The organism is Rudaea sp. (genome assembly GCF_047601565.1).
Lineage (GTDB): Bacteria > Pseudomonadota > Gammaproteobacteria > Xanthomonadales > Rhodanobacteraceae > Rudaea.
This window is the reverse complement of the sequence record NZ_JASGIY010000001.1, coordinates 57,672-114,278: the sequence shown is the minus strand read 5'-3', so window position 1 is coordinate 114,278 and position 56,607 is coordinate 57,672. Positions and strand designations below refer to the sequence as shown.

Here is a 56,607-nt window from a genome sequence, read left to right as displayed (position 1 = left end):
GGCGCCCCCGAAAAGTCGATCCAGTGAGCCAAGCTGAACCCGCAATCGGGTGGCTCATTTTCGAACGGAAAATCCGGTTCACTTTTGCGTGGAAATCAACACGCCACGTGTTTTTCCGCCATTAGGCGGACTGCTTCGCGCCGCGAGCAGCAGCCGGTCCCGGCGATGTGTTTGTTGAGGCGCTTCGAGACGGGTTTCGTCGGCGCGGATTCGGTTTCGTCGGAAATCATGCGTGAAATAGGTGCCGGAGCCATGCGCGAAGTATAGGATGCTGCGGTGATCGATGACGCAAACAGGAGCCCGCCGCCATGAAAACCGTTTCTGCCTTTTTCCTGTCGTTGCTCCTCGCGTCGAGCGTGCGTGCCAACCCGCCCGCAGGCGATGTCGAAACGGCGGTGCGCGCCGCGGACGAGGCATTCTGGAAAACCTACAACACCTGCGACCTCGCCACGACCGGCGACTACTTCACCGCCGACGTCGAGTTCTATCACGACAAGGGCGGATTGACGAAATCGCGCGCGGCGCTGGTCGAATCGATCAGGAAGAACATCTGTGGCAACCCGGACCAGCGCGTGCGCCGCGAGGCGGTCGCTGACTCGGTGAAGTTCTATCCGATGGCCGGCAATCGCGCGCTGCTGGTCGGCGATCACCGCTTCTACGTTACCGAACCGGGCAAGCCCGAATACCTGACCGGACAGGCCAAATTCGACGATCTGTGGGAATACGTCGACGGCCGCTGGCGCATGAGCCGCGTGTTCAGCTACTCGCACGGCGGCGTGGCGTACGTGCCGCCCGCCGCGATCGAACTGTCAGCGGCGGCACTGTCGAGGCTGGCCGGCCGCTACACGAACAGGCAAGGCGCGGACTTCGACGTAGCCGTCGACGGATCGCACCTCAAGCTGACTTCGGATTCGTTCACGCTCGCGATCTTCGCCCTGTCACCGACGCAGTTCTTCGCCAGGGAACGCGACCTGCGCTTCGAGTTCTCGGCGCCGAAAGGCGGGGCGGTCGATCGCATCTTCGTGCGCGAGAACGGCAACATGGTCGACGAGGTAACGCGCAAACCGGATGCCTTGAAATAGGTCTCTACTCATGCGCCAACTGTGCTCAAGGCATTTTCGATTTTTCAGTCACAAAAAGCGCCCCCTTCAGTCGCTTCGCGACAGCTTGCACTCGCCACATTCCTGTGGCTCGCCCTTCGGGCAGCGCGGGGGAGGGTGGTGGCATCCGGAGGGGCGCGCTTTGGGTATTAAGGCTTGATTTGAAAATGCTCTAGCTTGCATCGCCCGGATACGCCGCGATGCGTAGCGGCAGCGGCGACGCGATCGCATCGGTGATCGTCACGCGCAGCCTGCGCAGCATCGTCGGCGCGATGCGGTCGAGTTTGCAGGCACCGATCGTTTCGCCTCGCATGAGTTCCGTCCAGCCGCCGTCGGTCGCGCCGTGCAAGACGTATTTCGATACGCGCTGGCCACGCACGATGTCTTCGGCGAGGCGCACGATGCCGATGCGCACGGCCGCACCCAGATCGATTTCGGCGACCGCGCTGTGCTCGCCCGTTTTCTTCCACGCGACCTTTTTGCCCGCCGCGAGATCGCGCGCGAACAACGCATCGCGCGCAACGCGCCACTCGCGCAAGCGCGCGACATCATTCGCATGGAACAGGCCTTCGCGCGTCGGCGGCACGTTGAGCAACAGTTTCGAATTGTGCCCGACCGAGTTGAACCAGATTTCGTTCAACGCTTCGACGCTCTTCAGCTTGTCGTCCTCGGCCGCGTGATGGAACCAGCCCGGGCGGATCGACACGTCGGCCTCGGCCGGTCGCCAGGCACGGCCCGCGGGATCGCCATGCAGCAGCGCGTTCGTCACCGCCGGGCTGTCCGCGCCCGGATACGGCACTGCGACGGGATCGACCGTCGACCAGTTCGGATAACCGGCCATGCCTTTCTCGTTGCCGCACCAGCGCACATCGGGGCCGGCGTCGGAGAACATCACCGCATTCGGCTGCAGCCTGCGCACGAGCGCATGGATGCGCGGCCAGTCGTAGGTCTGGCGCTTGCCGTTCGGGCCTTCGCCGTTGGCGCCGTCGAACCACATCTCGTGGATGTCGCCGTAGCGCGTCAGCAGTTCGGTCAACTGCTCGCAGTAGAAATCGTTGTAGTGATCGCCGCCGTAGGCCGGCGAGTTGCGGTCCCACGGCGAGCAGTACAGGCCGACGCGCAGGTTCTCCGCACGGCAGGCGGCGGCGAACTCGCGCACGACGTCGCCCTTGCCGCCGCGCCACGGACTGCTTTCGACCGAGTGCTTCGTGGTTTTCGTCGGGAACAGGCAGAAGCCGTCGTGATGCTTTGCTGTCAGGACCATCGCGTGCGCGCCGGCTTCGCGCGCGCTGCGCGCCCACTGGCGCGCATCGAGCGCGGCCGGATTGAATATCGACGGGTCTTCGTTGCCGAGGCCCCATTCGCGATTGGTGAACGTGTTGACACCCAGATGCACGAACATCGCCAGTTCGTCGCGTTGCCAGAGCAACTGGCTCGGCGTCGGCCGTGGCAATGTCCTCGCCTCGTCCGCAAAGGCACGACGCTGCGGCAATGCGCCTGCGACAAGCGCGGCGCCGCTGCAGGCGAGGAAGTCGCGGCGGGAGATATTCTTCATTCCAGCACCTGCAGAAAATTGACGGCGGTGAATTCCAGATCGATATCTTCCGCGGCGTAGCTAGGTTTGGCCAAACGAATGCTCACCGGAATGGAACTCGATGCAGGAACATGAAACGGCTCGATGAGCCCCTTGGTCAGGGCTGCCCCATCGACTTCGTGGAATTCGTCTCCGACCGAAATTCGATAGCGCCGGCCCGGATCGGCCTTGAGGCCCTCGAAGCGCAGACCGAGCAGTTGCGCATGCGGCGAAGCGAAGGATGCCGATAACAACACCGTCGTCGGATACTGCGTCGTGTAGCCGTTGCGGAAGCCGAAGCTCGTGCCTGCGGACCAGTCGGCGCGCGCGATCCGTATCGATCCGTCCGCCGCAGCGGTGACGATTTTTTGCGGCGCTGCCGGCGCGCCGAGATCGAGCGCGTGCGGATGCGCGCGCAGCCACGCGCCGATGCTGCGCAGCACCTGTGCCTCGAACGGCACGATCGAGCCGTCGCCCATCGGCCCGATGTTGAGCAAGTAGTTGCCGCCGTGCGCACGCGCTTCGGTGAGGCCATGCACGAGTTCGCGCACCTTGCCGTCGGCGTCCTCGCGCTTTTGCCAGCTGCGATAGCCCCAGGTTTCGTGATAGATCGAGGCGGGAACCTCGAACGGCGGCTGCAGTCCCGGTGGCGGCGTCTCGTTGTCGCCGAGCGTGACGAAGTCGCCAACATTGTTCCAGATGCGCCCATTGATCGCCGCCTGCGGCTGCAGTTCGCGCACGATCGCGGCGAACTTGCGGCTCTGTCCGGGCGTCGGCGAGGACATGTCGAACCAGACTTCGGTGATCGGCCCGTAGTTCGTCATCAGCTCGCGCAGCTGCTGCTCGATCAACGGCTCCATCGAGGCCGGGATCGGATTGCCGTTGTCGGCATCGAACGCGTGCCCCGCATGCCAGTCGACCAGCGAGAAGTACACGCCGAAGCCGAGCCCGATCCTGCGGCACGCGGTCGACAGCAGCTTGAGCGGATCCTTGCCGAACGGCGTGCGCTTGACGATGTTGTAGTCGGTCGACTTCGTGTCGAACATCGCGAAGCCGTCGTGATGCTTGCTGGTGACGAGGATGTAGCGCGCGCCGGCCTCCTTCGCCAGCGCGCAGATCGCGTCGGCGTCGAACTCCACCGCGGTGAATCGCTTTGCCACTTCGGCGTAGTCCGCGGGCGATATCTTCGCGAAGCTCTGGATCTGCTCGGAGTAGCCCTTCGTCACCGGCTTGCCCTGCCAGACGCCACCGAGCTCGGAGTACAGGCCCCAGTGGACGAACATGCCGAAACCAAGCTTGCGCCACGCCGCGATGTGCGGCACGAGCGCGGGGCTCCCCGGATTGGCATCGGTCGAAAGCGGAATTTTTTCCGCGGCGCCAGCCGATGCGGCCAGCAAGAGAACGAGGATCGGCAACGAGATCAGGCGCACGGCGGCTCCATGGATGAACGGGTCATCGTTTCGGATCGACCACAATGATCCTACGGCGTGAATGGTGCAATGCAGTGTTTACCCGCATCGCGAAAATGGTAAAGTCGCCGCGCTCTTTGGATCGATCCAAATACAGGGATAACCCATTTCCGCAAAAGATGCACGCCGCACTACGGCATCCGCCCGCGGCGATGCCCCGGCCCGGCCGTCTCCCGACTCACGCACACCATTCACGAACATGCCCTTGCTCGAAATCGCCGCCGCCTCGATCGCCTCCGCACTTGCCGCACAGGAAGGCGGCGCCGACCGCATCGAACTCTGCGCCAACTTGCACGAAGGCGGCACGACGCCATCGCACGGCACGCTGGTCGAGTCGCGCAGGCGGCTGCGCATTCCGATCCACGTGCTGGTGCGCCCGCGCGGTGGCGATTTTCTTTACGACGAGGCTGAGATCCACGCCATGATCGGCGACATCGAGGATTGCGCGCGCAGCGGCGCCGACGGCGTCGTCATCGGCGCGCTCGATGCGGACGGCAATGTCGATGTCGCACTGTGCCGGCGCCTCGTCGCGGCGGCGGGCAAGCTCGACGTCACCTTCCATCGCGCGTTCGATGCGGCGCGCGATCCGGGCGCGGCGCTCGAAGACATCATCGCGCTCGGCTGCGCGCGCGTGCTCACCTCTGGCGCGGCGGCGAGTGTGGTTCTCGGCGCCGAAGCGATCGCAGGATACGTGCGCAAGGCGAACGGCCGCATCGCGATCATGGCCGGCGGCGGCGTCAACGCCGACAACGTGCGCGGGCTCGTCGCGCGAACGGGCGTGGCCGAATGCCATTCCTCGGCGGGTGCCGTGCGCCGCTCGGGCATGCACCTGCGTCGCGAAAACCTGCCGGGGCTCGAACCGGATTTCGTGCAGACCGACGTCGCGCGCGTGCGCGCGCTCGTCGCGGCGCTGCGCGGCTCCTGAGCCGGACACGACAAAACAAAGCGAAAGCGAGAAGGAACGTTTCGTGAAAGCAAGCCGGATATTCGTCGCCACCCTGTTCGCCGCCGCATCGTGCACGGCCGCCGTCGCTGCGCAGACGGACCCGATCGCCGAGGTCAATACCTTCATCGGCACCCAGGACGAGGGCAACACGTTCCCCGGCGCATCCGCGCCGTTCGGCATGATCCAGGTCAGCCCGATCGGTTCGCACTACGCGGGCTGGCAATACACCGACACGAAGATTCGCGGCTTCGGCCATGCGTTCCTCTCGGGCGCGGGCTGCTTCGAACAGGGCGGACTCGTCTCGGTGCTGCCCATGACCGGCGATATCGGCGCAGGCGGAAAATTCAAGTTCGATACCCTCAATGCCGAGACGTTCGACGAGGCGCACTATGCCTCCGCCTACGAACACAAAGGTGAAATCGGCCAGCCCGGTTATTACAAGGTACGTTTGATCGATTACGGTGGCATCATCGCGGAAACGAGCGCGCTGACGCGCGTCGGCGCCGAGCGCTACACCTTCGCCCACGGCGCGCAGGCGAAAATTCTCGTCAACGTCGGTCAGGCGACGACGTTCCACGACAGCGTGCGTCATCGCATCTTCCACAGCAACGCGCGCATCGTCGATGAGCGCACGCTGGAAGGCTCGATCGAGGCGCTCGGCTTCTGCGGCGGCAGTCTCTACACGACGTATTTCCGCATCGAGTCCGATCGCCCGTTCAAGACTTGGGGCACCTGGAGCAAGCTTCGCGCATCGCCGGGTTCGAAAGAATCGAGCGCGGCCGAGTCGCCGAACGGCGCCTGGTTCGCGTTCGACCTGAAGGACGGTGAAGCCGTGACCCTGCGCAGCGCGATTTCCTACGTCGACGCCGACGGCGCGCGCGCCAATCTGCGCAGCGAGGGCTATGCCGACGGCAGGCCGCTCGGATTCGACGCGATCCGGCAGCGCGCGCAGGAAGCGTGGCGCAAGGAACTATCGAGCGTGCGCGTGCGCGGCGGCACGCCGGAGGACCGCATCGTCTTCACCACTTCGCTGTACCACGTACTGTTGCAGCCACTGACCGGCAGCGATGCCGACGGCCGCTACCGCGGCTGGGGCGACGCGATCCACACAGCCGAAGGCTGGACCTACTACCAGTACTTCTCGCTCTGGGACACCCATCGCGCGCAGAACCAGATGCTCGCGATGCTGCGCCCGCAACGCGCGCGCGACATCGCGCGCACGATCGTCACCATGGCCGAGCAAGGCGGCTGGCTGCCGAAGTGGGCGTACGCGACCACCGAAACGAACACGATGACCGGCGATCCGGTCACGCCGTTCCTTGCCGACCTGTGGAAATACGGCGCCTTGTCCGGTGAGGAGGCGCAGCGCGCACTCGTTGCGCTCAAGCGCAACGCCGACGGCAAGCCGCCGAAGCAGTGGCGCGAGGAAGGCCGCGCCGGCAACGACAACTACATCGCGCACGGCTTCGTCGAATACGAAAAATTTTCGCAGACCAAGAAGACGATGGACGTGGACCAGGAACACGCCGCCTCCGCGACGTTCGAATACGCGCAGGCCGATTGTGCGCTTGCGCTGATGGCGCGCGGTCTCGGTGACAAGGCCGACGCGCAGCGTTGGTCGGCGCGCAGCGGCTACTGGCGCAGCTTGTGGAACGCTTCGCTCGTCGACGCCGGGCACGGTGGCTTCCAGGGTTTTCCGCAGCCGAAGTCGATCGACGGCTCGTGGTTTTCGCCGAAGGACAAACCTTATTCGCCCGCAAGCGAAGACGGTTTCCACGAAGGCACGGCCTGGCAGTACCAGTGGCTCGAACAGCAGGACGTGCCCGCGCTGGTCGAGGCAATGGGCGGCGCCGAACAGACGCATAGACGTCTGGACGTCTTTTTCGCGTTCGACAAACTGCTCGCCGATCCGCTTCATGCCGCGCGCAAGGAATGGGTCATGGGCGCCTACGACTACTACAACCAGTTCCGTTACAACCCGAACAACGAGCCCGACCTGCACAGCCCGTGGATGTACACGCTGACCGGCGCACCGTGGAAGACCGCGGTGGTGCTGCGCGCCGCGCAGACACTGTTCACCGACGGCCCGAACGGCGTCACCGGCAACGACGACCTCGGCACGATGTCGGCGTGGTACCTGTTCAGCGCGCTCGGCATCTATCCCGGCATGCCGGGCACGGGCTGGATCCTGCTGCACGCGCCGCGCTTCGAGCATGCCGAGCTCGACCTCGCCGACGGCAAGACGCTGGTGATCGACGCCCCCGGCGCAGACGGCAGCAAGCTGCAGTACATCGAGGGCGCGCAGATCAATGGTCGTGCGCAGGCGAAAGTATTCACTGACTGGGACACGCTGCGCCAAAGCGCGACGCTCCGCTACGCGCTCACCGGGAAGACGCCGGCGTGGGGCACGCATCCGGCCGATCTGCCGCCGGCGGCCTGCCCGAACGCTTCAGCCCAACGGCCCGCAGGCGCATCGTCACGAAGCGACGAATGAAGAAAACCGCCTCCCCAGCCAAATCCGTGCAGCGCACGCCGACGGTCAGCGACATCGCCGCCGGCGCGGGCGTGTCGCGCGCGACGGTCTCGCTCGTGCTGCGCGAAAGCCCGCTCGTGCGCGCGGACACGCGCATGCGTGTGCAGGCCGAGCTGAAGAAACAGAACTATGTCTACAACCGTGGCGCGGCGAACCTGCGCCGGCGCACGTCCAGTGCGATCGCACTCGTGATCAACGATCTGTCAAATCCGTTCTTCGCCGAATTCGCCACCGGCGTCGATGAAGCGCTCGGTGCCAAGGGCTACGTCACCCTGCTCGGCAACACCGGCGAATCGCCGCAGCGCCAGCAGGCCGTGCTCGCCTCGCTGATGGAACACACGCCGGCGGGCCTGATCCTCTCGCCGGCCGAGCACAGCGACGCGGAACAACTGCGCCTCGTGCTCGGCGCGCATCTGCCCGTGCTCGTGTTCAACCGCAAGCTCGAAGGTGGCGACTGGGACTTCCTCGCCCTCGACAACGCGCGCGGCGCGGAGATGGCCACCGCGCATCTGATCGAGCGTGGCCATCGTCGCATCGCGTTCTACGGCGGCCACGCCGATTCGAGTTCGTGCCGGCAGCGCCGCGCCGGTTTCGAGAAGGCAATGCGTGCGGTCGGCCTGCGCGTGCGCAAGGAGTGGATGATCGAAACCGCGCCGAGCCGCATCGACTCCGCGGCGAACACGCCGGCACTGTTCAACGGCAAGGAACACCCGACCGCGGCAGTCTGCTACAACGATGCCGTCGCACTCGGCCTGATGCTGGGCCTCGCCGCGCGAGGCGTACAGCCCGGACGCGATTTCGCCCTGACCGGCTTCGACGACATTCCCGAGGCCGCGCTCGCCTCGCCGCCGTTGACCACGATCGCCACGCAGCCGCGCGAACGCGGGCGCCAGGCGGCAGAATTGTTGCTCAAGCAGCTCGGGCATGCCCGCGCCAAACCACAGCAGACCACGGTGTCTGCACAACTGCAGGTGCGCGAGAGCACCCCGCCTCCGGCATGAGCATGAGCGTACAACGTACCCGCATCGCCTGTTTCGGCGAAGCCTTGATCGACTTCCTCGCCAAGCCGGCGAGCGGCGCGGACGAACCGCGCGCCTTCCACCAGTTCGCCGGCGGCGCGCCCGCGAACGTCGCCGTCGCCGTGGCGCGGCTCGGCGGCGAGGCGCAGTTCGTCGGCATGTTCGGTGAGGACATGTTCGGCGACTTTCTCATCGACAGCCTGCATCGCGCCGGCGTCGGCACCGAGTACACGCGCGCACCGGAGCGGCGAACACCGCGCTCGCCTTCGTCGCGCTCGACGAACGCGGCGAACGGCATTTCCATTTCTATCGTCCGCCCGCGGCCGACCTGCTGTTCCGCCGCGAACACTTCCGCGATGCCTGCTTCGACGGTCTGGCGATTTTCCACGTCTGCTCGAACAGTCTGACCGAAGCGGAGATCGCCGAAGCCACAGTGCAGGGCATGCGGCTTGCGCACGCTTGCGGCGCGATCGTCAGTTGCGATCTCAACTGGCGGCCCGCGCTGTGGCATGCGCACATCGATCCACATCCGCGCCGCTCGCCGGCGCATCCGGGCAAGCCGTGCTCGACCGTCTCTGGCAGGGCCGCGCCAGTCTCGTGCTCGTCACCGACGGCGACGCGCCGCTGCGCTGGTTCGCACGCGCGGACCGCGGCAGCGTGCCGAGTTTCAAGGTGCGCGCGATCGACACGACCGCGGCCGGCGACGCCTTCGTCGGCGGACTGCTGTTCGAACTCGCGCGCCGCGGCGTCGATGCCGCCGGCCTTGCCGGTTTCCTGCGCGATGCGCACATGAACCTGCTGCGCAACTGGGGCGGCGGCTACTACGAGTCCGACGAATTCTTCGATCTCGCCGACGAGATGGGCCTGATGGTCTGGCAAGACTTCATGTTCGGCGGCGGCCTGTCGCCCGCCTACGATCCCGCGTTCCGCGCCAACGTGCTGGCCGAGGCGCGCGAGCAGGTGCGTCGTCTGCGCGATCATCCCAGCCTCGTGCTCTGGTGCGGCGACAACGAAGTCGAAGCCGGCTGGCAGACCTGGGGCTGGAAAACCACACTCGAAAAGGAAGCGCCCGCGCTGGCTAAGAAGGCGTGGGACGAAGGCTACGTGCCGCTGTTCGGCCGCGACCTGCGCGCCGTCGTCGCCGAGAACGGCGGCGGCGTACCGTACTGGTCGAGCACGCCGGGCAACGATCTCGAAGGCCGGCCCGATGTCGACGACAGCGGCGACCGCCACTACTGGGAGGTGTGGAGCGGCCCGGCGAAACCCGTCACGGCTTATCTCGACGTCACGCCGCGCTTCATGTCGGAATACGGCTTGCAGGCGTGGCCGTCGCTGCGCACGGTCGCCGCGTTCGCGCAGTCCGACGAAATGAAAATCGACGGGACGGTGATTCGCGCGCATCAGAAATTCCTCTACGGCGACGGCAATTCGCGGCTGCTGAAATACATCCGCGAGGAATACGGCGAGCCCAAAGACTTCGCCGACTTCGTCTACCTGAGCCAGGTGATGCAAGCGGAGGGCATCGAACTCGCGGCCCTGCACCATCGCGCGAGCCGGCCGCGCACGATGGGCACGCTCTACTGGCAGCTCAACGACGTCTGGCCCGGCGCGTCGTGGTCGAGCGTCGATTGGTACGGCCGATGGAAGGCACTGCAATTCCATGCGCGGCGGTTCTATGCCGATGTCGCCGTCGCCGCGCTGCGTTCGGCGCAAGGCGTGACGACGGTGAGTTTGATCAACGACACGCAGGAACCCGTTGCCGCCGCGTTGCGCCTGCGGATGCTCGACCTCGACGGCAAAGTCTTGCGCGAAGAACGCAAGCCGGTCGCGCTCGCGGCAGCGGGCGTGACGGGGTTCGGCGGGTTCTCCGACGCCGACCTGCTGCGCGGCGCCGATCCGAAACGCACGATCGCCGTGTTCGAGTTGCTCGACAACGGGGCGGCGCTGTCGCGCGGCGTCGTCTATTTCGATGCGACGAAGAATCTCGCCTTGGCCGATCCGGATTTGCGTGGCGAGATTGCGGTCGACGGCGACGGCTATCGCCTCACCGTCTGGGCCAGACATCTGGCCCGCTCGATGCCGAGCTTTCCGACAACGCGTTGACCCTGCTTCCGGGCGAGGCCGTGAGCGTGCATCTGCGAAGCAACGCGCCGCTCGCGGATTTGCAACGCAACCTGCGCCTGCGCAGCCTCGGCAAAGGGATGTTCTACCAGACCAGGTCCGGCGGCACGTCGTCCTCGGGCGGCGCATCGGGATCGCAGAGCAGGACCAACGTTTGCGCGTCGATGGACTGCGCCGCGAGCGCGGTCTCGCGCTTCACGAGCAGGTAGCGGCCCGCGAGCTGGACGACGGCGAGATCGCCACGGTTGAGCTCGGCGAGTTGCGCGGCCGTGCAATAGACGCGGCGTATCTTGTTGCCGTGCGGGAAATGCCGCGGCGTGTCGGCCGCTTCCGAATTGAGCGTCTTGCCGTCGAGCAGTTCGGAAAGCTTGCGCTTGCGTTCGCGTTTCTCACGCGCGATGCGTTCGGCCTCGCGCTGCGCGGTCTCGCGTTCGTCCTTTTCCTGCTTCGCGCGCAAGGCATAGGCATGGGCGAGGTCGGGCTCGCGGGGGTCAGGCAGCGGTTTGGCGGTGTTCTGCGCCGGCTTCGTTGGCGGCGGCGGATGCCTGCCTTGCCGTGGCTTGTTCTGTGCTGCAGGCTTGGTTTCGGCCTTGAGCTTCGCGGCAAGACCAGACTTCAACAGTTGATCGCGCAGGGACTCGGACATGATCTACCAGACCGTGAATTCCAAAGCGAATTTGACAACGGCGATTGATGCGAAAACCGCACAGTTGACCATGCGCAAAACTTTGGATTTCTCACGCCGCCAAACGACCGTGCACACCATCAGACCCGTCAACAGCATACAGAACGAAATTTCTCTTGCGTATGAAATTCGCCCAACGGAGGCAGCAACGGCACCTGACGCCACTGAAAGCGCGATCAAATAGGGAACGAAGCTCCTGATCGACATGACGTTCAGTAGTGAGGTGGCGGCGGTTCGTCGCGCGCGTCCTGCCCCGCGGCTTGCATGCCGTTCAGCGTTTCGCGCAGCCGTACCAGTTCGCGCCGCAGTTCGAGCAGCAGACGATCGTGCCCGGCCACCGTGGCATCGAGGCTCTGCACGGTACCGTCGAGAAACGTCAGGCGCGTTTCGAGCTCGGTCAGGCGCTGCTCGATCGACGATGTCGCGGCGTCGCTCATGCATCGGCCCTGTTCGGCGCCGTTACGCTTCTGCCGCGGCCGATGCCGTAGTAGGCGATGCCGGCTGCCTCGACCGCCGCGGGTTCGTAGATGTTGCGGCCGTCGAAGATCGCAGGCGTTTTCAGGCTCGCCTTGATGCGTGCGAAATCCGGGCTCCAGAACGCCTTCCATTCGGTGACGATGACGAGCACGTCGGCGCCGGCGAGCGCCGCGTCGGGGTCGTCGCAGAGCACGAGGTCGTTGCGCTCCCCGAAGATGCGTTTCGCTTCTTCGCGCGCCTCCGGGTCATAGGCGCGCACCTTCGCGCCCGCCGCCCACAACTGCTCGAGCAGGCGTCGGCTCGGCGCCTCGCGCATGTCGTCGGTGTTCGGCTTGAACGCCAGGCCCCAGACGGCGATCGTCCTGCCGTTCGGCGCGCCGCCGAAATGGCGTTCGATCAGCTCGTAGAGTTTTTCCTTCTGCGCATCGTTGACCGTCTCGACGGTGCCGAGCAGGCGCGCCTCGTAGCCGTGGCTGCGCGCAGTGCGCTCGAGCGCGCGCACGTCCTTGGGGAAGCACGAGCCGCCGTATCCGGCGCCCGGATAGATGAACGAATAACCGATGCGTGGATCGGAACCGATGCCGTGGCGCACCAGTTCGATGTCGGCGCCGACGCGCTCGGCGATGTTCGCCAACTCGTTCATGAAGCTGATCTTGGTCGCGAGCATCGCGTTCGCGGCGTACTTGGTCAGTTCGGCCGAGCGCACGTCCATGAGCACGATGCGCTCGTGGTTGCGGTTGAACGGCGCATAGAGGGTCTTCATCTGCTCGATCGCGCGCGCGCTGTTCGAGCCGACGACGATGCGGTCAGGGCGCAGGCAGTCCTTGACCGCGTCGCCTTCCTTGAGGAATTCGGGATTGGAGACGACGTCGAAGGCGACGTCGACCTTGCGCATGGCCAACTCGCCAGCGATCGTCTCGCGCACGCGGTCGGCCGTGCCGACCGGAACGGTGGACTTGTTGACGACCACCGTCGGGCGTTCCAGATGGCGGCCGATCGTGCGTGCCACGGCGAGCACGTGGGAAAGGTCGGCGCTGCCGTCCTCGTCGGGCGGCGTGCCGACGGCGATGAAGACGATCGCGGCATGCGCGATCGCGGCCCGCGCGTCGGTGGTGAAGCGCAGCCGTTTCTTCGCGCGGTTCGCGGCGACGATGTCCTCGAGGCCGGGTTCGAAGATCGGAATCTCGCCTGCGTCGAGGCGCGCGACCTTGGCCGCGTCGATGTCCACGCAGACCACGTCGTTGCCGACGTCGGCCAGACACGCACCGGTGACGAGGCCGACGTAGCCGGTGCCGAAGATGCTGATTTTCATTCGCTCATCCGGAACGATCGCGCGGGCGCGATTGTATTGGAAAGGGGGCCACGGGCGGCCGCTTTCCGATCATCGCGATCAGGGGCGGTTGCAAAAACAAAGGCGCGGAGTGCTCCGCGCCTTTTGCGTCGACACCGACACGTTGCGGCTTACTGCTTCGCTGCGGCGGGCTTTTCCACCGGCTGCGGCGTCTTCGCGTTGCCGGCAGGCGCGGGCGGCTCGATGCCGACCAGGGTGACGTCGAAGATCAGCGTCGCGTTCGGGCCGATCGGGCCGGGGCCGTTTTCGCCATACGCGAGCTTGGACGGAATGTAGAACTTGTACTTCGAGCCGACCGACATCAGTTGCACGCCCTCGGTCCAGCCCGGGATCACGCCGTTGAGCGGGAACGTCGCCGGGCCGCCGTGATCGGCGGAGGCATCGAACTTGGTGCCGTCGATCTTGGTGCCGAGGTACTCGACCTTGACCGTGTCGGTCGCCTTGGGCTTGGGACCGGTGCCTTCCTTGGTGACTTCGTACTGCAGGCCCGAAGCCGTGGTCTTCACGCCGGGCTTGGTCTTGTTCTTGGCAAGGAAAGCGTCGCCGTCGGCCTGGTTCTTCTTCGCTTCCTCGGCGCGCTTGGCCATCGCGGCGGCCTGGTGCTTCTGCATGAACTCCTGGTTGACCTCGTTGAGTTCCTCGGGAGTCAGCTTCGGCTTGACGCCTTTCAAACTGTCCTGCAGCGCGGCGATCAGGGCGGCGGTGTCGACTTCGTCCTTGATCTGCGAAAGATTCTCGCCGACCTTGGTGCCGACGAGATAGCCGTACTTTTCTTTCTCGCTCTTGAACTTCGCGTCGATGGCCTTGTTGGCGGCCGGCGCAGCGTGGGCGGCGGCCGGCGCCTGCGCGAACGCGGCGCCCGCAACGGACATCGCGCCGGCAATGGCGGCGGCGATCAGGGTCTTGCGCGAAAACTGGGTCATGTATGCTCCTGGTGACTCGCGAATCGATGCGATCCGCTTTGGCTCGAAAAAAGATGCCGTCCGCCCGGAAACGCGTTTCCGGGGCTTCGGCGCGAAAAAGATTGCGTATTGTGCGGCTCCCACCCCGCGAAGGCAAATGGATGAATGCGGGCTTCGACACGCGGCGGCGGCGTGGGTTCCGCGACGGCGCGGCGCCGTTCAGGTTGGCGCAGGCGAGGAGGAGAGGGCGGCTTCGCGCGTGAGCGCAGCGAACGGCCTCGTTCCTTTACAATGCCCGCATGCTGCGTTTCGACGATCTCGCGCTGCGGCGCGGCCCTCTGCTTTTGTTCCAATCCATGACCCTGCAGTTGCACGCCGGCTGGCGCTGCGGCATCAGTGGGCGCAACGGTGCGGGCAAATCCTCGCTGCTCGCGCTGGTCGCGGGCGACTTGCAGCCCGACGCGGGTCATTTCGAGCGGCCGAAAAACTGGACGCTGGCCTGGGTCAGGCAGGAAGTCGAAGCGCTCGACGTCAGCGCACTCGACTACGTGCTCGACGGCGACGGGGAGTTCCGCCAGATCGAACGCGACCTCGCCGCCGCCGAGGCGGCGCACGACGGCATGCGCTTGGCGCATCTGCACGAGCGCCTGCTCGCGATCGACGGCTACGCCGCGCGCGCGCGCGCCGGCGCGCTGCTGCACGGCCTCGGCTTCGGGCCGGGCGACGAGGCGCGCAACGTGCGCGACTTCTCGGGCGGCTGGCGCATGCGCCTCAACCTTGCGCAGGCGCTGATGTGCCGCTCCGACCTGCTCCTGCTCGACGAGCCGACCAACCACCTCGACCTCGACGCGGTGATCTGGCTCGAAGGCTGGCTGAAAAAGTATACCGGCACGTTGCTCGTGATCTCGCACGACCGCGAATTCCTCGATGCGGTCGCCACGCACATGCTCAGCATCGCCGAGCAGCGCGTGGAACTGTTCGCCGGCAACCTGACCGGCTTCGAGCGCAAGCGCTGCGAGCGACTGGCCCAGCAGCAGTCGATGTACGAAAAGCAGCAGCGCGAGCGCGCGCACCTGCAAAGGTTCGTCGATCGCTTCCGCGCGCAGGCGACCCGCGCGCGCCAGGCGCAGAGCCGGATCAAGGCGCTCGAACGCATGGTCGACATCGCGCCGGTACGCGCGGCCTCGACGATCCGCTTCGAATTCCGCGAGCCCGCGGCGATGCCCGATCCGCTGCTGCGCCTCGACGAGGTCGCGGCCGGCTACGGCGAGCGAATCGTACTCGACCGGATCAAGCTCAGCCTCGTCCCCGGCGACCGCATCGCTTTGCTCGGCGCCAATGGCGCGGGCAAGTCGACGCTGATCAAGGTGCTCGCCGGTCAACTCGCGCCGCTCGCGGGCGAGGTGATCGCCGCGCGCGACCTCAAGATCGGCTACTTCGCGCAGCATCAGCTCGAACAGCTCGATGCGAAGGCGACCGCGGTGGAACATCTGCTGCGCCTCGATCCGGGCCTGGGCGAACGCGGCGCGCGCGATTTCCTCGGCGGCTTCGGCTTCGCCGGCGACCGCGCGCTGGAACCGGTGGCGCCGTTCTCGGGCGGCGAGAAAGCGCGGCTGTGCCTCGCGCTCACCGTCTACCAGAGGCCGAACCTGCTGCTGCTGGACGAGCCGACGAACCACCTCGACCTCGACATGCGCGAGGCGCTGACCGAAGCGCTCAACGATTACACTGGCGCGGTCGTGCTCGTCTCGCACGACCGCGCGCTGATCCGCATCTGCTGTACGACGTTGCTCCATGTCGGCGGCGGCCGCGTCGCCGATTACGATGGCGACCTCGACGACTACGCGCGCTTCGTCCAGCGCGCGAATGCGGAACCCGCCTCCGCCGCATCGCCTCCGGCGCCGAAAAGCAAGGATGGGCAACGTCGCGAGCGCGCCGACGCGCGCGCCAGGATCGCTCCGCTGCGCAAAAAGCTCGCCGAGATCGAGCGGCGCATGGCCGCGCTCGACAACGACAAGCGCACGCTCGAGGCGAAGCTGGCCGATCCCGAATTCCACGCCGTCGCCGCAACGGCACAAATGCTGGAACTGAGCCGCAAGTCGAGCGCGATGGCCGCCGAGATCGGCCGGCTCGAAGACGCCTGGCTGGCCGCGCAGCAGGAACTGGAGCAGGCCGAAGCGGCCTGATTGCGCGGGGCAGGAACCGCAGATACGACTTTCGCGCTCTTCGCGCGATAGACATCATTCGATCGCGCTGGACTGTTGTTCGTCGTTCCTGCCTGCGCGGCAATGACGGACAAACAAATGCCGATGCGCCCCCCATTTCCAGCTTGCGGGGACCGGCAAAAGAACGCCTCCAAAAAATTTTCCAATTCCCTGTTGACATCTCGTGATTTAGTGTTATAGTTACATACAACACCACTTCATCGACTCACAACGTCACCACGGAGACGACCATGAACACCTCCACTCCCTTGATCCGCCTTGGCCTGCTCGCGCTGACGGGTGCCGTCGTTCTCGGCGCCACGGCGCTGGAGTCGCGGCCGGTGTCCCACCCGGCCACGGCCACGCGGCCGACCGTGACCCTCGGCACCGTCACCGTTCGCCCGGACGTCGTGGAGAACGTCGCCGCGCAACCGGTCGCGCCTGCGCTGTCCGTGCTGCCGACGGTCCATGTCTACGCGAGCGAGGAAGAGGCGCTCGCGGCGCGCCTCGACCCCAGCGACCGCATCCAGGTTTTCGCGCCGATCGTCGTGCAGCCCGATGCCGAGGAAGTCGCCGCCGCGCTGCGCGCCACCGCGGTCGTCCAGGTCGGAGACGACGACGAGCACGGCCTGCTGGTGCGTGCGGTCGCCGAGCCGCACCGCCTGCGTCTCGACATGCCCTACTATTCGTTCGGCAAGGTCCTGACCCACGGCAAGTGAGCACGGGAATACGCAAGGCATCCCCATGAGCGTTACTTGGAACGACAACAGTCCGATCTACCGCCAATTGCGCGACCGCGTCGTGGCGATGATCCTCGACGGCGTGCTCAAGCACGGCGATGCGCTGCCGTCGGTACGCCAGGTCGCGGCGGATTTCCAGCTCAACCCGATCACCGTGTCGAAGGCGTATCAGGAACTCGTCGACGACCATCTCGTCGAGAAGCGCCGCGGCCTGGGCATGTACGTGGCCGAGGGCGCACGCGAGGCGCTGCTGCGCAGCGAGCGCGAGCGCTTCCTGCGCGAGGAGTGGCCCGCGCTGCGCGAGCGCCTGAACCGGCTCGGCCTCGATTTTTCCACCTTGCTCGACACCACGAAGAACATGAACGGCACGTCGCATGAATGACGCAGGCGCCACCACCTCCACGACCATCGTCCGTGCGCGCGGGCTGGCCAAGCGCTACGGCGCCACGGTCGCGCTCGACCACGTCGATTTCGACATCGCCGCCGGTCGCATCGTCGGCCTGATCGGCCCGAACGGCGCGGGCAAGACCACCGCGCTCAAAGCCATCCTCGGCCTCGCCGAGTTCGAAGGCGAGCTGTCCGTGCTCGGACTCGATCCGCGCACGCGGCGCACCGAACTGATGCAGCAGGTCTGCTTCATCGCCGATGTCGCGGTACTGCCTCGTTGGTTGCGGGTGAGCGAGGCGGTCGATTTCGTCGCCGGCGTGCATCCGCGCTTCTCGCGCGAGAAGTGCCTGGCCTTCCTCGCCCGCACCAAGCTGCGGCCGGGCCAGCGCGTGCGCGAACTGTCCAAGGGCATGATCGTGCAATTGCACCTCGCCCTCGTCATGGCGATCGACGCGAAGCTGCTCGTGCTCGACGAGCCGACCCTGGGCCTGGACATCCTCTACCGCAAGGAGTTCTACCAGAGCCTGCTCAACGACTACTTCGACGAAGAGAAGACCATTCTCGTCACCACGCACCAGGTCGAGGAGATCGAGCACATCCTCACCGATCTCATCTTCATCAAGGACGGAAAACTGGTCGTCAACGCGAGCATGGACGAGATCGCCGAACGTTATACCGAGGTCATGGTCGGCCCCGACAAGATCGAGGTCGCGCGCGCGCTCAAACCGCTCAACGAGCGCGCCATCTTCGGCAAGACCGTGTTCCTGTTCGACGGCGTCGAGCAGAAGCGTCTTGCCGAACTCGGCGAACTGCACAAGCCCAGCGTCGCCGACCTGTTCGTCGCGACGATGAAGGGGGCCTACGCATGAACACGCAAGCGACGACGACGAAACCGAACCCCGTGCGGACCTTCCTGTGGCTGCTGCGGCGCGAATACTGGGAACACCGCGGCGGCTTTTTCTGGGCGCCGCTGATCGCGGGCGGCGTGATCGTCGGCATCACCCTGCTCAGCCTGATCGTCGCCGAAACCACGGCGGCGCGGAACGGCGTGAAATTGAGCAACATGAACCTCGACATGATCTCGCGCAACATGACGCCCGAGCAGATCGCGCACTTCAACGCGGGCTTGACCACGGGCCTGATGGGTCTGTCGATTCCGATCATGGCGATATTGTCGTTCGTCGTGTTCTTCTACCTGCTCGGCGCCCTCTACGACGACCGCCGCGACCGCAGCGTGCTGTTCTGGAAATCGCTGCCGATATCCGATCTCGATACCGTGCTGTCCAAGATCGTCGCGGCGGTGCTCGTCGCGCCGCTGCTCGCGATCGCGGCGACGATCGCGCTGCATCTCGCCTTCCTCGTCCTGATCAGCGCCTATGCCGGTTTGCACGGCGTCAATCCTCTGCCGCTGCTGTGGAATCCGGCGCCGCTGGTGTCGATGTGGATCAAGCTGGTCCTGCTGATTCCGGTCAATGCGTTGTGGGCGCTGCCGACGGTCGGCTGGCTGCTGCTGTGCTCGGCGTTCGCGCGCTCCAAGCCGTTCCTGTGGGCGGTTGCGTTGCCGGTCGCGTTCGGCGCGATCCTGGGCTTCACCCAGTTGCTGCAGCGGCTCTCGATCCCGAGTTCGTGGTATTGGAGGAACATCGTCGCGCGCATCCTGTTCGGCGTCGTTCCGGGCGGATGGTTCGGCACCGGCGGCGACGGCACGTTGCGCTCCCTCGCCAGTGGCGGCGACATCGACATCTCGCTGGGCAAGTTCGATCTCGTGAACGCCGTGTTGACTTGGGATCGCATTCTCGACGCACTGGCTTCCCCCGATCTCTGGATCGGCGCCGCCGCCGGCGCGGGACTGATCGCCGCCGCGATCCATTTCCGCCGCCGCCGCATCGAAACCTCGGTCTGACGCACGGGAGTTCGTGGCGCGTCCTCGCCCGCGGAACCGACGCGTACCGGAGAGTGTGGATCGTTTTACCCTCCGGCAGATCCGCCGTGCACGCCACCGCGCGTCAGCGCAGCCGGATCGAGCAATTTGACCAGCTCCGCCTTCGACAGCCCCGCCGTCTCGAGCGCCACGTCGAGAATCGGCCGTCCTTCCTTGTACGCGCGCTTCGCCGCCGCGGCGCCTTTCTCGTAGCCGATCACCGGATTGAGCGCGGTGACGAGGATCGGATTGCGCGCGAGCGCTTCGCCGATGCGGTCGCGGCGCACCTTGAATCCCGCGATCGCGCGGTCGGCGAGCAGGCGCGAGGCCGCGCCGAGAATTTCTATACTCTGCAGCAAATTGTACGCGATCACCGGCAGCATCACGTTGAGCTGGAAGTTGCCGCTCGCGCCCGCGACCGCGATGGTCGCGTCGTTGCCGATCACTTGCGCGGCGACCATCGCGGTGGCCTCGGGAATCACCGGATTGACCTTGCCCGGCATGATCGACGAACCCGGCTGCAACGCGGGCAGCTCGATCTCGCCGAGGCCGGCGAGCGGCCCCGAGTTCATCCAGCGCAGGTCGTTGGCGATCTTCATCAGCGATACGGCGAGCGTTTTGAGCTGGCCGGACAGCTCGACCGCCGCGTCCTGCGAGGACAGGCCTTCGAAGAGGTTCTTCGCCGGGACGAAGCGCACGCCGGTCGCGCGGCCCAGTTCCCGGCAGATCATCGGACCGAGCTTCGCGTCCGCGTTGATGCCCGTGCCGACCGCCGTGCCGCCCTGCGGCAACGCGCGCACGCGCGCCAGCGCGCTCTCGATGCGCGCGACGTTCGAGGCGACCTGCGCCGACCAGCCCGACATTTCCTGGCCGAACGTCACCGGCATCGCATCCATCAGATGCGTGCGGCCGGTCTTGACGACCTTGTTCAACTGCTTCGCGCGGCGGTCGATCGTCTTCTGCAGATGCTTCAACGCCGGCAACAATCTTTCCCCGGCCGCCAGCGCCGCGCTGACGTGGATCGCGGTCGGAATCACGTCGTTCGACGACTGGCCCATGTTGACGTCGTCGTTGGGATGGACCTTCAGATTCCCGGTCGAGGCCAGATGGGCGATCACCTCGTTCGCGTTCATGTTCGACGAGGTCGCCGAGCCGGTCTGGAACACGTCGATCGGAAACTCCGCGTCGAACTCGCCCGCGGCCACGCGTTCGGCCGCCTTGCGGATCGCCTTGGCCTTGGCCTTCGCGAGATGGCCGAGGTCGCCGTTCGCCTGGGCCGCCGCTGCCTTGATCAGGCCGAGCGCGCGGATGAACTCGCGCGGCATGCGCAACCCGGAAACCGGAAAATTCTCGACCGCGCGCTGCGTCTGCGCGCCCCATAGCGCGGCGGCGGGCACCTTGAGTTCGCCCATGCTGTCGTGTTCGATGCGGTAGTGGGCCATGGCGGCTCCTTTGCGTATTGCTTGAATTGCGGATGTTGCGCGGTCGCGCGGATGATTCTGCCCGACGGATCGCGCGGCTGCTACGAATGCGCGGACGGGACATAACCCCGCGGCGCCGCCGAGCCTTCGCCGAAGAAGTATTTCTCCATCTCGGCTTCGAGGAACTTGCGTGCGGTCGGATCCAGCGGCGAGAGGCGGTTTTCGTTGATCAGCATGGTCTGGTGCGCGAGCCACTGCGCCCAGGCTTCCTTCGACACGTGCTCGAAAATGCGTTTGCCGAGTTCGCCGGGACAGGGCGCGTAGGCGAGGCCCTCGGCTTCGCGTTGCAGCTTGATGCAGTGGACGGTGCGGGACATGGCGGGCCTTCGGCTTCAGTCAAGGGATTCGATCAGCTTGCGCACGGGCGCGGGCAGGCCGAGCGCGGCGGCGTCGGACGGGCGCAGCCAACGTTTGTCGGGGGCGTCGGCCACGACGTTCGCGGGTTCGAGGTCGAGTGCGAGCGGGGTGACGTCGAGCAGGTAGTGGCTGAAACCGTGCACGAACGGCGGCAGCGCGCGAAAGGCGATCGCGTTCGCGTCGATGCCGTGCGCGCGGGCAACGTCGCCGCGCGCGGCGGTTTCGTCGGCGGCCTCGGGCAGGCTCCACAGGCCGGCCCAGACGCCGACCGGCGCGCGCCGTTCGAGCAGCAGGCGGCCGTGCGCGTCGCGCAGCACGAGCATGACGGTGCGGCGCGTCGGTCGCGCTTTTGCGGGCTTGCGCGTTGGCAGGGCGGCGGTAAGGCCTTTGCGATGCGCAATGCAGTCCGTGTGCAGCGGGCACGCGCCGCAGCGCGGTTTGGCGCGCACGCAGATGCCGGCGCCGAGATCCATGATCGCCTGGGTGTAGTCGGCGACGCGTTCGTGCGGCGTATGCGCGTCGGCCAGTTGCCAGAGGCGGTTCTCCGTGGCTTTTTCGCCGGGCCATCCTTCGACGCCGTGAAAGCGCGCGAGCACGCGTTTGACGTTGCCGTCGAGAATGGCGCAGCGCCGGCCGAATGCCTGCGCGAGGATCGCGCCCGCGGTCGAGCGGCCGATGCCCGGTAAAGCCGACAAGCTGTCGAAATCGTCGGGCAACTCGCCGCCGTGGCGTTCGACACATATCTGCGCGGCGCGATGCAGGTTGCGCGCGCGGCTGTAGTAGCCGAGGCCGGACCACAGCGCGTAGACGTCGTCCTGCGGCGCGGCGGCGAGCATTTGTGTATTTTGCAACTTTTCCACAAAGCGCAGAAAGTACGGAACGACCGCCGCGACCTGGGTCTGCTGCAGCATGATTTCCGAGAGCCAGACGCGGTACGGCGTGCGCGGATGCTGCCAGGGCAGATCGTGGCGGCCGTGCGCCTCGAACCAGCGCAGCAGGCGCGGGGCGAAATCGTCGCTCACGTCGCGGCGGCTTCGTCGTTGCCGAGGTTCGTGGGTAGCAGCGCGTCGACGAACGCGGCGGGTTCGAATTCGCGCAAGTCCTCGGCGGTTTCGCCAAGGCCGACGAAGCGGATCGGCAGGCCGAATTCCTTGGCCAGCGCGAACACCACGCCGCCCTTGGCGCTGCCGTCGAGCTTGGTGACGACGAGGCCGGTGACGCCGATCGCGGCACGGAACTGGCGCGTCTGGTTGACCGCATTCTGGCCCGTGGTGCCGTCGATCACGAGCAGCACCTCGTGCGGCGCTTCGGCGTCGAGCTTGCCGAGCACGCGGCGGATCTTGGCGAGTTCGTCCATGAGGCCCGATTGCGTGTGCAGGCGCCCGGCCGTGTCGGCGATCAATACATCGAGTTGCTTCGAGCGCGCCGATTGCAGCGCGTCGAAGATCACGCTGGCCGAGTCGGCGCCCGAACCCTGCGCGACGACGGGCACGCCGTTGCACTCGCCCCAGGTCTTCAACTGCTCGACGGCGGCTGCGCGGAACGTGTCGCCGGCGGCAAGAACGACGTCGTGGCCTTGCGCCTGGAAACGATGCGCGAGCTTGCCTATCGTCGTCGTCTTGCCGACGCCGTTGACGCCGACCATGAGAATGACGAACGGTTTTTTCGCGGCTTCGATGCGCAGCGGCTCGGCGACGGGCCGAAGCAATGCGACGAGGTCGTCGCGCAGCGCGTCGAGCAGCGCGTCCGCATCGGCGAACTCGCGTTTGTCCATGCGGCGGCGCAGGTCCTCGACGAGCGCCGTCGTCGCGGCCACGCCGACGTCGGCGCCGAGCAGCGCCGTTTCGAGTTCGTCGAGCAACGCATCGTCGAGCTTCGGCCTGCGCGCGAACAGGCCGGCGATGCTGCGGTTGAAGACGCTCCCGGCGAGGCGTTCGCGCCACGACTTCTTGGCGGGCGCGAGGAGCGGGGGGGCAGGGGCGAGATCGGAAGCCGACGCATCGGTCGATGTTTCGGTTCTTTCCGGGTCCGCAGCCCCAAGTCCCGCATCCCGCTCTTTTTTCTTCCACAGCTTGAACATGTCCGCGCAAAATTCGACGACAATCGGCGAATGGTAGCACCGCACCGTCATTCCGCTCCCGGCAAGCTGCGCATCGTCGGCGGCGATCTGCGCGGTTCGAAGCTGGCCGTGGCCGATCTGGATGGCCTGCGGCCGACGCCCGACCGCGTGCGCGAAACGCTGTTCAACTGGCTGGCGCCGTACATCGGCGGCGCGCACTGCCTCGATCTTTTCGCTGGCACCGGCGCGCTCGGCATCGAGGCGCTGTCGCGCGGTGCGGCGCGCGTCGACTTCGTCGAACGCGATGCGCGACTCGCACAGGCGTTGCGCGACAATCTCGCCCGGCTCAGGCAGGAGAATGGGCATGTGCGCAACGCCGACGCGCTGGCGCTGCTCGGCGAGGCCGCAAGACGGCCCTGCGACATCGTCTTCCTCGATCCGCCGTTCGCGTCGAATCTGTGGGACGAAGCGGCGCGGTTGGTCGAAATGAACGAATGGCTGTCGCCGCATGCGCTGATTTACGTCGAGTCGGCCGCCGAACGGACTTTGAGCCTGCCGTCGACCTGGCAGTCGCATCGCGCAGGCCGCGCGGGCGCGACGCGCTATGCGCTGTATCGCCGATCGGATAAGCTTGCGGGAAGTTGAAGGCACAGTCCGAGCCGCACGCCATCCATGCCGAACAAGCCCATCCCCGCCGAACGCTCGCGCATCGCGATCTACCCGGGCACGTTCGATCCCATCACGAACGGGCACATCGACCTGGTTTACCGCGCCGCGCCGCTGTTCGAGCGGCTCGTCGTCGCGGTGGCGGAAAGCCCGAACAAAGGACCGGGTTTCGGCCTCGAGGAGCGCATCACGCTCGCGCGCGAGGCGTTGGCGGGCGTCGCCAACGTCGAAGTGCGCGGATTTTCCTCGCTGCTCGCGCACCTGGTCGAGGAGGTCGGCGCCGGCGTGATCCTGCGCGGCCTGCGCGCGGTATCGGACTTCGAATACGAATTCCAGCTCGCGAGCATGAACCGGCACCTGATTCCGCGCGCCGAGACCCTGTTCCTCACGCCCGCGGAGCAGTACAGTTTCATCTCGTCCTCGCTGGTGCGCGAAATCGCGCGGCTCGGCGGCGACGTGTCCGGCTTCGTCCATCCGGCCGTGCAGCACGCGCTGCGCAAGCGCTTCGGCAACGGCTGACTTGCGAAAAATTTCCGCCAACGACCTGATAGGGAGACAAAATGAAAAAGTATACTTTCCGCATGGTGCTCGCGCTTTCCGCCGCGCTGCTGCTTTCCGCCTGTGGCCCGAGCGAGGAGGACAAGGCCAAGGCCGCAGAAGCCGCCGCCAAGGCCGAGGCGCTGGCGAAGGAAGCCGCCGCCCTGGTGATGCCTAAGGACACGATCGACAAGGCGGCATGGGCGCCGTACTTCAAGGCGACGGTCACCAAGTTCCTGCGCGAGAACTCGGCGACGGTGAAGACCAACCATCCGTACGTCTACTACATTCCGGCCGGCGACGACGACGCAGCCAAGACCGATCGCGCGAATGCGCTCGACAACATCCAGACCACGGTCCAGCGCGGCGTGCTGCCGGGCGCGTTCATGGCCTTCGGCGGCCCGAGCTCGACCTTCACGGCGGACACGGTGGTCGCAGCCTTCAAGGATGCGAAGGACGGCTCGCTCAAAGGCGTGTACATCCTGTTCATCGGCTCGCCGGCCGATTCCGAGCGCGTCAAGCCGGAGATCGAAAGGGTGGGTGCGACGTATTACTTCGCCGAATTGAAGTGACGACTCGGTCCGGGAGTGCGTAGCGCGGTTGGCGTGCCGAGCTGCCCGGGCGATGCGGCTTGTGTTGATCGAAAAAGCGCGGACAGGGATGTCCGCTTTATGAGCTTCGCGATCAGGGACGAGAGCAAAATACATGTCCCTCAAGATTCTCGACACCTGCGTCAACTGCGACGTCTGCGAGCCGGTCTGCCCGAACCAGGCGATATCGCTGGGCGCGGTCATTTACGAGATCGCCCCCTCGCGCTGCACCGAATGCGTCGGCCACTACGACACGCCGCAGTGCGTGGAGGTGTGCCCGGTCGAATGCATCATCGTCGATTCGGCGCATGTCGAGTCGCGCGAAACCCTGCTTGAAAAATACCACGAGCTGACCGCGGATCGGGCGGAGAAGCCGGAGCCGAATAATGCCTAGACGTATCTTGTATACTTTTTCCTTCGTGCTGCTCGCCGTGGCCGCGAGCGCGCAGGCGGCCGGGCCGCAGCAGGCCGAGGCGACCGCCAGGCCGGGCCATGCCGCGATCGCGAGCGCGCACAAGCTCGCCACCGAGGCCGGCTTCGAGGCGCTTGCGCAGGGCGGCAATGCGTTCGACGCCGCGGTCGCGGTCGCCGCGGCGCTGTCGGTGGTCGAGCCGCAGAGTTCGGGCATCGGCGGCGGCGGCATGTTCCTGCTGCATCGCGCGAGCGACGGCAAGGACGTTTTCGTCGACGCGCGCGAGACATCGGCGGCCGCGGTCGATCCGAAGGACTATCTCGCCGCGAACGGCGATCTCGACACCGACCATTCGCTCAACGGTCCGCTGTCGGCGGCGATTCCGGGCGAGCCGGCGGCCCTGGTCTGGCTGGCGCAGCGGTACGGCAAGCTGCCGCTGGCGAAGTCGATGGCGCCGGCCATTCGCATCGCGCGCAAGGGCTTCGCGGTCGACAAGCGCTTCGTCGACGAAGTGCGCTACCGCAAGCCGATCTTCGAGCGCTATCCGGCCTCGGCCGCGCTGTTCCTCGACCATGGCGGCGTGCCGAAGGCGGGTTGGATTTTCAAGAATCCCGATATCGCCAGGACGCTGGAACGGATCGCCGCCGACGGCAACGAAGGCTTCTACCACGGCGAATTCGCCGCGAAGCTGGTCGATGACGTGAAGGCCAAGGGCGGCCGCTGGTCGCTCGATGATCTTGCCAGTTACCAGGTCAAGGAACGCGAACCGATCTCGTTCAGGTACAAGGATTGGCAGATCGTCACCGCGCCGCCCCCGTCTTCGGGCGGCATCGCGATCGAGGAGATGCTCAACATCCTCTCCGGCTACGACTTCGCCAAGCTCGACCGCGTGCACCGCACGCATCTGATCGTCGAAGCGATGCGCCGCGCCTACCGCGACCGCGCGCAGTACCTGGGCGATCCCGATTTCGTCAAGATGCCGCTCGACGAACTGGCGAGCCCGTTCTATGCCGCGGGCCTGCGCGCGACGATCCATCCCGACAAGGCGACGCCGAGCGACCTGCTGCCACCGTACATGACGCCGCCGCAGGGACCGCACACGACGCATTTTTCGATCATCGACAAGGACGGCAACAGGGTCTCGGCGACGCAGACGGTCAACTTCGTCTTCGGCTCCGGCATGGTCGTGCCGGGCACGGGCTTCCTGCTCAACGACGAGATGGACGACTTCGCCCTCGTTGCCGGCAAGCCCAATGTTTACGGCGTGGTCGGCAACGATGCGAACGCGCCGGCCGCGGGGCGGCGGCCGTTGTCGTCGATGTCACCGAGCTTCGTCGTCGGCGCCGATCGCATCGGTGTGATCGGTACGCCGGGCGGCAGCCGCATCATCACGATGGTGCTCGAGGGCATCCTCGCCTTCGTCGACGGCGAGACGCCGGAGAAATTCGTCGGCAACCCGCGCTATCACCATCAATATCTGCCCGACGTGATCTCGGCGGAAAAGGGGACTTTCAGTGCCGACGAGGTGAAAGCGCTCGAAGCGATGGGACACAAGGTCAGCGAGTCCGAGCGTACCTGGGGCTTCATGAATGCGGTGAGCTGGGACCTCAAGACCGGCAAGCTCCACGCCGGCACCGATCCGCGCCAGACCTCGGGCGGCGCCGTGGTGAAATGACATGGGCCACGTTCGAAGTTCGCTGCATTTTCTTTAGATGGCACGCAAACGCAAATCGAAGGTTTCGCCGGGCGGGATCGCGCTCTGGGTCGCGCTGATCCTGCTGGCGCTCGCCGGCATGTGGGCATGGCAGCACCGTGCGCGCGTGCCGGCGGCCGTGGCGACGATCGCCAGGGAATTGCCGGCGCCCGCGCCGAGCGCGGGTCCCCCGCCATCCGGCGCCGATGCCGCGGTTGCTGCGAAAGTCGGCGGCAAGCTGGTCGTGCGCCGCCCGCCGCGCGACGCACGGATCGGCGTTTCCGCCGATGCCGCCGTGCTTTTGCGCGTTGTGGAAATGTATCAATGGCACGAGCGCTGCGAGCTGGACGGCGGCGCGTGCTCGTACGAGAAGTCCTGGTCGCCGGGGCGCGTCGACTCGGGCCGGTTCCGCGCGCCGGCGGGTCATGAGAATCCCCCCGCGCCATTCGCCGACGCGCGGTTTGTCGCCGGCGAGATCCGGCTCGGCGATCTCGTCGTCGATCCCAAGCTGCTCGATGCGCAGGCTGCGAAGGACTATCCGGTCAAGGAAAGCGCACTGCCGCCCAACCTCGCGGCGACGTTCAGCGTGGTGGACGGCGTGCTTTACGCGGGCGGCGACGCGGCGCACCCGCAGATCGGCACGGTGCGCGTGCGCTATCGCATCGTGCCGGCGGGCGAGGTGGAGCTTGCCGGCGTGAAGCGCGGCAACAAGCTCGAAGCGAAATAGAAATTCCTGCCGCCATTCCCGCTTCCGCGCGGATGACGAGCCCGTCAGCGGAACAACGTCTCGCCGTGATCGAGGAAGTAAAGCCCGGCGAACAGCTTCGGGTCGATCGAATAGCCCTCGCGCATCTTCGCGACGAGCCAGCGCGGCGCCTGCGCGCGCGGCACCTCGTGCACGACGATGTTTTCGGTGCCGTCGCCGCCGCCCGCATGCTCGCGTTCGAGCCCGCGCGCGCGCGCGAAGGCGATGATCTCGTTGCTCATCCCCGAGGACGAGGGGCCTTCCATCAGGTATTCGACTTGCGCGGCGCGATAGCCGGTCTCTTCGAGCAGTTCGCGTTGCGCGGCCTCGATCGCGGACTCGTGGCCGTTGCCGGCAAGGTCGCCGACCAGACCGGCCGGCATTTCGATCGTCATGCTGCGGATCGCCTCGCGCCATTGCTCGACGAACAGGACGCAGTCCGCGTCCGTCACTGCGACGACGATGACCGCGCCGCCGGGATTGGTGCGCTCGGCGTATTCCCAGCGTCCGCGCTTGAGCATGCGCAGCCAGCGGCCTTCGTGCAGCACTTCGGTTTTTTCCATCGTGTACAATTCCCCGATTTGCCGCCGGTTGCGGCGGCGTGAAGAAACTTTGCCCGTATCGCGTGGTCTCAAGCGCGATCCGGCGCCTTTTCCCTGCCGTATTCCCGCGGCCCGCTGCCGGCCCATGCCCATGAAAACGAAATTCTATCCGCTGATCGTTGCGTTTGCCCTCGCTGCCTGTTCCAACCAGTCCGGTTCGGACCAGGCGAACAAGGCCCAGCCTGCATCCGCAGTACAGGAACAGCCCGCTGCGGAACCGGCCAAGCCGCAGACGCCCGAAGAAGCCGCGAAAGCCGAATTGGTGAAGAAGGCCGTGGCGCTGACGCGCGAGCAGATCATGCAGTCGCACGATCCGAGCTCACTGAGCAAGCTCGGCCAGATCTACGTCGACGCCGGCGAGTCGGACCACTTCGTCTGGACGCTGGAGCGCTTAGCCCAACTGTTCCCGAATTCGGGCAACCTGCGCCTGCAACTCGCGATGGCCTACGCCGGCCAGGAAAAGAAGACGGAGACCTACGACACGCTGTTGCGTCTCATCAACCAGGGTTACTACTACGACGTCGGCAAGGATCCGCGCTTCGAGGGAGCGCACGGCACCAAGGTGTGGGATTACATCGTCAAGACCTTCGAGAACAATCACAAGCCGTTCGGCGAGGGCAAGGTCGCGTTCGATCTGCCGAAAGGCGACCATTTGTTCGAATCGATCGCCTGGGATCCGAAGCGCAAGCAGTTCCTCGTCGGCAGCGTGCGCGACGGCGGCATCTACCTCGCCGACGGCAAGGGCGGCGTGAAGGAATTCATCAAGGCCGACGCGAACAACGGCTTGATGGCCGTGTTCGGCCTCGCCGTCGACGCCGGACACGACAAGCTCTATGCGATCAGCAACGGCGTGGCGCATTTCAATCATTTCGATGCGAACATGGTCGGCAAGGCCGGTGTCTACGAGTTCGCGCTGTCCAGCGGCAAATTCCTGCGCCGTACGATGCTGCCGGTCGACGACGGGCGGCACATCCTGTCGAGCATCACGGTCGATCCGAACGGCAAGGTCTACCTCGCCGACGGCGCGGTGCAGCAGATCTACCGGCTCGACGGAGGCGAACTCAAGCTCATTGCCGGAAATCCGGCGTTGAGTGGAATTCGCGGCATCGCCGTGTCGGGCGACGGGCGCACGCTCTACTTCGCCGATGTGGCGTTGGGCCTGTTCGGCATCGACCTGGCTCAAGACAAGCCGTTCGATATCGCCTACAACCCGGACCATCTGGCGCTCGGCGGCATCGACGGCCTGTACTGGTACGACGGCACGCTGGTCGCGATCCAGAACGACATGTCGCCCAAGCGCGTGATGCGCCTGCGGCTCGGCAACGACGGCCGCAGCATCGTCCAGGCGCAGCCGCTGGACGCGGCGCAGGAGGCATTCGGGCTGCCGACGGTCGGAACGGTGTCGGGTACCGATCTCTACTTCATCGCCAACAGCCAGAAGTCGCTGTACAACGACCTCGGCGTGCTGACCGATGCGGACAAGCTCGAGCCCGAGCACATCTTCCGCACCAATATTCTGTTCGCATGGAACGTGAAGGCGCCCGCGATGCCGCCCGTGCACAAGTACACGCCGGAAGAAATCGATCAGATGCGGCGGACGCCGCCGAAGGGATTCATTCCGCCTCCGGCGAAGCCCGAACAGAAGCCGGCGGCAACTCACTGAAGACGCGCGGCGCGTTGATTCACGCGCCACCGGGCGCAAGCTGGCGGCAGCGCGAGCGCGTCAGCGGGCCGAAGCGCAGGCGCTCGAACAGCGCGTCGAGCGCGGCATGGTCGGGCGCGCGCCAGCGCAGCGCGTCGACGCCGCCGGGCAGCGGCGCGTCCAGCACGATAGCCGACAGGCGTTGCGACAGCAGCGCCTGCTCGCGGTGGGCCTTGATCTTGGCACAGGCCTGAGCCGCGCCGCGAAAGCGCAGATACGGCACTTCCTCGATGCGCGCGAGCAGCGCATCGAGAGAGCCGAAATGCGCAAGCAGCGTCGCCGCGGTCTTCGGCCCGATGCCGGGCACGCCGGGGATGTTGTCGACCGCATCGCCGGTCAGCGCGAGGAAGTCGACCACCTGGTCCGGGCGCACGCCGAGGCGTCGTTTCACACCGTGCGCGTCCCAGCGTTCGTTTTTCGAGAAATCCCACAACTCGTCGTGCAGGCCGACAAGCTGGCCGAAATCCTTGTCGGCCGAGACGATGACGCTGCGGAAACTCTGTTTGCGCGCCATCTCGACCGCGCTGCCGATCAGATCGTCGGCTTCGAGTTGCTCGTCGGCGAGCACGACGAGGCCGAGGGCCGCGGCGACCTGCTTGCAGTAGGCGAACTGCACTTTCAGTTCGGGCGGCGGCAGTTCGCGGTTGGCCTTGTATTCGGGGTAGATCGCGTTGCGGAAAGAGGACACGAGCGATTCGTCGAACGCCGCGAGCACGTGCGTCGGCCGTGCGCGTTCGAGGAAGTCGCAGAGGAAGCGCGTATAGCCTTGCACGGCGTTGACCGGCGCGCCGTCGACGTCGTGGAACTCGTCCGGCAGCGAATGCCAGGCGCGGAAGATGTAGAGGCTCGAATCGATCAGGTGCAGCGTCTGCATGGTTTCGCAGCGGGCGGAGGCCACGCCCCTACAGCGTCAACTCGCCGACGACTTCTTCCGGTGCCGGCCGTGGCCCATCGATGGCGGGCCTGCGCACCGTACCGACGTGCACGAAGCCGATCACGCGCTCGTCCGCGGCGAGACCGAGCAACGCCGCGGCGTCGCGGTCGTAGGCGGCCCAGCCGGTCAGCCACTGCGCGCCGAAGCCGAGCACCTGCGCGCCGAGCAGCAGGTTGTAGGCCACGCATCCGGCGGAAAGAATCTGTTCCTGCGCAGGGACCTTGGGGTGATGCGCGTCGACGCGCGCGATCACGCAGACGATCAGCGGCGCGAAATTGAAGCGCTCACGGTCCTTGTCGAACACCGCCTCGGGCGCGTTCGGCTCGATCCGACGGTGAATCGTCGCAAGCGCCTCGCCGAGTTTCGCGCGCGTCGCGCCGCGGATCAGCAGCAGGCGCGTCGGCATCAGCTTGCCGTGGTCGGGCACGCGCAGCGCCGCGGCGAGGAGTCGGTCGAGTTGTTGCGCCGACGGCGCCGGATCGCCGAGTTGGCGCGAAGGGACGGATAGGCGGCCATTGAGGAAATCGAGCGCGGACATGCGAAGAGGGCCGCTGCGCGGCAAGAGGGAGATGGTCGTCAGGATACCATCCGCACGAAAGGCGTATGGCATAAGCCGGGTGGCTCGGCTAGGATGCGGGTCCGGTATTTGTCGGGGACGGAGCATGAGCATCACGATCAGCGCGGTACGCGAAACCGCGCCGGGCGAGCGCCGCGTGGCGTTGACGCCGGACGTGGCGAAGAAATTGAAGGCGAAGCAGGTCAATCTCGTCATCGAGCACGATGCGGGCAAGACGGCCAGTTTTCCGGATGCGGCATTCAAGGACGTCGAAGTCGCGGCCGATGCCCGCAGCGCGCTCGGCAGGGCCGACGTCCTGTTGACCGTGCAGCCGCCGACGCTGGAGGAAATCGCCGCGCTCAAGCCCGGCGCCGTCACGATCGGCTACCTGCAGCCGCATCTCGCGCCTGAGCGCATCAAGGCGCTGCGCGATGCGAAGATCACCAGCTTCGCGATGGAATTGCTGCCGCGCACGACGCGCGCGCAGGCGATGGACGTGCTGTCCTCGCAGGCCAACATCGCCGGTTACAAGGCCGTGCTGATCGCGGCCGAGGCGAGCCCGAAATTCTTCCCGATGCTGACCACGGCGGCGGGCACGGTGCGTCCGTCCAAGGCGCTGATCGTCGGCGCCGGCGTCGCCGGCCTGCAGGCGATCGCCACGGCGCGCCGCCTCGGCGCGCAGGTCGAAGGTTTCGACGTGCGGCCCGAGACGAAGGAACAGATCCAGTCGCTCGGCGCGAAGTACCTCGATCTCGGCGTCAGCGCCGCGGGCAGCGGCGGCTACGCGCGCGAGCTGACGCAGGAAGAACGCGACCAGCAGCAGGCCGCGCTGGCCGAGCACATCAAGGGCGTCGACGTCATCGTCACCACGGCCGCCGTGCCGGGTCGCAAGGCGCCGCGCATCATCAGCGCGGACATGGTTCGTGGCATGCGCGCCGGTTCGGTCATCGTCGACATCGCCGCCGAGACCGGCGGCAACTGCGAATTGACCGAGGCGGGCAAGACCGTCGTCACCGACAACGGCGTGACGATCATCGGCCCGGTCAATCTCGCCGCGAGCGCGCCGATCCATGCGAGCGAGCTGTACGCGAAGAACCTGTACAACTTCCTCGAACTGTCGATCACCAAGGAAGGCGAGCTCAAACTCGACTGGGACGACGAACTGATCGCCAAGACCTGCGTCACCCACGCAGGCGAAATCAAGCACGAACCAACCAAGCAACTCGTCGAAGGAGCGCAGCCATGATCGACGGATTCCTGGCGCTGTATCTCTTCATGCTCGCGGCCTTCACCGGCCACGAGATCATCTCGCGCGTGCCGGTAATCCTGCACACGCCGCTGATGTCGGGTTCGAACTTCGTCCATGGCATCGTCCTCGTCGGCGCGATGATCGCGCTCGGCGAGGCGACCACGCCGCTGCAGCAGGTCATCGGTTTCGTCGGTGTGTTCCTCGGCGCGGGCAACGCGGCCGGCGGCTATGTCGTCACCGAGCGCATGCTCGAGATGTTCAAGTCGTCGAAGAAACCGGCGGCGGGTGGGGAGGGCAAGTGATGGAAGCCGCGCATATCGTTTCGTTTCTCATCCAGGCGAGCTACTTCGTCGCCGCGGTGTTGCTGATCCTCGGCATCAAGCGCATGTCCTCGCCGGTGACCGCGCGCAGCGGCATCCAGTGGGCCGGCGTCGGCGTGCTCGTCGCCGTGATCGCGACGTTCTTCCACAGCGACAGGCCCGGCAATGTACTGATCGAGAACGCCGCGCTCATTTTCATCGCGATCGCGCTCTCGACCGCGATCGCCTGGGTGTGGGGCAAGAAGGTCGCGATGACCGACATGCCGCAGATGGTCGCGCTCTACAACGGCATGGGCGGCGGCTCGGCCGCGGCGATCGGTGCGAGCGCGCTGTTCGGCGCCGCCTATTCGAGCGCGCCGACACAGGCACTGACGACGACGCAGGCCGTGCTCGCCGTCATCGGCGCGCTGATCGGCTCGATCTCGCTGACCGGCTCGGTGATCGCCTGGGCCAAACTCGACGGGCGTCTCGACAAGACCTTCCGCTTCGGCGGCCAGAAGATCGTCAACGGTCTGGTCTTCCTGCTGGCGCTGTTCGCCGGCTTCGTCGTCGTGATGCACATGTATCCGCACGCGATCGTGCTGTTCTTCCTGTTCGCGCTGCTGTTCGGCGTGCTGATGACGTTGCCGATCGGCGGCGCCGACATGCCCGTGGTCATCTCGCTGTACAACGCCTTCACCGGCCTCGCGGTCGCGTTCGAGGGCTACGTGCAGCAGAATGTTGCGCTGATCATCGCAGGCACCGTGGTCGGTGCCGCGGGCACGCTGCTGACGCGCCTGATGGCGAAGGCGATGAACCGCTCGATTTCCAACGTGTTGTTCTCGAACTTCGGTTCGGGCGGCGGCGGCTCGCAGGAGATCACGGGTTCGCTGAAACCGATCGAAGCCGACGATGCGGCCTCGCTGCTGTACATGGCGGACAACGTCATCATCGTGCCCGGCTACGGCATGGCCGTGGCCCAGGCGCAGCACAAGATCTGGGAGCTGTCGAAGAACCTGATCGATCGCGGCAAGAACGTGAAGTTCGCGATCCATCCGGTCGCCGGCCGCATGCCCGGCCATATGAACGTGCTGCTCGCCGAAGCCGGCGTGCCCTACGACCTGATCGCCGACATGGACGATATCAATCCCGAATTCCCCAACTGCGACGTCGCCATCGTCATCGGCGCCAACGACGTGGTCAATCCCGTCGCCAAGACCGACAAATCCTCGCCGATCTACGGCATGCCGATCCTCGACGTCGCCAACGCCAAGCAGGTGATCGTGATCAAGCGCGGCAAGGGCACCGGTTTTGCCGGCATCGAAAACGCGCTGTTCTATCAGGACAACTGCCGCATGCTTTACGCCGACGGTCAGGCGGCGGCGAACGGGTTGATCGCGGGGCTCAAGGCGGTGGACGGCGGTGGAGGGCACTGATGCCCCGCGTCGACTCGGTATCAATTCTTCCAGCCATCGCCTGATGTGCGATGGCTTCGGGCACAGACCCGCGCGGCGCCCATGCCCACGAGCAGGGCGACCGCGAGCGCGACCCAATCCTTCGTGCGCAAATTCGCCCAGGCGATATCGGCGGTCAGGTTGAAGCCGGCCTTGAACAGCGCCTCGCGCAGCGACAGTCCCATCGAATCGGCGATGCGCACGGCGCCGAACAGGTATTGTGCATAGATGAAAGCGATGCCGATTGCGAGCGCGGTGCACGCGACGGCGACGCGGCCGCGGTAATCCTGCCAGCATGCGAACGCCGCGAGTCCGATCGCGATGGGCACGATCCAGAACTGCGTGGGCCATGGCAGCCATAGCGCAAGGAAACACCAGCTCATGCCTCCCGCCAATCCGCCGAGCAGGGCGGAAACGAGAACGGCGAGCACGCTCCGGGAAGCGTCGGCGGGTCGTGGAGTTTCGGACATGATGGCTCGCGTTGGCGATGTTTCCGGCATTATCCCAGCGAATGCCGCCGACAGGTGCACCGGCGGAATCCAGGTTTTGTCGCACAGTTCGGGGATATTGCTGCGAAGCCAATGTAAACGTTTTCATTATTCCGTTAAGCTGATACGCTAGCGACCATCGCAGCGGTCGGCAGATGACCGGCCCTCGAACAAATTCCAACAAGAACTTCCGGGGAGACGATCATGAAAAATTCCACTCGCGCAGCGACGCTCAAGCGTTGCCTGCTATCGCTTGCGCTCGCCGTTGCGTCGCCGGCGCTATTCGCGCAAACCGTCGAAATCGATGCGACGGCGAAGGCGCGCCCGTTTCCGCATTTCTGGGAGCAGAGCTTCGGCTCGGGCCGCGCGATCCTCGCGCTGCGCGACTCGTACCGCCGCGACATCCGCGCGGTGAAAGCCGCGACCGACTTCAAGTACGTGCGCTTCCACAACATCTTCCACGACGAGGTCGGTGTCTACGACGAGGACGCGCAGGGCAATGCGGTCTACAACTGGAGCTACGTCGACCAGATCTACGACGGCTTGCTTGCCGACGGCGTGAAGCCGTTCGTCGAGCTGTCGTTCATGCCGAAGAAGCTGGCCTCGGCCGAGTTCTGGCATCCATTCTGGTATCACCCGAACATCTCCGAGCCGAAGGACTACGCGAAGTGGGACGCGATGATCCAGGCGTTCGCGAAGCATCTGATCGAGCGCTACGGCATCGATGAGGTATCCACGTGGCTGTTCGAAGTCTGGAACGAGCCGAACATCGGCTTCTGGGCCGGCTTCCCGCCGCAGAAGACGTACTGGACGCTGTACGACCATACCGCGCTCGCGCTGAAGGCCGTGGACAAGCGCCTGCGCGTCGGCGGTCCGTCGACCGCGCAGGCGGCGTGGGTCGCCGAGTTCATCAAGCACTGCAAGGATAAAAATATACCTTTCGACTTCGCCTCGACCCATGTCTACGGCAACGACACCGCCGACAACGTGTTCGGCACGAACGAGGAAATCCCGCGCGACAAGATGGTCTGCCGCGCGGTGAAGAAGGTGCACGAGGAGATCAAGAAGTCGTCGGCGCCGAACACGCAACTGGTCTGGAGCGAATTCAACGCGGCCTACGACAACACGACGCAGGTGACCGACTCGACCTACATGGGCCCGTGGATGGCATCCACCATTGCGCAGTGCGACGGTTTGGTGGATATCATGTCTTATTGGTCTTTTTCCGACGTGTTCGAGGAGCAGGGCGTGGTCAAGACGCCACTCTACGGCGGCTTCGGCCTGATCGCCGCGGACAACCTGCCCAAGCCGGCGTACAACGCGTTCAAGCTGCTGCACCGACTCGGCGACGAGCGCATTCCGGTCAAGTCCGGCGAGGTGCTGGCGACGCGCAGGGCCGACGGCACGCTCGTGCTCGCCGTGTGGAACTACGCGCCGAGCGGCTTGACCCAGGATGCGGACAAGGCCGACAAGGCGAAGAGCGAGCCGATCACGTTGACGCTCAAGCTGAAAAACACGAAGGCGCAGGCTGCGCAGCTCTCGCGCGTCGACCATGAGTACGGCGACTTGCGTCCGGCTTACGAGAAGATGGGTTCGCCTCGGTATCCCACGGTCGCGCAGCAGAAGGAGTTGCGCAAGGCGGCCGAGTTGCCCGCGCCGGAAACGGTCGCGATCAAGGACGGCACGCTGACGATCGCGCTCCCGCCGCAGGGTCTGGCCGTCGTCGAAGTGAAGTAGGACGTCGCGCGGGAGCCTGCGCGCTTCGCGTCAAGCGATATACGTTTGGATCGCGTGCCCCGGTATGCGGCAGCCGCGGCGCTCGCCGCCGATATCGAGGTTGAAATCGATCGCATCGTCGCCCGGATTGAAGGCGACGACGGCGATGCCGCCGTCGGGATTGACGAAGGCGCACGATTGCAAACCGCGTGGGCCGCCGCTGGCCTCGACGCGATAGGCCCCCGGCTTCACGTAGCGCGAGAAATGCGCGATCGCGTGGAACGAACTCTGGTAGAGCACCTTGCCGCCTTTCGTGTCGACGAGCACCGGCGCATCGCAGAAGTTGCCGACGTGGTTGGGGCCGCCGCGCAGGTCGAGGGCGATGTTCCAGTCGATCCAGCCGCAGACGCCGGCGTTGAGGTCGCCGAACAGGTTGCGCGCGTAGCGTTCGCCGACCATCCAGTCGCCGGGCCTGGCGCCGCCTTCGACGCAGCCTTCGGTGAACAGTACCTGCTTGCCCGGATATTTCTTCAGCACGCGCGCCTCGGCGCCGTAGTCCTCGCTGACGTACCAGTGCACGGCCATGCCGGCCAGATATTTTGCGGTCTCGGGGTCGCCGAGCATCGCGTCGGCGCGGCGTTCGAGCGTGTCGCGGTTGTGGTCGAAGCCCCACAGCTTGATGTCGCCGAAGCCTTTGCGCGCGAGCGTGGGGCCGAGGTGCTTGCGCACGAAGTCGCGCTCCTGCTCGGGCGTGTAGACGCACGATTCCCAGCTCTGCGTCGCCTCGGGCTCGTTCTGCACGGTGAGTCCCCAGAGCGGGATATTCTCCTCGTCGCGCATCGCGCGCAGGAACTTGACGTAGTGGTTCGCCCAGGTCGCCGCGTATTCCTCGCGCAGCGCGCCGCCGCGGTCCATCTGGTTGTTCGTCTTCATCCAGGCCGGCGGACTCCAGGGCGCGGCGAGCAGCTTGAGGCGGTCCGCGCCGGCGATCTTCTGCACGTCGTGCAGCAGCGGCATCAGCCAACGCCGCATCGGTGCGAGAGTGAAGTCGAGCAACTCGTAATCGCCGGGCGACGGCGCAAGCGACCAGGTCGACAGCGAGAAGTCGCAAGAGCCGATGTGCGTGCGCGCCAAGGTGTAGCCGATGCCGTCGTGCGGATCGTAGTAGCGCTTGATGACTTCGAGGCGCTGCGCCTCGGGCAACTGCTTGAGCACGTAGGCGGAGGATTCGGTCAGCGCGCCGCCGAAGCCGGTGATCTGCTGGAACCGTTTCGCCGGATTGCACGTCAAGGTCGGGCCCGAGGTGGCCGCGCCGGGAAGCGTACGCGGCGAAAGTCTTGCGCCGTCGCGCGAGGTTTCGACCAGCGTCCATGTGCGCGCCGTGGGCCCTTTCGCAAACGCGCGAGGCAGGGCGAGGCCGAGTGCGCCGGCGGCGCCGAGTTGCAGGAATTCTCTACGCGTTTGCATGAGCTTGTTCGTCCGTCGTTGTTCGTTACTTGCCGTTCGCCGCCCGCGCCAGCGATGCGCGCCAGCTCACGCTGGCGGCGAACCTGCGCTTGACCGGCTTGTTGGTGTCGTAGCACTGGTTGAGCAGCCAGCGCACGCCGTTGAGCGCCACGTCGTACCAGGGAATGTGCACCGAGGTCAGGCGCGGCGCGGAATATTCCGCCGTCGCCGTATCATCGTAACCGATCACGGAAATCCTGCCCGGCACGGCGATGTCGGCCTGCTGGAAATACGACAGCGCGCCCACGCCCATCTCGTCGTTCGCGCAGAACAGCGCGGTGAACTTGTGCTTCGAGGCGATCAGCGCGGCGGCCGAATTCCAGCCGCCCTCGGGCGAGAAGTCGCTGTCGATCACGGGAATGCCGTCGGTGTCGATGCCGGCCCCGCGCAGCTCGTCCATGAAGCCGCGCAGGCGCGCGACGTTGTCGAGCGACGTCGCGAAACCCGCGATCACCGCGATGCGCCGGTGCTTCATTTCGAGCAGCGCCTGCGCGGCGAGCCGCCCGCCCGTGTAGTGGTCGGCGGAAAAGCACTGGTTGTGGATGGCCTTGAGCGAATGGTTGAGCAGCACGAGCCGCGATGCCTGCGCGCCGAGCGCGGCGATGTCGTCTTCGACCAGCGCGTCGCTGACAAGCAGGTAACCGTCGCAGCCGCGCTCGATCAGGAATTCGAGGCCTTCCATCGCCTGTTTGCGCGCATCGCCGTTGCCGCTGCCGAACGCGACGACCATGTTCTGCCCGTTCGCGCGCAGTTCGGTGTGGATGACGTTGAGGATCGGCGTGTAGAACGAGCCCTTCAGCAGCGGAATGTAGACGCCGATCATGTGCGAAGCGCCGGTCGGCAGCGTGCGCGCGGCGTGCGAGGGGCGGTATTTCAGTTCCTCGATCGCGCGGCGCACGCGTTCGGCGGTCTTCGCGGACACCGAGCCCTTGCCGCTGATCACGCGCGAGGCGGTGCCGAGGCCGACTCCGGCGAGGTGCGCGACATCGTTGATCGTGGGCAAGAGTCGTTTCTCCGCAATCGGACAAGGCTAACGGTCGGGACACGCCGCATCGGCGGCGGGCGTATCGAGCGTAGCGACTCGGACGGTGTTTGCATACGTCAGACCGTAGCCGCGTGCGAACAGCGGCGGCTCGCGGCCGTCGAACGAGGCCTGGCACGGCGAGCGCGGCCAGTCGAACGCGAGCGTGCCGCGGAAATCGACCGCCGCGGCGCCTTGCGCATCGCGAAACAGCACGTCGGCGACGCCCTTGCCCTCGGTGCCGGGCAGCCACGCCGCGACGAACGCGTCGGACAGGTCGATCAGGTCGTTCGCGTACAGCGGCCGGCCCGACACGAGCACGGTGATCACGGGTCTGCCGTGGCCCGCGACCTTGCGCAGCACCTGCAGGTCTTCCGGGAAAAGCCGGCTTTCGGCGAGGGGGGCGGGGAAAAGGATGTCGCCCTTCATCTCGGCGTAGGGCAACTCGCCGACCACTGCGATGACCGCGTCGAAGGATTCGACCTTCGCCTTCGCCGCGGTCTTGTCGAACACGACGTTCGCTTCGCCCGCGGCTGCGCGGATGCCGGCGAGGATCGTGTCGCCGGTGAGGAAGTCCGCGTTGTGGTTCTTCATGCCCTGCCAATTCAGCGTCCAGCCGCCAGACTGGTTGCGCAGCGAGTTCGCGCTCTTGCCGACGACGAGGATCTTCGCGCCGCGCCTGAGCGGCAACGGCGCGCCTTCGTTCTTCAGCAGCACCAGCGATTCGCGCACCGCGCGTCGCGCGAGCTCGCGCGCCTGCAAATCCTGCGCATCGCCGACGACCGTGTCGGGTTTGCGCTCGAACAGGCCGGCGCGCATCTTCACGCGCAGGATGCGCGTCACCGCGTCGTCGATGAGCTCCATAGGAATCTCGCCGAGGCGTATCTCGCGCGCGGTCTTCTTGATGAACTTCTCCCACTTCTCCGGCACCATCACCATGTCGACCCCGGCATTGATCGCTTGCGCGCAATGGTCGCGCTCGCAGCCGTTCACTTCGGCGATGCCGTTCCAGTCGGAGACGACGAAGCCGTCGAAGCCCATGCGCTTTTTCAGCACGTCGGTCAGCAGGAATCCGGCGCCGTGCATCTTGCCGAAATCGCGCGTGCTGCTGTACGAGGCCATGACGGTTTGCGCGCCGGCTTCGAGTGCGCCGAAATAGCCTTGCGCATGGACGGCGATCAGGTCGGCGCGGCTGGACAGGTCGACGCCGCGGTCCTTGCCGCGGTCGGTGCCGCCGTCGCCGATGAAATGCTTGGCGGTCGCGACGGCGCTCGCGTCGCTCCCGAGCCGGCCCTGCAAGCCTTCCACATAAGCGGTGCCGAGCTCGCGCACGACGGCCGGGTCGGACGAGAAGCTTTCGTAGCTGCGCCCCCAGCGGACGTTCTGCACGACAGCGAGCGTCGGCGCGAACACCCAGTCGATGCCGGTCGCGCGCACCTGTTTCGCCGTCGCAGCGGCGATCTCGCGCACGAGTTCGGCGTCGTGCGTCGCACCGAGGCCCATGTTGTGCGGAAACACCGTCGCGCCGGAAACGATGCCGTGGCCGTGCACCGCATCGGTGCCCCAGATCAGCGGAATCTTCACCTTCATGTCGGTGGCGAGCGCCGCATCGTGATACTTCCGCGTCGCCTCGCGCCATTGCGCGAAACTCGCGCCGCGCCGGTTGCCCGGCTGCGTGTTGCCGCCGTTGAGGACGCTGCCGATGTAGAACCGGCGCACTTCGTCGGGCGTGATCTTGCGGATGTCGGCCTGGGTCATCTGGCCGATCTTCTGCTCGATCGTCATGCCTTTGATGATCTCGCGGATGCGCGCTTCCATTGCCGCATCCGTTTTGATCGGACTCGTCAGTCGCGGCCAGTCGGCAAGACCGTCGTCGTCGTGGCACGCGATTTGCGTCGCGGGCGCCGCGGCGGCACAGGCCGCCAGCGCGAGAGCCGCGATAGCGCAGGGGAGGGGTGTTCGGGCTATCGCGAAAGTCGGGATCATCGTCTTGCGGATACGTCGGCAAATCTCCCGCGCGTGCGGCCTCGTGGAAGGCCGCGCGACGCGGGAGCGACGGTATCGTCTACAACTTGTAGTTGAGGCCGAACAGGATCGTGCGGCCGTAGGTGTCGTATTCGAGCGGCCTTGCGACCGATACGCCGTTCGGCAGCCCGCTGACCTGCTGCGTGCGGTACGGCGAGTCGGTCAGGTTGTTGACCTGCAGCAGCAGCGAAAGCCCCTTCATGCGTCCGTCCTGGAACTCGTATCCGGCCTGGAAGTCGGTCTGCTTGTCGGCAAGGATCTTGGTGTAGCCGATCTGGTCGAACAGCGCGACGGCCTCGCCGGTGAATTCCGAACGATAGCGCTCGGCGAGGCGCACCGAGAAGCCGGCCTTCTCGTAGTAGACCGTGACGTTGCTGGTCTTCTCCGACAGGCCGGGCAAGGTGGTCGGGCCGCCCGGAATCGATGCGATCGTGCTCGTCGGAATCTTGCTCTTGTTGTAGGAGAAGTTGGCCTGGATGCCGAAGCCGTCCAGCCATGAGGCAAAGAGTTTTCCTTCGAGCGCGGTGGCCAACTCCACGCCCTGAATGCGGCCGCCCGTGCCGTTCTGCGGAACCGTGTTGGTGCCGTAGGGGGAAATCGCCGTGATATCCGGCGTCGGGTTCGTGTATCCCGAGAAATCGTAGTTGTTGACCGTCTGGTTGTAGATGTAGGTCAGCAGGTTCTTGTTGAATATCGCCGCGGAAACGTAGCTGGCCTCGCCGAAATATTTTTCGATCGAAATATCGGTGCCGACGGCGACCCACGGCTTGAGATAGATGTTTCCGCCGCTGCCGCTCCATGTGCCCTTGCTCGTGTCGTAGCCGACTGTGGCGCATTGCGCGTTCGCGCTTTGCGGATTGCACGGCGTCACGCCCGCGGACGAGGCGATCTTCTCGTCGTCGATGCGGCCCCGCACCATCGTTTTTGCGAGGCCGAAGCGCAGGTAGGTGCGGTCGCCGAGGTCGGCGACCAGATTGAGGCTCGGCAGGAACTTGTTGTACGAGTCGCTGCCCGAGAGCATGCCGACGTAGGTATCGCCGCTGGTCTGGATGGCCGTCGAAGACACGTTCGTGCGTACGAACTGGGCGCCGACGTTGCCGCGGATCGGGATATCGCCCAGCGTCGTGTCGATGTTGAGCTTGACGTAGGCCAGCGGCACTTTCTCGGTGACCGAATAGTTGCGGTTCCAGTCGTTCTGGCCGCTCTTGGGAATGAGATAGAACTGGTTCGCGATGGCCGACAACACGTCGTAGTACGGGATGCCGCCGATGCCGCCGTAGGCGAGCGAGGTGCTTCCGTCGACGGTGCCGATCGGCACGTAGTCGTGCGGATCGTAGGTCAGGTTTTCGCATTGCGGATTCGCGGCGGGCAGGTTGCCGGACGCGGCGGCGTAGGATGTCGAGCAGCCATTGCCGTTGAGATAGGCGAAGTACACATCGGCCTGCTTGCTCTTGGTGCGCTCGGAATAGTCGAAGCCGAAATTCATGCTCGTGAATATCCAGCCGATCGGATGCGAGGCTTCGAGGCGGAACGCCTTGATCTCGTCCTTCTGGTGGTCCCATTCGACGCGGCCGTTGTAGCTGTAGTTGGTCGGGTCGGCGAAGACGACGTTGGCGGGATTCGACAGGTCGATCGTCGGCGTGAACGTCGGAAAGCCGGCGTAGGTCGGCAGGACGAAACCGGTTTGCAGCAATTCGCCGCCGGCCAGGCCGGTGAAGGCGTACGCATCGTGCAGTTTCACCTTGGCGCGCGAATAGGAAAGGTCGGCCGTCACCTGCCACTGGTTGTCGAATTCGAAGCGGTTGTTCCAGCCGGCCGAGAACAGGTAATCCTTTTCCCTGGTGTATTCGTTCTGCATGATCGGCTGCAGGCCGGACATCGTGCCCGAAGTGGCGATCGGATACGGCAGGGCGAACGAGGGGCTCACGTCGGCGAAGTCGACGCCGTCCCACGGGCTGCTCGACCATTGCAGGCCGTTCTTGTATTTCTCCTGGTTGAATTTCGAGTAGTAGATGTCGAGCGTCGAGTGGTAGCGATCGTTCGGCGCCCATTCGAGGATGCCGATGGCGCCGTCGCGCAACTGGCTCTGCGATTGCGCACGAAGCTGCATGCCTTCCTCGGAAACCACGCCGTCCGGCATTCCTGGCGTATGCGGCCCGCCCCAACTGTCCTCGATGCTGCCGGTGCCGTTGTTCATGCTCCACCACCACGCCTGGTACTGCTTTTCCTGCGACGGCGAATCCAGATGGGCGACGCCGAAGGCGACGCCCAGCGTGTGATCGAGGAACTGGTCGACGAACGAGAAGCTGACACGGTTGCCGTTCGTGCCGACGCCGCTGCCCGGGCTGAGATTGCCGTTGGTCGTGTGCTCGCCGCGCGCGTTCACGGCCATCGTCATTTCCTGGAAGTCGAGCGGGCGGATCGTGTGCAGGTCGACCGTGCCGGACAAACCCTGGCCGATGACGGTGGCGTCGGGTACCTTGTAGACGACGGCGCCGCCCATCAACTCGGCCGGATACTGGTCGTACTGGACCCCGCGGTTTTCACCCGTGGACGCCTGCTCGCGGCCGTTCAGCGTGGTGCCGACGAAATCCGGCGACAGGCCACGGATCGAGATGTATTCGGCATGGCCGCCGACGCGCTGTGTCGCGAGGCCGGGCAGGCGCGCGAGGCTTTCGGCGATCGACAGGTCGGGCAGCTTGCCGAGGTCTTCCGGCGCGATCGCCTCGGCGATGCTGTCGAGGTTCTCCTTGACCGACAGCGCGCTCTCGATACTGCCCTTGATGCCGGTCACCTTGATCGTGTCGAGGCTCGCGGTTTTGTCGTCGTTGTCTTTCTTCTGGTCCGTGGCGCTGGTCTGATCCGCCGCATTATCGGATTGAGCTTGATCGGCAGGGGGGGGGGCGGTGGATTCGTCGGCGGCGATCGCCGAAGATGCGACGAGAAAAAGCGCGCTCGCGCAAGCGGCGGCGAGCGGACTCTTGCGCAGCCTGCGGGCATGCGTGATGGACGTGCGCGACGTGCTGGAATCAATCATCGGTGCTCTCCCAAGGGTTTGATTAGAATGCAGCCATGGATGGCTGCTTTTTTGATCTTCGCGATCAAGGTCGATCGCATAAACAAGCATTTGCGTTTCATGCGGCGCGGGGCGCCGTACATCCCCTTTCGCTCCCTCGTCGCAACTCGAAAGAGTCCTTTTTTTTGGAAACGTTACCAATTTCGTTGCGGAATATGCACCAGATGTAAGCGGACGTCACCGTGCGGCGCAGCAAATCCATCAGCATGAATGCGGCTCGCGGCTGATCGAAGGCAAGCTGGGCGCCCTGTGAGGTTTTCCGGTTTTGCTATATTCCGGCTCAAAATTATTGGGAACGTTTCCATTTTTCGATATGTGCGAATGAAATCCCCGTCCGTCCTGCCCATTCTGTGTCTTCTCGCGTTGGCCGCCTGCGCAAGCGCCCCGCGGCCGTCTCCGCGCGGATCGGTGCAGGTCTGGCTGAGCACGGCGGATGGCGAAAAACGACTGGCGCGCGGAGCCAATCTCGCCTTCGACGCCTCGGCCAAGGCGGGTACCGTCATCGGCATCGATGCCGGCAAGCGTTATCAGGCGATGATCGGCTTCGGCGCCGCGATCACCGATTCGTCGGCGTGGCTGATCGAGAAACACATGAGCGCCGCACAGCGCGACGAGCTGCTGCACGAGTTGTTCGGCCGCGGCGACGGCGGCCTCGGCATCGACTTCACGCGTTTGACCATCGGCGCGTCGGATTTCTCGTTGCGGCATTACACGCTCGACGACATGCCGCCGGGCCGGAGCGATCCGACGCTCGCACATTTTTCGCTGACGCCGGCCATCGCCAGCACCGGCGCAGAGGAGGTGTTGCCCGTCGTGCGCGCGGCGCTCGCGATCAATCCGCAGTTGAAGGTCATGGCCTCGCCGTGGAGCGCGCCGGCGTGGATGAAGACCAACGGCAGTCTGCTGCACGGAACGCTCAGGTACGAATACCACGCCGCGTTCGCCGATTATCTCGTCAAGTACGTCGACGCGATGGCGGCCGCGGGAGTGCCGATCTTCGCGCTGACCGTGCAGAACGAGCCGCGCTTCAACGCGCCGGACTATCCCGGCATGCTGCTCAGCGCGGGCGCGCGGCGGCTGCTGATCGGCCAGCAACTCGGCCCGAAGCTGGCGCAGCGCGAACGCGCGCCGCTGATCTTCGACTGGGACCACAACTGGGACATCGAGACCGAACCGCTGGCCCTGCTCGCCGATCCGGCCGCGAACCGCTACGTCGCTGCGGTCGCCTGGCATTGCTACGCGGGCTATGTCGACGCGCAAACGCGCGTGCACGACAAGTATCCCGACAAGGACGCCTATCTCACCGAATGCTCGGGCGGCGACTGGAAGCCGATGAAGGACGACGGTCTGCTCACGATAGTTCGACGCCTGCTGATCGGATCGGTACGCGGCTGGTCGCGCGGCGTACTGTTGTGGAATCTCGCGCTCGACGAACACCACGGCCCGCATGCGGGCGGCTGCGACGACTGCCGTGGCCTCGTCACGATCGATTCGAAAACCGGCAACTATACGCGCACGGTCGACTACGTCGCGCTCGCCCACGCGAGCCGCTTCGTGCGGCCCGGCGCGCAGCGCGTCGAGTCGAGCGAGGGCGGCAAGGACATCGACAACGTCGTGTTCCGCAATGCCGACGACGGTTCGCTTGTGATGATCGTCGCAAATTCGGCGCGGTCCGCGCAGCGCTTCGTCGTGCGCGAAGCGGGACGCGCATTCGCCTACACGATGCCCGCGCGCAGCGTGGCGACGTTCGTGTGGCGATAGCCTTGCTTCTGCTCGTCATCCCCGCGTGCTTCTGGCGGGGATCCAGCGACTTGGCCCGGACGGCCACCCAAAATGTTCCACTTGTGGCTGGGCAAAATGCCCCACCTAAGGATGGTCTGATTTATCCGCACTTTCGTGCAATTTCCGACCAAGACCACGAGCGGCGCGCGGATGGGTCGGATTTATCCGCCCGACTGCCCGCTGGGTCGCCCGTTTGTCTGCCCGCTGACCGCCTTTCGGCGACCCGCGGACGCAATGATCCTATGTTGCTCGCAGCAGCGTCCCGCGCACCCTCCACAGATTGGCCAGCGCGAACAGCGTCTTCACTTGCGCCGCGTTCTTCGCCAAGCCCTTGTAGCGCACCTTCACGTAGCCAAACTGCCGCTTGATCACCCGGAACGGATGCTCCACCGTCGCCCGGATCGATGCCTTGATGTGTTCGACCTGCTCGGTCAGCTCGCGCAGCTTCGTATCCTCGATCGCCTTCACCTGGCTGCGCTTGGCTGCGATGTACCAGCGTCGGCCGCGCTTGGGCGCGCGTTTGTCCGCGCCAAGGTATCCGGCATCGCCGAACGCCCGCTTCTCCTTGCCGTGCAGCAGGTTCCCCACCTGCGTCACGTCGCCCACGTTCGCCGCCGTCGATTCCACGTGATGCACCAGGCCCGTTTCCTCATCCACGCCGATGTGCGCTTTCATCCCCAAGTACCACTGATTTCCCTTCTTCGTCTGGTGCATGTCCGGATCGCGCGCCTTGGCCTTGTTCTTCGTCGAGCTGGGCGCTGCGATGATCGTCGCGTCCACGATCGTGCCCTGCGACAGCTTCATGCCGTGTGCCTTCAAGTGCCCGCTCACCGCATCGAACAACTTCTGCGCCAACCCATGCTTCTCCAGCAAGTGACGGAATTTGCACACCGTCGTCTCGTCCGGCGCGCCTTCACGACCCAGGTCGATCCCCACGAAGCGGCGCATCGCCTGCGAGTCGTACAGCGCCTCTTCCACCGCCGGATCGCTCAGCGCGTACCACTGTTGCAGGAAGTGGATGCGCAGCATCCGTTCCAAGCCCACCGGCCGGCGGCCACCGCCGCCTTCGCGCTCCTTCGGATAGTGCGGCTCGATGCACGCGCACAACGTCGCCCACGGCACCACCTTGTCCATCTCCGACAGGAACACGTCGCGCCGCGTCGCCTTGCGGTGCAGATCGAAGCCAGCATCTTGTTCCATTGACAAGGTCATCTGTTGGGCAGTCATCGGCTACGATCCATTCTCAGGTCTCGGTTCGACCACAGGGCAAAATCAGAGTTTCCTTAGGCAAGATGACCTGCGGTTCATGCCAGCCTGCTTGCACGAATCGTGAGTAATTGGAGATTTGGTAGCCCGCCCAATTGTCACCGATGACGCTATTCGTGGTTGCCGAATAAAACGAGGAACTTGAAATACTGGCGTGGTTCCTGCGCGGCGTGCAGGTCATCGTATCGAGCCACGTGACTTGCAGCCGTGGCGCTTTGCCATAGAACGACTCCACGCCATCTGGAGTTTTGATGTCCAACGGAATGAATTCGGTTCCTGGCTGAGGGGTCAGTACAACGGCGCCGTTGCATTCGTCGGTGGCGTGGCTGATGGCATCCTCGATGCCTGTGACCGGACTGGACGCGGCATGAGTTGCTGCAATGCAGAAAAGCAGTGCGTAGATTACAAACGATGTGCGATGAGCTCTCATAAATTCCCTCTTCCAGAAAAGCGGATGGAGTAAGACCAAGGTACGAAATTTCCGTCTACGCACGGCATGGCCTCGACTTGAGAAAAGATCCGAGGCCACACGCAGGTCAAGCACCAACACGGCACACCGCATTCAATCGAAATCCTTCGAGTGATTGGCCGTGCGCGTAGACTATTTGGTTTCCCATTTCAAGTCCATGGCGCAGACTTTCTGTTGTTGGTGCGGGGGCTCAATTTGCGATTCTCCGCCTCGAATGGACGTCTCGAGAGGTTCGCGCGAAGGCGCGAAAAGGAAAGGAAGTGGAATGCGCGACGATGGGTTCGTTTTCGCGCCTTCGCATGGAAAATTCAAAAGAAGTCACCCCGCCAGTGTGTCGACCTCGATTTCGCCGAGCCTGTCGCACCAGGAGCCGATGAAGCCGGGCAGTGCGGCCTGCGCGGCGACGCGCCGGACGAACTCCGCGCGCGGCATTTCCACGGCGCCGAGCGAGACGAGGTGCTCCGAGCGCACCTGCGCGTCGAGCAGCGGGAATCCCCACGCCTGCAGCGCGTGGCAGAGCCCGAGCAGGGCGACCTTCGAGCCGTTCGTGCGCGCGCTGAACATCGATTCGCCGAAGAACATGCGCCCGACCGCGACGCCGTAGATGCCGCCGACGAGTTCGTCGCCCGCGTGGACTTCGCAGGAGTGCGCATGGCCGAGCCGGTGAAGCTCGCAATACGCCTCGAACATGTCGCGCGTGATCCAGGTCGTCGGCTGCTTCGCCCGCGGCGCGGCGCAGGCGCGCATGACCTCGGCGAACGCCGTGTCGGCGCGGACCGTCCAGTCGCAGCCGCGCAGGAAGCGACGCAGTCGGGTCGAAACGTGGAGGCCGTCCGTGCGCAACACCATGCGCGGATCGGGCGACCACCACAGAATCGGTTCATCGCGCGAGTACCACGGGAAGATGCCGTGCCGGTAGGCGTCGAGCAGCCGCCGCGGCGACAGATCGCCGCCTGCGGCAAGCAGGCCGTTCGGTTCGGCAAGAGCCGTTTCCAGCGCGGGAAACGCCTCGTCCGAACCCGCAGGCAGGATGGGAATGCGGATCATCGTTCCGGCAACACGGTTTCCCGGCGCGCACTTTTCGCCGGACTGCAATCGGGGCATCGTAGGGCGAGCGTTGCGCCATCTCAAGCGCGTGCAAAACCTGCACTGTCACCCCTTGTGCCGGCAGGCTTGATCGGCGCCGCTTTTTCCCCTACAAACGGCGGGCGGCTCCGCCTTCCGCCCGAGTGGATTTCTGCATGGCCGTCGTCACCCTGCGCAATCTCTGCAAACTCTATCCCGGCGGCCACGCTGCGGTGAAGGATTTCAGTCTCGAGGTCGGCGACGGCGAGTTCGTCGTCTTCGTCGGGCCGTCGGGCTGCGGCAAGTCGACGACGTTGCGCATGATCGCCGGCCTCGAAGAGATTTCCTCGGGGGAGCTGGCGATCGACGGCAAGCCCGCGAACGGGTTTTCGCCGAAAGCGCGCGACGTCGCGATGGTGTTCCAGAACTACGCGCTCTATCCGCACATGACGGTGCGCGAGAACATGGGCTTTGCGCTCAGGCTCGCCGGCGTGGCCCGGCCCGAGATCGCCCGGCGCGTGCTCGGCGCGGCGCAGACGCTGCAGCTCGAAACCCTGCTCGAGCGCAAGCCGGCGGCGTTGTCGGGCGGCCAGCGCCAGCGCGTCGCGCTCGGCCGCGCGCTCGTGCGCGAGCCGAAGGTGTTCCTGATGGACGAACCGCTGTCCAACCTCGACGCCAAGCTACGCGCGGAGATGCGTGCGTCGATCTCGCGCCTGCAGCGCCGCCTCGGCGCGACCACGATCTACGTCACCCACGACCAGGTCGAGGCGATGACGATGGGCGACCGCATCGTGGTGATGCGCGACGGCGAGATCCAGCAGGTCGCCGCGCCGATCGAACTCTACGAGCGGCCGGCCAACAAGTTCGTCGCCGGTTTCATCGGCTCGCCGGCGATGAGTTTCCTGAGCGTGCGCGCGCAGGCCGATGCGCTCGCCGGCGACGGCTTTCGTCTGCCGATGCCGGCGGCGCTGCGCGCGCGGTTCGATCTGCACGAAGCGCAAGACCTCTGGCTCGGCGTGCGGCCCGAGGCGTTGGACGCGGTGGGCGTCGATAGCGCTGGCGGCCGATTGCGCGGCGTCGTCGATGTCGTCGAGCCGCTGGGCGCGGAGACCGTCGTCGGTGTCGTCGTCGGCGCGGAACGCGTGATCGCCCGCCTCGCCGGACATCATGTCCTGCGCGCGGGCGAGGCGATCGAACTCGCGCTCGATGCTCAGCGGCTGCATCTGTTCGACCGCGCGAGCGAGCGCAGTCTGCGGCGTGCCGCGTAGAGGGTATCGGCGCGCCGGAAAATACGCATGAAAAATGTCCGGGAATGCCGGGCGTCGCTTACGATGATCGCCGACCGCAATGGCGCGGCGCGCGGCCGTCCGTGGCCGCGATTTTTCCTGGCGTTACTGGCAGGCCTTGCCGTGGGCCGGATGCGCGCCGGCCTTTTCGGCGTCGGCCACGCTCATGTACGAGCCCTGCTTGGTCTTGCCGTACCACTCGTCGCCGTTGCAGTGATAGACCTTCGACTCGGCGTTGACCCAGACCAGGCCGGGACCGCCGCCGGGCTTCTGCGCGATGTCCTTGGCCGGTGTCGGCGCCGTGTGCTTGGCGTGGGTCGCCGTGTTGGCCGCGGCAGCGCCCGTGGCCGCCGTCGTGGCCGTGGTCGCGGCGGGTGCGGCCGACGTCGTCGCAGCGGCCGGAGCCGTCGTTGCCGCGCTGGCGGCGGTCGCGTCCGCGTCCTTCTTGTGGCGATGCTTCTTGGTCGCCTTGGTGTCGTCGGCCGCGGCCGTCGTGTCCGCGCTCTTCGCGTCGGTCTTGGCAGCGGTGCTGCTCGCCGCGCTCTTGTCCAACCATTCCTTCACGCCCTGATGGCCGCGGCACGCTCCCTTGTGCGTGGCGCCGTCGAAATACGTTCCGTCCTTGCACAGCGCGGTATGACTCGCGGCATCCTGTGCATAGGCGCCTTGGCACAGCAGCGCTCCCAGACCGATTGCCACCGAACCCAACAACGTTCTCATTGCCGTCTCCATTGAAATTGATGTGGTGCGCGCGAGGGGGGGTGCCTGCAGCGCGCGGTGCAGAGAATGACAGGCGCTCTCGCGCTGTCAATCTGCGCCCAGAATGCCATTCAGCAAGTTCCCGAGCAGCGTTCAGTTAGCGCCTCGCGACGTTAATTTTTTCCTAATTCCGCGTAGGGAATCGTCGACGAAACGGTATTGAACCGGCGTCGCGGACGCGCGCCGCGCGCGCAACGCGCACTGAATGCCCGGACCCGCTTTCTTCAAACGAGTTCGACGGCCTGCCAGCCGTAGCGATCGAAGACGACGAGGCCCGTGCGCGGCCGCGCGAGCTTGACGAAACCGACGTGGGGCGAAACGGAGTGAGGCAAGGGCAGCGCAAGCGCCGGCCCGTCCGCCTCGTCGCGCCAACGCGCCGCGGCGACCGGGTGATCGTCGCGCGCGTCGCGCAATTCGCAGGTTTGTTCCGGCCGCGCGAGCGGCAGCCACCAGGCGTCCGTTTTGCCGCGCGCGTCGCCGAACAGGATCAGCGCCTGCCGGTTGCCGTGCAGACGGCGATCGTGCAGGCGCAATTCCAGAATGCGCCCTTCGCGCAATGTTGCCCGCAACGGATGATCGTCAGGCGGCGCGGCGACGGCCTCGTCGTAGGACTCGCGTTCCGTGGCGAAGGCGAGGAAGCGTGCGCTGCTAAGGGCCATCTGCGTGTGATGGCAGGCGATCGCAGCGCGCTTGGCGCCACGCCGCGCCGGGTCCAACTCGACGACGTGCGCCGCCCGCGCGCCGTCTGTGCCATGCACGCGAAAGGCAATGAGCCGTGCCGTCGAACCGGCACCGGCGGCGGCAAGCCGCAGCGCGATATGTGCTGCGCTGTGGTCGGGATGGCGGTCCGCCAGGGCGGGAAAGGCGATGTGGGTCGGCGCGAATGCGGCGATCTGCGCGCGCAGCGGATCGACGATCCGGCCCGCGTCGCGCATGAGCAGCGACGTCAGCGCGGTATCGGGGAAAGCCAAGAACGCGCGTTCGTCCGTGGCGACACCGAGCAGGTCGAGCGCGGCCTGCGCTTCCGCGCGCCGGCATGCGCCCCAGCGCACGCGCGCGGCCGCGTCGATGCGCCAGCGTTTTTCGAGCCAGCGCTGCGGCCACGGATTGTTGTCGCCGTCGGTGAGCGTGACCACGCGCCGCGCGGCGCCGGCGTCGCGCGCGGCGAGCAGCAGACCGCCGCAGGCGATGGCCTCGTCGTCCGGGTGCGGCGCGATCACCAGCACGCGATCGGCGGAAGTCGGGCGCAGCGGTTCGCTCATCGAGTTCAGATGCGCGATTCGGCGTGGCGTACCTGGCCGTCGCCGCGCACGACGTAGCGTTCGATCGTCAACGACTCGGCGCCCATCGGGCCGTAGGCGTGCAGGCGCGTGGTCGAGATGCCGATCTCCGCGCCGAGGCCGAGCTCGCCGCCGTCGGAAAAACGCGAAGAGGCGTTGACCAGCACCACGGCCGAGCGCAGCGCATGGACGAATTTTTCCGCGGCCGCCGCGTCGCGCGTCGCGATCACCTCGGTATGGTCCGAGCCGTAGCGGCGGATGTGCGCGATCGCCGCGTCGAGGCCGTCGACCACGCGCACGGCGAGGATCAGGTCGAGGTATTCGGCGGCGTAGTCGTCCTCGGTTGCGGAGCTCATCTGCGCGACCAGCGCGCGGCTGACGTCGTCGCCGCGCAGTTCGACGCCGCGCGCGCGCAGCGCCTGCGCGACGCGTGGCAAGAATGCGGGCGCCACGTCCTTGTGCACGAGCAATGTTTCGAGCGCGTTGCAGGCCGACGGCCGCGTCGTCTTGCCGTCGATCGCGAGGCGCAAGGCGACGTCGGGATCGGCGCTCGCATCGACATAGAGGTGGCACACGCCCTGGTAGTGTTTGATCACCGGCACGCGCGCATGCTCGGCGACGAAGCGGATCAAGCCGACGCCGCCGCGCGGGATTGCGAGGTCGACGATGTCGGTCAGTTGCAGCAGCTTCATCACCGTCTCGCGGCTTAGGTCTTCGACCAGCGTGATCGCCGCCTCGGGCAGGCCGTGCGCGCGCAGCGCGGCGTGCAGCGCCGCCGCGATCGCGCGGTTGCTGTGGATCGCTTCCGAACCGCCGCGCAACAGCACGGCGTTGCCGGCGTGGAAGCACAACGCGGCGGCGTCGGCGGTCACGTTCGGGCGCGACTCGTAGATCATGGCGATCAGGCCGAGCGGGATGCGCACGCGCTCGATCGCAAGCCCGTTCGCACGCTGCTCGCGGCGCGTGACCTGGCCGACCGGGTCGGGTAGGTCGGCGATTTCCTTGACGGCCCGTACGATATCCTCGATGCGCGCCGGGTCGAGGCGCAGGCGGTCGACCATCGCCGCGGCGAGGCCCTTGGCCTGCGCCGCTTCGATGTCGCGCGCATTCGCCGCGAGAATCCCCATCGACCGCGCGGCGAGCGCATCGGCCATCGCGTACAACGCGTCGCGTTTTGCGGAAGTGGACAATGCGGCGACAGTCGCGCCGGCCGCGCGTGCGGCGAACGCCAGCCCGCGGATGTCCGCTGAAGCGGATTCGTTGCGCGTTTCGGTTGCGGCATTCATGCCGTCGTCGCCTCGTTGAGGATCACCAGATCGTTGCGGTGCAGGACTTCGTCGCCATAGCTGAAACCGAGCGTCGCTTCGATCTCGCGCGACTGCCTGCCGGCCAGTCGTCGCACCTCGCCCGCATTGTACTGAACGAGGCCGCGTGCGATCGCCGCGTCCGCGCAGAGGATTTCGACGATATCGCCGCGCTGGAATTCGCCGTCGGCGCCGACGATGCCGCCGGGCAGCAGCGACTTGCCCGTCGTCAGCGCGCGCGCAGCGCCCGCATCGACGCGAATGCGGCCGTCCGCGCCGGGAGCGTGACGCAGCCAGTATTTGCGCGCAGCGAGGCGCGAACTCGCCGCGGCGAAGCGCGTGCCGCGGAATGCGCCCGTGCCGAGCAGCGCGACCGTCTGCGCGCACGTACCGTTGAACAGCACGGTCGGGATGCCCGCGTTCGCCGCTTTCGTCGCCGCCTGCAATTTCGTATGCATGCCGCCGGTACCGTGCTCGGAGCCGGCCGCTCCCGCCATCGCGAGCACGTCCGCCGTCACCGCCGCGACCGACTCGACCGGCTTCGCGTCCGGATCGAGCAGCGGATGCGCGTCGTAGAGGCCGTCGACGTCGCTCGCGATCAGCAGCAGGTCGGCATCGACCAGCGCGGCGACGATGGCGGCGAGATTGTCGTTGTCGCCGAGCTTCAGCTCCTCGACCGCGACGGTGTCGTTCTCGTTGATGACGGGCACGGCGTCGAGGCGCAGCAGTTCGATCAGCGTGTTGCGCGCGTTGAGATAGCGGCGGCGGTTGCGCAAGTCGTCGTGCGCGAGCAGCACCTGCGCGACGGGCGTCGCGCCGAGCAGTTCCTGCCACAACGCGACCATGCGCGTCTGCCCGAGCGCGGCGAGCGCCTGGCGCGCGACGAGGCCGCTCGTGTCCTCATGCACGCGCGCGCGTCCGGCCGCGACCGCACCCGACGACACGATGACGACTTCGCGGCTTTGCGCGCGCGAGGCGAGGACGAAGTCGGCGAGAACTCGCGCGTGTTGCGACGACAACTCGTGGCCGCCCGCGGTCAACAGATTGCTGCCGATCTTGAGCACGGCGCGGCGCCAGGCCGGCAGCGGTTGTTGGGTAAATCCCTGTGACACTCGCGTCTCCGCTTTGCTCGTCATTCCCGCATGCTTCTGGCGGGAATCCAATGACTCGGCTCTTGCTTCTTGAATGGGTGGAGAAAGGCGCTGGATTCCCGCTTTCGCGGGAATGACGACATTCTATTTTCCTGATTCGGCCAAACGGGTGAGGCGCTCGCGCAGTTCGTCGAGACGCAAGTCTGCCGCCGCACCCGGCGAGGTGCGCGCGCCGAGGCTTTGTTCGGGCGTGCGGCCCTGGCCGGCCTCGTTCGCGGCGGCAGCGGCCTGCCTGTACGCGTCGCGGAACGGCACGCCGGCGACGGTGGCCTCGATCGCGGTGTCGGTGGCGTACATCGCCGGGTCGATCGCCGTGCGCATCGCCGGCGCGTTCCATTGCATGCGCGCGAGCAGGTCGGGCAGCAGTTCGAGCGCGGCCATGCCTCGCGCGAAGCCGTGGTACAAGCCGCCTTTCGAGAATTGCAGATCGCGCTGATAGCCCGACGGCAGCGACAGTAACTGCTCGATCTCGGCGCGGCCTGCGGCGACGCTCGCGTAGCTGGCGCGCATCAGCTCGACCACGTCGGGATTGCGCTTGTTCGGCATGATCGACGAACCGGTCGTGTATTCCGGCGGCAGATGCACGAAACCGAATTCCGCGGTCGTGAACAGCGACAGGTCCCAGGCCAGGCGGCGCAGGTCGAGCAGCGCGGTGCCGAGCGCGTCGAGCGCGGCCATCTCGAACTTACCTCGCGCGAGCTGCGCGGCCACAGGCGAGACCTGCATGCGCGCGAAACCGAGCGCCTGTGTCGTGTGCTCGCGGTCGAGCTTGAGGTTGACGCCGTAGCCGGCCGCGGTACCGAGCGGATTCGCGTCGATCCAGGCGCGCGTGTCGAGCGCGCGCCGCGCGTCGTCGATGAAGCTTTCGGCGTAGCCGGCGTACCACATCGCGGTCGAGGAAACGACGGCGCGCTGCAGGTGCGTGTAGCCCGGCATCGGCACCGAATCCTGCGCGGCGCGGTCGAGACAGACCCTGGCGGCCTCGGCGCACAACGCATGCAGCGCGCCGAGCTTCGCCTTGAGCCACAGCCGCGTGGCGACGAGGATCTGGTCGTTGCGGCTGCGGCCCGTGTGCACCTTGCGCCCGGCGTCGCCGAGGCGCTCGGTCAGACGCGCTTCGATCGCGGAGTGGCCGTCCTCGTATTTGTCGTCGAGAACGAACGCGCCGCTGTTGAAATCGTCGGCGAGCACGCCGAGTTCGCGCGCGATCGCCTCGCACTCGTTCTGCGTGACCACGCCGATCCGCGCGAGCCCTTCGACGTGCGCGCGGCTCGCCTCGACGTCGTGCAGGAAGAATTCGCGGTCGAGCACGACGTCGTCGCCGGCGAGAAAGCGCATGATGCGCGCGTCGGTCTCGACGCCGGGTTTTTGCCAAAGTAGATCGGACATTGTCGAAATCTCTTTTCTTCCCTTCTCCCTCCGGGAGAAGGTGCCCGAAGGGCGGATGAGGGAAAAGCGCTACAATTCTTCTTATTGCTTCAGCTCCGAGAGGCTCCCCCCTCATCCGGCGCTGCCGCGCCACCCGCCCCGTTCGGCGTCCTTGCCTCACCCTCAGTCGGCTGTCGCCGATTTCGACCCGGCGGGAGAAGGGAGGCAAGTGGAATGCCTTCCAGTTCGGGCCAGCCGAGGGCGAGATTGATGTTCTGCAT

The 56,607-nt window shown here is 66.0% G+C and carries 49 protein-coding genes and 3 pseudogenes (1 of these 52 cut by a window edge); 25 read left to right on the top strand and 27 right to left on the bottom strand.

The genetic code is table 11. The annotated features are described in order from the left end of the window. Positions 1-308 precede the first annotated feature (308 nt). Complete coding sequence (locus QM741_RS00470) at positions 309-1,082, top strand: DUF4440 domain-containing protein (protein WP_415205802.1); 774 nt, start codon at positions 309-311, stop codon at positions 1,080-1,082. 190 nt (positions 1,083-1,272) lie between these two features. Here QM741_RS00470 and QM741_RS00465 read toward each other — a convergent pair whose 3' ends face one another. Together QM741_RS00465 and QM741_RS00460 are read right to left on the bottom strand one after the other, a co-directional pair. Next, entirely contained in the window at positions 1,273-2,655 is a 1,383-nt protein-coding gene (locus tag QM741_RS00465) for an alpha-L-fucosidase (RefSeq protein ID WP_415205801.1), read from the bottom strand. Next, the gene (locus QM741_RS00460) at positions 2,652-4,103 is read right to left on the bottom strand and encodes an alpha-L-fucosidase (RefSeq protein WP_415205800.1); all 1,452 of its coding nucleotides are present in this window, start codon (positions 4,101-4,103) and stop codon (positions 2,652-2,654) included. Before QM741_RS00460 ends, QM741_RS00465 begins: the two co-directional genes overlap by 4 nt. A 238-nt stretch (positions 4,104-4,341) precedes the next feature. Between QM741_RS00460 and QM741_RS00455 the strand changes: the two genes are divergently transcribed. From QM741_RS00455 to QM741_RS00435, 5 genes and pseudogenes are all read left to right on the top strand, one after another. Then, positions 4,342-5,067 (top strand): copper homeostasis protein CutC, encoded by a 726-nt coding sequence (locus QM741_RS00455; RefSeq protein WP_415205799.1) that lies wholly within the window; start codon positions 4,342-4,344, stop codon positions 5,065-5,067. A 43-nt stretch (positions 5,068-5,110) separates the two neighbouring features. Further along, entirely contained in the window at positions 5,111-7,582 is a 2,472-nt protein-coding gene (locus tag QM741_RS00450) for a GH92 family glycosyl hydrolase (RefSeq protein ID WP_415205798.1), read from the top strand. Next, positions 7,579-8,622, top strand: a complete 1,044-nt coding sequence (locus QM741_RS00445; protein WP_415205797.1) for a LacI family DNA-binding transcriptional regulator — start codon at positions 7,579-7,581, stop codon at positions 8,620-8,622. Before QM741_RS00450 ends, QM741_RS00445 begins: the two co-directional genes overlap by 4 nt. A 2-nt stretch (positions 8,623-8,624) precedes the next feature. Then, a pseudogene (locus QM741_RS00440) lies at positions 8,625-9,411 on the top strand (carbohydrate kinase family protein); the annotation flags it as partial. 18 nt (positions 9,412-9,429) lie between these two features. Then, a complete protein-coding gene (locus QM741_RS00435) occupies positions 9,430-10,743 on the top strand; it encodes a hypothetical protein (protein ID WP_415209045.1) in 1,314 nt (437 codons plus the stop codon). Positions 10,744-10,846: 103 nt separating this feature from the next. Here QM741_RS00435 and QM741_RS00430 read toward each other — a convergent pair whose 3' ends face one another. Beyond that, positions 10,847-11,407 (bottom strand): DUF2058 domain-containing protein, encoded by a 561-nt coding sequence (locus QM741_RS00430; protein WP_415205796.1) that lies wholly within the window; start codon positions 11,405-11,407, stop codon positions 10,847-10,849. Between QM741_RS00430 and QM741_RS00425 the strand changes: the two genes are divergently transcribed. After that, the gene (locus QM741_RS00425; protein WP_415205795.1) at positions 11,406-11,630 is read left to right on the top strand and encodes a hypothetical protein; all 225 of its coding nucleotides are present in this window, start codon (positions 11,406-11,408) and stop codon (positions 11,628-11,630) included. The two genes, QM741_RS00430 and QM741_RS00425, sit on opposite strands and share 2 nt — an antisense overlap. Before the next feature lie 28 nt (positions 11,631-11,658). Here the strand turns inward: QM741_RS00425 and QM741_RS00420 are convergent, their stop codons facing one another. From QM741_RS00420 to QM741_RS00410, 3 genes are all read right to left on the bottom strand, one after another. Then, positions 11,659-11,883, bottom strand: coding sequence for a SlyX family protein (locus QM741_RS00420; RefSeq protein WP_415205794.1), 225 nt, complete (start codon positions 11,881-11,883; stop codon positions 11,659-11,661). Then, positions 11,880-13,235, bottom strand: coding sequence for a UDP-glucose dehydrogenase family protein (locus tag QM741_RS00415; RefSeq protein ID WP_415205793.1), 1,356 nt, complete (start codon positions 13,233-13,235; stop codon positions 11,880-11,882). The genes QM741_RS00420 and QM741_RS00415 overlap by 4 nt, the downstream gene beginning before the upstream one ends. A 149-nt stretch (positions 13,236-13,384) precedes the next feature. Continuing rightward, positions 13,385-14,197 (bottom strand): FKBP-type peptidyl-prolyl cis-trans isomerase N-terminal domain-containing protein, encoded by an 813-nt coding sequence (locus QM741_RS00410; RefSeq protein ID WP_415205792.1) that lies wholly within the window; start codon positions 14,195-14,197, stop codon positions 13,385-13,387. A 278-nt stretch (positions 14,198-14,475) separates the two neighbouring features. On the opposite strand from QM741_RS00410, the gene QM741_RS00405 reads away from it, so the two are divergent. The 5 genes from QM741_RS00405 to QM741_RS00385 all read left to right on the top strand — a co-directional run bounded on the left by QM741_RS00405 (position 14,476) and on the right by QM741_RS00385 (position 19,410). Beyond that, positions 14,476-16,362, top strand: coding sequence for an ATP-binding cassette domain-containing protein (locus QM741_RS00405; RefSeq protein ID WP_415205791.1), 1,887 nt, complete (start codon positions 14,476-14,478; stop codon positions 16,360-16,362). Positions 16,363-16,631: 269 nt separating this feature from the next. Next, positions 16,632-17,099, top strand: a complete 468-nt coding sequence (locus tag QM741_RS00400) for a hypothetical protein (protein WP_415205790.1) — start codon at positions 16,632-16,634, stop codon at positions 17,097-17,099. Positions 17,100-17,124: 25 nt separating this feature from the next. After that, positions 17,125-17,502 (top strand): GntR family transcriptional regulator, encoded by a 378-nt coding sequence (locus tag QM741_RS00395; RefSeq protein WP_415205789.1) that lies wholly within the window; start codon positions 17,125-17,127, stop codon positions 17,500-17,502. Then, positions 17,495-18,376 (top strand): ABC transporter ATP-binding protein, encoded by an 882-nt coding sequence (locus tag QM741_RS00390; RefSeq protein ID WP_415205788.1) that lies wholly within the window; start codon positions 17,495-17,497, stop codon positions 18,374-18,376. The genes QM741_RS00395 and QM741_RS00390 overlap by 8 nt, the downstream gene beginning before the upstream one ends. Continuing rightward, positions 18,373-19,410 carry a hypothetical protein gene (locus QM741_RS00385; RefSeq protein ID WP_415205787.1) on the top strand — a complete coding sequence of 346 codons (1,038 nt, stop codon included), beginning with the start codon at positions 18,373-18,375 and terminating at the stop codon, positions 19,408-19,410. Before QM741_RS00390 ends, QM741_RS00385 begins: the two co-directional genes overlap by 4 nt. A gap of 65 nt (positions 19,411-19,475) precedes the next feature. Here the strand turns inward: QM741_RS00385 and QM741_RS00380 are convergent, their stop codons facing one another. From QM741_RS00380 to ftsY, 4 genes are all read right to left on the bottom strand, one after another. After that, entirely contained in the window at positions 19,476-20,870 is a 1,395-nt protein-coding gene (locus QM741_RS00380) for a class II fumarate hydratase (protein WP_415205786.1), read from the bottom strand. 80 nt (positions 20,871-20,950) lie between these two features. Beyond that, positions 20,951-21,226: an oxidative damage protection protein gene (locus tag QM741_RS00375; RefSeq protein ID WP_415205785.1), complete on the bottom strand. Its 276-nt coding sequence runs from the start codon at positions 21,224-21,226 to the stop codon at positions 20,951-20,953. 15 nt (positions 21,227-21,241) lie between these two features. Beyond that, positions 21,242-22,288, bottom strand: a complete 1,047-nt coding sequence (gene mutY, locus QM741_RS00370) for an A/G-specific adenine glycosylase (protein ID WP_415205784.1) — start codon at positions 22,286-22,288, stop codon at positions 21,242-21,244. Then, a complete protein-coding gene (ftsY, locus tag QM741_RS00365) occupies positions 22,285-23,346 on the bottom strand; it encodes a signal recognition particle-docking protein FtsY (protein WP_415209044.1) in 1,062 nt (353 codons plus the stop codon). Before ftsY ends, mutY begins: the two co-directional genes overlap by 4 nt. Before the next feature lie 30 nt (positions 23,347-23,376). Here ftsY and rsmD point away from each other — a divergent pair, with 30 nt between their 5' ends. From rsmD to QM741_RS00335, 6 genes are all read left to right on the top strand, one after another. Next, on the top strand, positions 23,377-23,970 hold the full coding sequence (gene rsmD / locus QM741_RS00360) for a 16S rRNA (guanine(966)-N(2))-methyltransferase RsmD (RefSeq protein WP_415205783.1): 594 nt from the start codon (positions 23,377-23,379) through the stop codon (positions 23,968-23,970). A gap of 42 nt (positions 23,971-24,012) precedes the next feature. Further along, positions 24,013-24,510 carry a pantetheine-phosphate adenylyltransferase gene (gene coaD / locus QM741_RS00355; protein ID WP_415209043.1) on the top strand — a complete coding sequence of 166 codons (498 nt, stop codon included), beginning with the start codon at positions 24,013-24,015 and terminating at the stop codon, positions 24,508-24,510. 41 nt (positions 24,511-24,551) lie between these two features. Continuing rightward, on the top strand, positions 24,552-25,100 hold the full coding sequence (locus QM741_RS00350) for a hypothetical protein (protein WP_415205782.1): 549 nt from the start codon (positions 24,552-24,554) through the stop codon (positions 25,098-25,100). Positions 25,101-25,233: 133 nt separating this feature from the next. Beyond that, the gene (locus tag QM741_RS00345) at positions 25,234-25,512 is read left to right on the top strand and encodes a YfhL family 4Fe-4S dicluster ferredoxin (protein WP_415205781.1); all 279 of its coding nucleotides are present in this window, start codon (positions 25,234-25,236) and stop codon (positions 25,510-25,512) included. After that, a complete protein-coding gene (gene ggt, locus QM741_RS00340) occupies positions 25,505-27,205 on the top strand; it encodes a gamma-glutamyltransferase (RefSeq protein ID WP_415205780.1) in 1,701 nt (566 codons plus the stop codon). The genes QM741_RS00345 and ggt overlap by 8 nt, the downstream gene beginning before the upstream one ends. 37 nt (positions 27,206-27,242) lie before the next feature. Beyond that, positions 27,243-27,950, top strand: a complete 708-nt coding sequence (locus tag QM741_RS00335; protein WP_415205779.1) for a TMEM43 family protein — start codon at positions 27,243-27,245, stop codon at positions 27,948-27,950. Positions 27,951-27,994: 44 nt separating this feature from the next. Here the strand turns inward: QM741_RS00335 and QM741_RS00330 are convergent, their stop codons facing one another. Then, positions 27,995-28,531 (bottom strand): NUDIX hydrolase, encoded by a 537-nt coding sequence (locus tag QM741_RS00330; RefSeq protein ID WP_415205778.1) that lies wholly within the window; start codon positions 28,529-28,531, stop codon positions 27,995-27,997. A 130-nt stretch (positions 28,532-28,661) separates the two neighbouring features. Between QM741_RS00330 and QM741_RS00325 the strand changes: the two genes are divergently transcribed. After that, positions 28,662-30,233 carry a hypothetical protein gene (locus tag QM741_RS00325; RefSeq protein ID WP_415205777.1) on the top strand — a complete coding sequence of 524 codons (1,572 nt, stop codon included), beginning with the start codon at positions 28,662-28,664 and terminating at the stop codon, positions 30,231-30,233. 19 nt (positions 30,234-30,252) lie between these two features. On the opposite strand, the gene QM741_RS00320 is transcribed toward QM741_RS00325, so the two are convergent. Next, complete coding sequence (locus QM741_RS00320) at positions 30,253-31,146, bottom strand: 5'-3' exonuclease (protein WP_415205776.1); 894 nt, start codon at positions 31,144-31,146, stop codon at positions 30,253-30,255. 28 nt (positions 31,147-31,174) lie between these two features. Continuing rightward, positions 31,175-31,744 (bottom strand): nitroreductase, encoded by a 570-nt coding sequence (locus QM741_RS00315; protein ID WP_415205775.1) that lies wholly within the window; start codon positions 31,742-31,744, stop codon positions 31,175-31,177. A gap of 124 nt (positions 31,745-31,868) precedes the next feature. Here QM741_RS00315 and QM741_RS00310 point away from each other — a divergent pair, with 124 nt between their 5' ends. From QM741_RS00310 to QM741_RS00300, 3 genes are read left to right on the top strand one after another with little or no spacing between them, the layout of a single operon-like run. Continuing rightward, positions 31,869-33,008: a Re/Si-specific NAD(P)(+) transhydrogenase subunit alpha gene (locus tag QM741_RS00310; protein WP_415205774.1), complete on the top strand. Its 1,140-nt coding sequence runs from the start codon at positions 31,869-31,871 to the stop codon at positions 33,006-33,008. Further along, positions 33,005-33,313 (top strand): NAD(P) transhydrogenase subunit alpha, encoded by a 309-nt coding sequence (locus QM741_RS00305; protein ID WP_415205773.1) that lies wholly within the window; start codon positions 33,005-33,007, stop codon positions 33,311-33,313. The genes QM741_RS00310 and QM741_RS00305 overlap by 4 nt, the downstream gene beginning before the upstream one ends. Continuing rightward, positions 33,313-34,746, top strand: coding sequence for an NAD(P)(+) transhydrogenase (Re/Si-specific) subunit beta (locus QM741_RS00300; RefSeq protein WP_415205772.1), 1,434 nt, complete (start codon positions 33,313-33,315; stop codon positions 34,744-34,746). Before QM741_RS00305 ends, QM741_RS00300 begins: the two co-directional genes overlap by 1 nt. Before the next feature lie 20 nt (positions 34,747-34,766). Here the strand turns inward: QM741_RS00300 and QM741_RS00295 are convergent, their stop codons facing one another. After that, positions 34,767-35,234, bottom strand: coding sequence for a hypothetical protein (locus tag QM741_RS00295; protein ID WP_415205771.1), 468 nt, complete (start codon positions 35,232-35,234; stop codon positions 34,767-34,769). A gap of 222 nt (positions 35,235-35,456) precedes the next feature. Here QM741_RS00295 and QM741_RS00290 point away from each other — a divergent pair, with 222 nt between their 5' ends. Then, a complete protein-coding gene (locus tag QM741_RS00290; RefSeq protein ID WP_415205770.1) occupies positions 35,457-36,989 on the top strand; it encodes a GH39 family glycosyl hydrolase in 1,533 nt (510 codons plus the stop codon). A gap of 30 nt (positions 36,990-37,019) precedes the next feature. Here the strand turns inward: QM741_RS00290 and QM741_RS00285 are convergent, their stop codons facing one another. From QM741_RS00285 to QM741_RS00270, 4 genes are all read right to left on the bottom strand, one after another. Then, complete coding sequence (locus QM741_RS00285) at positions 37,020-38,435, bottom strand: glycoside hydrolase family 30 protein (protein ID WP_415205769.1); 1,416 nt, start codon at positions 38,433-38,435, stop codon at positions 37,020-37,022. A gap of 25 nt (positions 38,436-38,460) precedes the next feature. Next, a complete protein-coding gene (locus QM741_RS00280) occupies positions 38,461-39,477 on the bottom strand; it encodes a LacI family DNA-binding transcriptional regulator (RefSeq protein ID WP_415205768.1) in 1,017 nt (338 codons plus the stop codon). A 27-nt stretch (positions 39,478-39,504) separates the two neighbouring features. Beyond that, positions 39,505-41,313, bottom strand: coding sequence for a glycoside hydrolase family 3 protein (locus QM741_RS00275; RefSeq protein ID WP_415205767.1), 1,809 nt, complete (start codon positions 41,311-41,313; stop codon positions 39,505-39,507). 247 nt (positions 41,314-41,560) lie between these two features. Beyond that, positions 41,561-44,557, bottom strand: coding sequence for a TonB-dependent receptor (locus tag QM741_RS00270; protein WP_415205766.1), 2,997 nt, complete (start codon positions 44,555-44,557; stop codon positions 41,561-41,563). 447 nt (positions 44,558-45,004) lie between these two features. Here QM741_RS00270 and QM741_RS00265 point away from each other — a divergent pair, with 447 nt between their 5' ends. Further along, positions 45,005-46,357: a glycoside hydrolase family 30 protein gene (locus QM741_RS00265; protein ID WP_415205765.1), complete on the top strand. Its 1,353-nt coding sequence runs from the start codon at positions 45,005-45,007 to the stop codon at positions 46,355-46,357. A gap of 121 nt (positions 46,358-46,478) precedes the next feature. Here QM741_RS00265 and QM741_RS00260 read toward each other — a convergent pair. The 3 genes and pseudogenes from QM741_RS00260 to aat all read right to left on the bottom strand — a co-directional run bounded on the left by QM741_RS00260 (position 46,479) and on the right by aat (position 49,160). Further along, positions 46,479-47,605 (bottom strand): annotated as a pseudogene (locus QM741_RS00260) (IS5 family transposase). A 16-nt stretch (positions 47,606-47,621) separates the two neighbouring features. Continuing rightward, a complete protein-coding gene (locus QM741_RS00255; protein ID WP_415205764.1) occupies positions 47,622-48,113 on the bottom strand; it encodes a hypothetical protein in 492 nt (163 codons plus the stop codon). Positions 48,114-48,431: 318 nt separating this feature from the next. Then, positions 48,432-49,160 carry a leucyl/phenylalanyl-tRNA--protein transferase gene (gene aat / locus QM741_RS00250; RefSeq protein WP_415205763.1) on the bottom strand — a complete coding sequence of 243 codons (729 nt, stop codon included), beginning with the start codon at positions 49,158-49,160 and terminating at the stop codon, positions 48,432-48,434. A 194-nt stretch (positions 49,161-49,354) separates the two neighbouring features. Between aat and QM741_RS00245 the strand changes: the two genes are divergently transcribed. Further along, on the top strand, positions 49,355-50,446 hold the full coding sequence (locus QM741_RS00245) for an ABC transporter ATP-binding protein (RefSeq protein WP_415205762.1): 1,092 nt from the start codon (positions 49,355-49,357) through the stop codon (positions 50,444-50,446). A gap of 123 nt (positions 50,447-50,569) precedes the next feature. On the opposite strand, the gene QM741_RS00240 is transcribed toward QM741_RS00245, so the two are convergent. The 6 genes and pseudogenes from QM741_RS00240 to argC form a co-directional block, all read right to left on the bottom strand. Then, complete coding sequence (locus QM741_RS00240) at positions 50,570-51,184, bottom strand: hypothetical protein (protein WP_415205761.1); 615 nt, start codon at positions 51,182-51,184, stop codon at positions 50,570-50,572. Positions 51,185-51,447: 263 nt separating this feature from the next. Next, entirely contained in the window at positions 51,448-52,485 is a 1,038-nt protein-coding gene (locus QM741_RS00235; RefSeq protein WP_415205760.1) for a PIG-L deacetylase family protein, read from the bottom strand. 5 nt (positions 52,486-52,490) lie between these two features. After that, positions 52,491-53,789, bottom strand: a complete 1,299-nt coding sequence (locus tag QM741_RS00230; RefSeq protein WP_415205759.1) for a glutamate-5-semialdehyde dehydrogenase — start codon at positions 53,787-53,789, stop codon at positions 52,491-52,493. Next, complete coding sequence (gene proB, locus QM741_RS00225; protein WP_415205758.1) at positions 53,786-54,943, bottom strand: glutamate 5-kinase; 1,158 nt, start codon at positions 54,941-54,943, stop codon at positions 53,786-53,788. Before proB ends, QM741_RS00230 begins: the two co-directional genes overlap by 4 nt. A 99-nt stretch (positions 54,944-55,042) precedes the next feature. Beyond that, positions 55,043-56,347: an argininosuccinate lyase gene (gene argH, locus QM741_RS00220; RefSeq protein ID WP_415205757.1), complete on the bottom strand. Its 1,305-nt coding sequence runs from the start codon at positions 56,345-56,347 to the stop codon at positions 55,043-55,045. 203 nt (positions 56,348-56,550) lie between these two features. Then, a pseudogene (gene argC / locus QM741_RS00215) lies at positions 56,551-56,607 on the bottom strand (N-acetyl-gamma-glutamyl-phosphate reductase) (its annotated part continues 909 nt past the right edge of the window); the annotation flags it as partial.

Excerpts from the sequence above, each read along its gene's own strand:
- QM741_RS00325 (WP_415205777.1), top strand. The coding sequence starts at position 28,662 with ATGAAAACGAAATTCTATCCGCTGATCGTTGCGTTTGCCCTCGCTGCC.
- QM741_RS00405 (WP_415205791.1), top strand. The coding sequence starts at position 14,476 with ATGCTGCGTTTCGACGATCTCGCGCTGCGGCGCGGCCCTCTGCTTTTG.
- QM741_RS00470 (WP_415205802.1), top strand. The coding sequence starts at position 309 with ATGAAAACCGTTTCTGCCTTTTTCCTGTCGTTGCTCCTCGCGTCGAGC.
- QM741_RS00420 (WP_415205794.1), bottom strand. The coding sequence starts at position 11,883 with ATGAGCGACGCCGCGACATCGTCGATCGAGCAGCGCCTGACCGAGCTC.
- QM741_RS00430 (WP_415205796.1), bottom strand. The coding sequence starts at position 11,407 with ATGTCCGAGTCCCTGCGCGATCAACTGTTGAAGTCTGGTCTTGCCGCG.
- QM741_RS00335 (WP_415205779.1), top strand. The coding sequence starts at position 27,243 with ATGGCACGCAAACGCAAATCGAAGGTTTCGCCGGGCGGGATCGCGCTC.
- QM741_RS00310 (WP_415205774.1), top strand. The coding sequence starts at position 31,869 with ATGAGCATCACGATCAGCGCGGTACGCGAAACCGCGCCGGGCGAGCGC.
- ggt (WP_415205780.1), top strand. The coding sequence starts at position 25,505 with ATGCCTAGACGTATCTTGTATACTTTTTCCTTCGTGCTGCTCGCCGTG.
- QM741_RS00300 (WP_415205772.1), top strand. The coding sequence starts at position 33,313 with ATGGAAGCCGCGCATATCGTTTCGTTTCTCATCCAGGCGAGCTACTTC.
- QM741_RS00295 (WP_415205771.1), bottom strand. The coding sequence starts at position 35,234 with ATGTCCGAAACTCCACGACCCGCCGACGCTTCCCGGAGCGTGCTCGCC.
- ftsY (WP_415209044.1), bottom strand. The coding sequence starts at position 23,346 with ATGTTCAAGCTGTGGAAGAAAAAAGAGCGGGATGCGGGACTTGGGGCT.
- QM741_RS00320 (WP_415205776.1), bottom strand. The coding sequence starts at position 31,146 with ATGCAGACGCTGCACCTGATCGATTCGAGCCTCTACATCTTCCGCGCC.
- QM741_RS00410 (WP_415205792.1), bottom strand. The coding sequence starts at position 14,197 with ATGACCCAGTTTTCGCGCAAGACCCTGATCGCCGCCGCCATTGCCGGC.
- QM741_RS00305 (WP_415205773.1), top strand. The coding sequence starts at position 33,005 with ATGATCGACGGATTCCTGGCGCTGTATCTCTTCATGCTCGCGGCCTTC.
- QM741_RS00390 (WP_415205788.1), top strand. The coding sequence starts at position 17,495 with ATGAATGACGCAGGCGCCACCACCTCCACGACCATCGTCCGTGCGCGC.
- QM741_RS00400 (WP_415205790.1), top strand. The coding sequence starts at position 16,632 with ATGAACACCTCCACTCCCTTGATCCGCCTTGGCCTGCTCGCGCTGACG.
- QM741_RS00465 (WP_415205801.1), bottom strand. The coding sequence starts at position 2,655 with ATGAAGAATATCTCCCGCCGCGACTTCCTCGCCTGCAGCGGCGCCGCG.
- QM741_RS00240 (WP_415205761.1), bottom strand. The coding sequence starts at position 51,184 with ATGAGAACGTTGTTGGGTTCGGTGGCAATCGGTCTGGGAGCGCTGCTG.
- QM741_RS00330 (WP_415205778.1), bottom strand. The coding sequence starts at position 28,531 with ATGGAAAAAACCGAAGTGCTGCACGAAGGCCGCTGGCTGCGCATGCTC.
- QM741_RS00270 (WP_415205766.1), bottom strand. The coding sequence starts at position 44,557 with ATGATTGATTCCAGCACGTCGCGCACGTCCATCACGCATGCCCGCAGG.
- argH (WP_415205757.1), bottom strand. The coding sequence starts at position 56,347 with ATGTCCGATCTACTTTGGCAAAAACCCGGCGTCGAGACCGACGCGCGC.
- QM741_RS00425 (WP_415205795.1), top strand. The coding sequence starts at position 11,406 with ATGATCTACCAGACCGTGAATTCCAAAGCGAATTTGACAACGGCGATT.
- aat (WP_415205763.1), bottom strand. The coding sequence starts at position 49,160 with ATGATCCGCATTCCCATCCTGCCTGCGGGTTCGGACGAGGCGTTTCCC.
- QM741_RS00455 (WP_415205799.1), top strand. The coding sequence starts at position 4,342 with ATGCCCTTGCTCGAAATCGCCGCCGCCTCGATCGCCTCCGCACTTGCC.
- QM741_RS00350 (WP_415205782.1), top strand. The coding sequence starts at position 24,552 with ATGAAAAAGTATACTTTCCGCATGGTGCTCGCGCTTTCCGCCGCGCTG.
- QM741_RS00435 (WP_415209045.1), top strand. The coding sequence starts at position 9,430 with ATGAACCTGCTGCGCAACTGGGGCGGCGGCTACTACGAGTCCGACGAA.
- QM741_RS00385 (WP_415205787.1), top strand. The coding sequence starts at position 18,373 with ATGAACACGCAAGCGACGACGACGAAACCGAACCCCGTGCGGACCTTC.
- QM741_RS00345 (WP_415205781.1), top strand. The coding sequence starts at position 25,234 with ATGTCCCTCAAGATTCTCGACACCTGCGTCAACTGCGACGTCTGCGAG.
- QM741_RS00375 (WP_415205785.1), bottom strand. The coding sequence starts at position 21,226 with ATGTCCCGCACCGTCCACTGCATCAAGCTGCAACGCGAAGCCGAGGGC.
- QM741_RS00230 (WP_415205759.1), bottom strand. The coding sequence starts at position 53,789 with ATGAATGCCGCAACCGAAACGCGCAACGAATCCGCTTCAGCGGACATC.
- QM741_RS00245 (WP_415205762.1), top strand. The coding sequence starts at position 49,355 with ATGGCCGTCGTCACCCTGCGCAATCTCTGCAAACTCTATCCCGGCGGC.
- QM741_RS00380 (WP_415205786.1), bottom strand. The coding sequence starts at position 20,870 with ATGGCCCACTACCGCATCGAACACGACAGCATGGGCGAACTCAAGGTG.
- QM741_RS00275 (WP_415205767.1), bottom strand. The coding sequence starts at position 41,313 with ATGGAAGCGCGCATCCGCGAGATCATCAAAGGCATGACGATCGAGCAG.
- QM741_RS00445 (WP_415205797.1), top strand. The coding sequence starts at position 7,579 with ATGAAGAAAACCGCCTCCCCAGCCAAATCCGTGCAGCGCACGCCGACG.
- QM741_RS00235 (WP_415205760.1), bottom strand. The coding sequence starts at position 52,485 with ATGAGCGAACCGCTGCGCCCGACTTCCGCCGATCGCGTGCTGGTGATC.
- QM741_RS00415 (WP_415205793.1), bottom strand. The coding sequence starts at position 13,235 with ATGAAAATCAGCATCTTCGGCACCGGCTACGTCGGCCTCGTCACCGGT.
- rsmD (WP_415205783.1), top strand. The coding sequence starts at position 23,377 with ATGGTAGCACCGCACCGTCATTCCGCTCCCGGCAAGCTGCGCATCGTC.
- QM741_RS00395 (WP_415205789.1), top strand. The coding sequence starts at position 17,125 with ATGAGCGTTACTTGGAACGACAACAGTCCGATCTACCGCCAATTGCGC.
- QM741_RS00315 (WP_415205775.1), bottom strand. The coding sequence starts at position 31,744 with ATGTCCGCGCTCGATTTCCTCAATGGCCGCCTATCCGTCCCTTCGCGC.
- QM741_RS00285 (WP_415205769.1), bottom strand. The coding sequence starts at position 38,435 with ATGCAAACGCGTAGAGAATTCCTGCAACTCGGCGCCGCCGGCGCACTC.
- QM741_RS00290 (WP_415205770.1), top strand. The coding sequence starts at position 35,457 with ATGAAAAATTCCACTCGCGCAGCGACGCTCAAGCGTTGCCTGCTATCG.
- proB (WP_415205758.1), bottom strand. The coding sequence starts at position 54,943 with ATGACGAGCAAAGCGGAGACGCGAGTGTCACAGGGATTTACCCAACAA.